Source organism: Streptomyces sp. NPDC004629 (genome assembly GCF_042873595.1).
Classification (GTDB): Bacteria; Actinomycetota; Actinomycetes; order Streptomycetales; family Streptomycetaceae; genus Streptomyces.
Map to the genome: position 1 here is coordinate 60,455 of NZ_JBIALO010000019.1, position 57,085 is coordinate 117,539.

A 57,085-nucleotide genomic window follows, 5' to 3' on the forward strand; every position below is an offset into this window, starting at 1 on the left:
CCCGGCCACATCACACCCGCACCCGTCCATGGGCGCGCCGTGTCACGGCGAGTGTTGGTCCTGGGGGTGATGGCGGGGGGTTGTGGTGGCGCCCTGGAGGGGCGCGGGGAACTGCGCGCTCGGCCACATCACACCCGCACCCATCCATGGGCGCGCCGTGTCACGGCGAGCGCCGGACCTGGGCGTGATGGCGGGGGGTTGTGGTGGCGCCCTGAAGGGGCGCGGGGAACTGCGCGCCCGGCCACATCACACCCGCACCCGTCCATGGGCGCGCCGTGTCACGGCGAGTGTTGGTCCTGGGGGTGATGGCGGGGGGTTGTGGTGGCGCCCTGTGAAGGGGCGCGGGGAACTGCGCGCCCAGCCACATCGCACCCGCACCCGGCCATGGGCGCGCCACGCCACGGCGAGCGCCCGCGCCGCGCAAGCACAGCGCACGCGTCCCGTCAGGTCGTCACGTCGCGTCGGCGCAGGGCCGCAAGCCCGGCTCCGACCAGGGCCACGGCCAGCACCAGGAGGACGAGCACCGGGCCCCACCGCATCGGGCCGCCCGGCAGCTTGGGCAGATGGCCGAACGGGGACAGGTCGAGCACCGCCTGCGGAACGTCCAGCGCGGGACCGACCCAGCCGATCAGCAGCACCGCACCGGCGACCCCCCAGGCCGCCATCGCGCCGCGCGGCAGCACGCCGTACAGGAGGACCGCGAGTCCGCCCACCACCCAGACGGCGGGCACCTGCACCAGGCACGCCCCGAGGATCGGGCCGACCTGCCTGCCGTATCCGGCGGCGAAGCCCAGTCCGGTCAGCAGCATGAGCAGCGCCACCCCGCCGAAGGCGATCGTCAGATGGCCCGCGGCCCAGCGCAGCCGGCCCACCGCCCCGGCCAGCACGGGCTCCGCCCGGCCGGCGGTCTCCTCGCCGTACAGCCGCAGGACGGACGAGACGACGTACAGGGCGGCGACGAGACCCATGATCCCGACCATCGAGGCAAGGAACGCATCGGTGATCCCGGACTGGCCGCCCATGCGCTCGAACATGTCCCGGGCCTGCTTGTTGTCGCGGACCAGGTCGGCCGCGCCGTCGGTCATCCCGCCGTAGACCACTCCGGCCAGGAAGAAGCCGATCGACCAGCCGAGGACGCTGCCCCGCTGGAGCCGCCAGGCCAGTGCGCCGGCCGTGCCGAGCCGCCCCCGGGCCGGTCCCGGCAGGGTCGGCAGGAAGCTCATGCCGGTGTCGCGGCGGCCGGCGAGCACATAGGCGACGGCCGCCTGTGCGGCCACGGCCGCGGCGACCAGCAGCAGGACCCACCAGCGTTCGTCGGCGAAGGCCCGCAGGTTCTCCAGCCAGCCGAGCGGGGACAGCCAGGTCAGGACGGAGGAGCCGTCGTCGGACGCCGAGTCGCCGGCCGCGCGCAGCACGAAGGCGGCGCCGAGCACGGCCGCGGTCAGACCGCGGGCCAGCCGTGCGCTCTCCGTGAGCTGGACCACGATCGCCGCGGCCGTCGCGAAGACCATGCCGACGCCGGCGATGCCCAGGCCGAGGGCGAGCGCCCCGAGGCCGCCGTGCCCGGCCAGGCCGGCGACGAGCAGCAGCGCCAGTACCGCGTTGGCGACGACCGCGGCCAGCAGGCCCGCGGTCAGCGGGGCGCGGCGGCCGACCATGCCGGACGAGACGAGTTCCTGCCGCCCGCTCTCCTCCTCGTCCCGGGTGTGCCGGACCACGACGAGCAGGCTCGTCACCGCGGCGAGGGCGCCCGCGTAGATGCCGACGCGCCAGGCCGTCAGGGCGCCCAGCGAGTCGTCGAAGACCGGGCCGATGAGCGCGCGCAGGGAGGGGTTGGTGTCCATCTGGTGGAGCAGGTCGGCGCGCGCGGCGGCGGTGCCGTACAGGCTCGTCAGCGACTTCGGCATGGACAGGACCATCAGCGCGTTCACCGCGACCCACACCGGGATCATCACGCGGTCGCGGCGCAGCGCGAAGCGCAGCAGTACGCCGGTGCCGGCCAGGTGACGGGAGCCGCCGGTCCGGGCGTTGCGGGCGTGCGGGGAGAGGGTGGCGGCGGTCACCGTGCCACCTCGTCGGTCTCGGCAGGCCCGGCGGTGTTGCCGGCTTCGTCGGTCTCGTTCTCGTAGTGCCGCAGGAACAGTTCCTCCAGCGTCGGCGGGGTCGAGGTCAGTGAGCGCACGCCGGACTCGCTCAGCGAGCGCAGGACCTCGTTCAGCTTGTCCGTGTCGACCTGGAGGCGGACGCGGTGGCCCTGGACGTCGAGGTCGTGGACGCCGGGCAGGTGCGCGAGCCCGTTCGGCGGGCCCGCGAGTTCGGCACTGACGCTGGTCCGGGTCAGATGGCGCAGGTCGGCCAGGGAGCCGGTCTCGACCGTGCGGCCCTTGCGGATGATGCTCACCCGGTCGCACAGTTCCTCCACCTCGCTGAGGATGTGCGAGGACAGCAGGATCGTGCGGCCCCGGTCGCGTTCCTCCTCGACGCAGCGCTGGAAGACCGCCTCCATCAGCGGGTCGAGGCCGGACGTCGGTTCGTCCAGGATCAGCAGGTCGACGTCCGAGGCGAAGGCGGCGACCAGGGCGACCTTCTGCCGGTTGCCCTTGGAGTAGGTGCGGCCCTTCTTGGTGGGGTCCAGTTCGAAGCGCTCGATCAGTTCCGCGCGGCGCCGCGGGTCGAGCCCTCCGCGCAGGCGGCCGTAGAGGTCGATGACCTCGCCGCCGGAGAGGTTGCGCCACAGGGTGACGTCTCCGGGCACGTAGGCGATGCGCCGGTGCACCTCGACGGCGTCGGTCCACGGGTCGCGGCCGAGCACCTGTGCGGCGCCCGAGTCGGCCCGCAGCAGGCCGAGCAGGACCCTGATGGCGGTGGACTTGCCTGCGCCGTTGGGGCCGAGGAAGCCGTGCACCTCGCCGGTCTCGGCCTCCAGGTCGAGGCCGTCCAGCGCGTGGGTGCGGCCGAAGGACTTGTGGAGCCCCGAGACCGTGATTGCCTTCGTCATGGTTCGGAACGTACGCTTCTTTCAGAAAATTGTGAAGTTAAGGAAGTGTATAAACCGCGGGTAGGGTGAAGGTATGGCGGAGTCAGGGGCGGTGGGGCGGGACCCGGAGGCAGTCTCGCGGTTCGTGGAGTCCTTCGCGGCGCAACTCGTCGAGGCGGGCGTGCCGCGCATGCCGTCCCGGGTGTTCGCCGCGCTGCTCGCCTCCGACACCGGCACGCTGACCTCCGCCGAGCTGGGGGAGCAGCTGAGGATCAGCCCCGCGGCCGTCTCCGGCGCCGTGCGCTATCTGGCCCAGGTGCATCTGGTCTCCCGCGAGCGGGAGCCCGGCTCGCGGCGGGAGCGGTACCGGGTGCACAACGACCAGTGGTATCAGGCGCTCACCAGCCGCGACGCGATCATCAAGCGCTGGGAGGACGCCCTGCGGGAGGGCGTGGCCGGCCTGGGCGCCGCGACCCCGGCGGGCCGCCGGCTGGCGGAGACCCTCGCCTTCTTCGAGTTCATCGAACAGGACGTGGCGGGCATGATGGAACGCTGGAGACTGCACCGCGAGCGGCTGTATCAGAGAAACACCCCCGACCACCGCGCCCCGGCCCGCTCCGCCGACTAGGCCGCGCCCTCGCCCAGCGGCTGCGAGGCCGGCTACGCGGGGAGCGTGCCGTTCTGTGCCGCCTTGCGGTGGCGTGTGGACAGGCGGGAGCCGGACTCGCGGCGGGCGGCGCGGCGCAGCAGGGGCACCGCGAGCAGGAACCCGAGGACCGCCCAGGCGGTCAGGATCAGGGCGACCGTGGGCAGTTCCCAGGTGCCGGCCGCCTCGGCGGTCCGTGCCGTGTCGGGGAGCAGCGCCGAACACAGGCCCCGCGCCATCCACTTGAGCGGGAAGACCGCGGCCACCTGCTGGACCGGGACGGGCAGCGAGGTGATCGGGAACACGGTCCCGGAGGTGAACAGGACCCCCATCGTCGGCAGCATGATCAGCGCCAGTGCCTCGCGGGGGTTGGGCAGCACCGCGCCGATGGCCGCGCCCGGCGGTACGACGGCGAGCAGCCCGAGCGTGGTGACCCACAGCAGCGTCAGTCAGCCGCCCGGCCCGTGCGGCAGCGGCCCGTCCACCAGCAGCGCCGCGGCCGCCGGGAGCAGGGCCATGGTGCCGATCGCCACGACGACCACCAGCAGGCACGACGACCAGCAGCAGGCATGTGGCGACGAGGCAGGCCGGGTCGGGCGGCGGACCTACCCTCGGCTTACCTGGAAGGCAAGTAGACGGCTCGTCGGTGCGAAAGCCGGGGTCAGGGCAGCTTGGGAGGGAGGGTCAGGGTCCAGGCTCGTTCCCGCAGGGTCCAGGTGCGGCGGCGGACCGGGCCCGTGACGCCCGCGTCCGTCCGGTAGCGGAAGTCCGTCCCGGTCACGGTCACCGTGCGCCCCGACACCCGCAGCGCGGACGCCTCCGCGCCGACCGACACCGGCCGCACCTCCACCTCGGCCCGCCCGGCGGTGCCCGGCGTCACCGACACCGCCTCCACCGGCTGGTCCAGGTCGACGAGCGTCGCCCCGTCGACCTCCACCCGCAGCCGGGCGGGGCCGGGCGGGGGCGGGGCGAGCCGGGACGGCCGGGGCGCCAGGGTCCGTACCAGCGACCGGTACGTCGAGCGCAGCCACGGACGCCCCGAGACGGCGGTGGCGCCCACCGGCTCCGCAGGCCCGTCCTCGCGCGGCGCGAGCGGCGGAATCCGCAGGGCGCCCAGCACCACCCCGTCGCTGTCGTCCACCAGCAGGTCCAGGCGGCGCTCCGCCCCGTCCAGCACCGCCCGGGCGGCGGCCACCGCACCGGTCGGCACCCCGAGCGTCTCCGCCAGCGCCAGCGCACCCCCCACCGGCACCATGGACAGCACGCATCCGGCCAGCTCCCGCTGCCGGTGCAGCAGGGACACCGCCCGCACCAGCGCGCGGTCGTCGCCGACCACCACCGGCCGCCGCGACCCGCGGCGTGCCAGCGCCCGAGCGAACTCCTCCGGACCGTCCGGCAGGCACACCTTCGTGGTCGCACCCGCGCTGAGCACGTCTTTCGCGATGCGAACGGACTCTCCGTCGGTCCGCCGGGCAACCGGATCGATGATCACCAGCAGCTGATCGGGCGTCGCGAAAGTCGCCACCTCGGTCCTGCCTCGCTTCCTCGGGTAGCATCTTTGTGCAAGAGCCCCTTGCGCTATTGCGCCAGGGGCTTCGTCTATTCCGGGGCATCCGGTCCGACGGTTGTGCGGCCAACGACGGTCGCGGTGGTACGTGGCGGTGAACCCTACGCGTGCGCCCCTGACCTTGGACATGCCCCGCCCGGAAGGGGTGTACGCGCGTGCCCGCACTTGTGCTGCTCGGTGCTCAGTGGGGTGACGAGGGCAAGGGGAAGGCCACCGACCTGCTCGGCGGCTCGGTGGATTATGTCGTCCGGTACCAGGGCGGCAACAACGCCGGCCACACCGTGGTCGTCGGTGACCAGAAGTATGCACTCCACCTCCTTCCTTCCGGAATCCTCTCCCCCGGTTGTACGCCGGTCATCGGCAACGGCGTCGTCGTCGATCCGTCGGTCCTGCTCTCCGAGCTGAGCGGTCTGAACGAGCGCGGAGTCGACACCTCCAAGCTGCTGATCAGCGGCAACGCGCACATCATCACCTCGTACAACGTCACCGTCGACAAGGTGACGGAACGCTTCCTCGGGAAGCGGAAGATCGGCACGACGGGGCGCGGCATCGGCCCGACCTACGCCGACAAGATCAACCGCGTCGGTATCCGGGTCCAGGACCTGTACGACGAGTCGATCCTTCAGCAGAAGGTCGAGGCGGCGCTCGACGTCAAGAACCAGATGCTGACCAAGCTCTACAACCGGCGTGCCATCACCGCCGACCAGGTGGTCGAGGAGCTGCTGGGCTACGCGGAGCAGCTCAAACCGTATGTCGCGGACACGGTGCTGGTCCTCAACCAGGCGCTGGAGCAGGACAAGGTCGTCCTCTTCGAGGGCGGGCAGGGCACGCTGCTGGACATCGACCACGGTACGTATCCGTTCGTCACCTCCAGCAACCCCACCGCGGGCGGGGCCTGCACCGGTGCCGGGGTCGGCCCGACGAAGATCAGCCGGGTCATCGGCATCCTCAAGGCGTACACGACCCGCGTCGGGGCCGGGCCCTTCCCGACCGAGCTGTTCGACGAGGACGGCGAGGCGCTGCGCCGGATCGGCGGCGAGCGGGGCGTCACCACCGGCCGGGACCGGCGCTGCGGCTGGTTCGACGCGGTGATCGCGCGGTACGCGACCCGGGTCAACGGACTGACCGACTTCTTCCTCACCAAGCTGGACGTGCTCACCGGCTGGGAGCGGATCCCGGTCTGCGTCGGCTACGAGATCGACGGCCGCCGGGTCGAGGAACTCCCGTACTCCCAGACGGACTTCCACCACGCCAAGCCCGTCTACGAGACGCTGCCGGGCTGGTCCGAGGACATCACCAAGGCCAAGTCGTTCTCCGACCTGCCGAAGAACGCGCAGAACTACGTCAAGGCGCTGGAGGAGATGTCCGGCGCACCGATCTCCGCGATCGGCGTGGGACCGGGCCGGGACGAGACGATCCAGATCAACTCGTTCCTGTAGCAGGGCGGTTCGCTCCCCGGAAACGGGGAGACGGCCACCGGCACCGGCGGGGCGCTCGGACACACTCCGGACACCCCGCCGCTCCGTGTGCTCCGTGCGCTCAACTCCCGGCCCGCGGCCGTCAGCAGACCTCGCCCACCACCACGGCGACCGGCTGGGCCGGTACCGCGCACAAGGCGATCAGCGGCACCGACGCCTGGCCCACGGTGGCGAGCAGACAGAGCGCTCGACGGCTCCGCCGGCCGGCTCGGGCGCCGGCCCACTCGGCGCTCCCGGCGCTCCCGGTGCTCCCGGCGGTCGTCGGCGCGGTCGTCGGCGGCTGTCGCGGCCGGGGGACTGCGTCCACCGCGGTTTCCTGTGCCCCGTATGCCCCGTATGCCCCGTGGGCTTCGTCAGAGGATGACCTGGGACGGGTCCGCTTCCATGCGGGCCACCGCCGCCCGTACCGCGTCCGCGAATGTCCAGAACTCCGCGTTGACCGAACCGGCCCTGCCCTTGATGGTGTTGGTGCCGAACATGGCCGCCCGCAGCTCGGTCGTCAGTTCCAGCTGCGCGCCCATGCCGAGCAGGGTCCGGTTGCAGATGTTGTCCGGCGAGAGCCCGGCGATGTCGTCGTCGGCGGACGCGTCGATCGTCTGGACGCCCGCCGCGTCCAGCGCCTCGCCGAGGAACCGGCGCAAGGCGGTGTTGCGGCCACCGATCACCACCGCCTCGGGACGGGACGCGGGGGCGCCCGCCTGGGCGGCCGTACAGCCGTGCACGCTCACCACGTTGAGGGCACCGGCCGCGAGCGCGAGGGCCACACGGTCGACGCAGTGTGTGGACGTGACGTGGAGTTCGGAGTTGCCGCTGGATCTGATGCCCTCGAACATCCAGTAGTCGTGCAGCGGCGCCCCCGTCCCGTAGCGCGGGGAGAGGTCCTTCGGGTCGTAACCCGCTATGCCCAGGCACAGTTCGGAGGTGCCGCCCTCGATGCCGCCGCCGTGCAGGGCGAGGATCGAGGTCCGCCCGTACGAGCCCGGCGCCCCCGCCTGGTCGTCGTCGGTGTACGCGTGGCGCCGGTAGCGGCGGGCGAAGTCGATGCCCTCGCGCCCGGCGAGCCTCCGGTAGAGGTCCGTGTTGGAGGCGTACAGGTCGCTCGCGGCGGACGCGGGCGCGGCACCGAGCGCGGGGGGCAGCGCGGTGCCGAGTCCGGCGGCGGCGAGGACGGTCAGGACGGAACGCCGGGAAGTCGTGATCACCTTGCCGATGATGACAGAGGGCGCGCCCGCCCTCCCCGGGATGGCGGGCCGTCAGCTGAAGACGATCATCGAGCCCTGGGCCAGGCTCCGGGTGGCCGCGGCGTGCAGGCCGAGCCAGACGTGCCGTTCACGGGCGAACGGGCTCGGGTCGTACGGCGCGGGCACGGCCGGCTCCTCCAGTTCCGTGGGCGCGCTCGGCGGTTGGGGGGCGGCCGGCGGGTTGGCCGGGTCGATGCCGATCGCCGGTGCCACCTGCTCCAGCTCCCGCAGCAGCGCCTGCGATGAGCCCAACGGGCCGCCGCCCGCGAGCAGTTCGTCGCTGGACAGCGGCTGCGGGAAGTCGACCGGGACGTAGGCGCCGGCATGGTCGTAGTGCCAGACCAGGTGCGACTGCTGGGCCGTCGACTCGAACATCTCCAGCAACTGCTCGTAGTCCCCGCCCAGTTCGTCCACCGGGGTCACCGGCAGCCCGCACACCTGGAGCAGATGGGCCCGGCGCAGGAAGTGCAGCGCGTCGTAGTCGAAGCCGGCCACCGGGGCGACGTCCCCGGACAGGCCCGGCATGTACTGGTACACCGGCACCGGCGGCAGTCCGGACTCGGCGAGCACCTTGTTGTATTGCGCGAGTTCCTCGGCGAACGGATTGTCGGGGGTGTGGCACAACACGTCGACGAGCGGCACCAGCCACAGGTCACAGGCCAAAGAGGGCTCCTCGCATCGGCACGCGGCGCGCTGGCGCGCACAGCAGGTGGTCAGGGAAGGGTAGTCGGTGCGGCGCGGGGTCAGCTCCCCTCGTGCAGGTCCCATACCCACACGCCGCCGGTCCACTTCCCCGGCCTGCCGGTCAGCTTCGTCACGGCCTCGCGCAGCGGACCGTCGTTGGTCTGCGGGGCCAGCACCAGGGCGCCCGCCTTCCAGTACGCGAAGTCCCGCCGGGCCTGCGCCCGCCAGTTCGTGCCGATCTCCGGTACGACACCCCTGTAGCGCACGTCGCGCAGCATGTTGGAGGTGTAGCGGGGGGAGGCGCCGTAGATGCCGGTGCGGTCCTCGCCGTAGGGGCCGTTGAAGTAGCCGCCGGGCAGCTTGAAGCCGAGGCCGGCCGCGGTCTGCCAGTGCAGCGCCTCCGCGGCACCGGGATCGGGCAGCGGCACCGGGACGAGCGACTCACCCGGGCGGATGTACGGCTTCCACCTCCCGTCCGCGATGAACGCGGGCACCGGCGCCCGCGGCACGGACTTCAGCGGCGCCGGGACCAGCGGCAGCAGCGCCAGGGCGACGCCGAGCAGCCCGACGTACTGGGTCGCCGCGGCGCGCATCGCGGCCAGCCGGTCCACGGCGATCGCGAGCAGGATGCCCAGCGCGGGCGCGCAGATCATCGCGACGCGGCCCTCGATGACCGACTCGAACAGCGGCAGATGGGCGAGCGCCGCCCACGGGCCGGGGAAGACGGTGTCGGTGAGCGGGATGCGGACCTTCGGGCCGAGCGACAGCAGCGCGGCGGCCACCGCCGTGAACGCCAGCGCCTTGACCAGGGCCCGCTCCCACAGCCGTACGACGATCGCGAAGGCGAGGGCGACCAGCGGCCAGCCGTAGAAGGCGTTCTGCTCCGTGGGATTGAGCGAGAGGGACCCCGCGACCTGCGCGTCGCCGGCGAGCAGGGAACGCTCGGCGAAGGCGAGCAGCGCAAGGGGGCTGTTGCCCGCGTTCTCGCCGTGCAGGACGCTGTGGTAGCTCTGCGGGCCGGCGAACTGCCAGTACAGCGGGAAGGCGACCAGCGGCACACAGACCGCCGCGCCGATCAGCAGCCCCTTGCCCAGCGGCCGCCAGGCCCGCCGCGCCACGTCCCGGCGGACGACCGCGTACCCGGCGGCGAACAGCAGCATGCCGACCGAGGCGAGCAGCAGCGGCTCCTCGCCGAGGAAGACCTGGTACGTCGCCATCAGGCCCAGCACGATCCCGTCCCGCACCACCCGGGTGCCCGCGCACAGCCGCAGGGCCCGGTCGATGATCAACGGGATCATGAACAGGACGACGAAGTTGGGGTGCGCGTTGGCGTGGCTGACCATCGGCGGGGCGAAGGCCGCCAGCGACGCGCCGAGGAACGCGGCGGCCCGCTGCCGCACCACCCGTTTCACGATCAGCCAGTACCAGGCGGCCGCGGTGGCGGCCAGCCCCAGCGCCATGCACACGCTCAGCGAGACCGCCGGTCCGGCCAGCAGGGTGAGCGGCGCGAACGGCACGGACAGGCCCAGCATGACCGTGTTGGCCATCAGGTTGACGCCGTCGGGGAAACCCTGAAGGTCGGTGAAGAGCGGATTGCGCAGATGGGCCATGTTGTCGGCCGTCACCGCGAAGAACCACTCCCACTGGTTCTGGTCCTGAAGCGAGTCCGGGAGGTAGCGGTGGGCCGGGTCGAAGAGGCGGCCCGAATACAGGAGGACCGCCATCAGCAGGAACAGGACGGCCGCCAGCAGATCGGCGGGGCGCAGCGCACGGGCCCGCAGCCGGGCCAGGTCGGCCAGCACGCGCGCGTAGTCGAGCGGGCCGATCTTCGAACCGGGCTGGTGGCTCCAGCGCACCGGGACCTCGGCCATCGGCCAGCCCGAGCGGTGGAAACGCTGGAGCACCTCCACGTCGATGCCCCAGCCGTCCAGCCGGGAGTCCGCGAACGCCGTGCGCGCCCGGTCGCCGTCGAACAGTTTGAAACCGCACTGGGTGTCCCGTATGCCGGGCACCGCGGTCGCGCGTATCAGCAGGTTGCCGGCCCGGCCGAGCCATTCGCGGACCCGGTGCTGCCGGTGGGCGATGTCCGCGCCCGGCACGGACCGCGAACCGATCGCCACCGCGTTCCCCTCGCTGAGCGCCTTGTCCAGCCGCTCCAACTCCTCGATGGGGGCGGCCAGGTCGGCGTCGGTGACCAGCACCCGCCGGCCGCGCGAGTCGGCGACCCCGAGCCGCAGGGCGTGGCCCTTGCCGCGGTTGCGCGGGGCGCCGACCAGCCGGACCCGCGGATGCCCGAGCCGGGTGACGACGTCCCGGGTGCCGTCGGTCGAGCCGTCGTCGGCGACGACGACCTCCCACTCGCCCCAGCGGCCCTCGGTCTCGCCCAGGTAGCCGGTGATGGCGGTGAGGGTGGGACCGAGGCGCGCCTCCTCGTTGTAGGCGGGGACGACCACGGTGAGGTCGACCACCCCGCTACGGCCGCTCACCGGCCCGCCAGTTGCTCGATGACGGCGAGGGAGTGCGTGTTGTAGGCGGTGACGACCGCGCGGGCTCCGGCGGCGTCCCGCCGCGTCAGCGCGTCGACGAGTTCCGTGTGGCCGGACCACAGCAGGCCGCGCAGGTCCGGCAGGCGGCGCAGGTGCTGCACCGCGCACACCCAGGACAGCAGGCGCAGCCGGTGCAGGAAGTCGGCGAGGTAGGGGTTGCCGAACAAGGCGCTCAGCTCGCGCCAGAAACGCAGGTCGTAGCCGATGAGCACGCCCAGGTCGCCGGCGCCCGCCGCGCGCCCGGCCTCCTCGCCGCGTCGCCGGACCGTGGTCAGGGCCGCCACGGTCCGCTGGTCGGCCGAGTCCTGGAAGGCGCCGTGGCCCTCGGCGAGGGCCCGGAACATGCCGTCGGTGACCAGACTGCGGGCCTCGATCATGCCCCGGTAGTCGGTCAGCGAGTACTCCGGGACGTGGAAGCCGCGGTGCTGGTCGGCCTCCAGGATGCCCTGCGCGGACAGGTCGACCAGCGCCTCCCGGACCGGGGTCGCCGACACGCCGTACTGTTCGGCGATCTCCTTCACCGTGAACTCCCGCCCCAGCTGGAGCCGGCCGGCGAGCACTTCGTCACGCAGCGCGTCCGCGATCTGCTGGCGCAGGGTGCTGCGCGTCACGGCGCCGTTGCCGGGCATGGTCGGCGACCTCTCCTCACACGTGCGGGTGACGTACTCGCTTATGTCTACGAGCACGCCACCTTACGCGTTCGGGTTGCGCCCGGTGGGAATCGGTGCTGCGCAGACGCTCACTCCGTGTAGGTGTCGGCCACGCTCAGGGCCGCGTCCAGGGCCGCGAAACCCTCCTTCAGCTCGGCCTCGGAGACATTGCAGGGCGGCACGACATGGGTGCGGTTCATGTTGATGAAGGGCCACAGGCCGTGCCGCTTGGCGGCGGCGCCGAACGCGGCCATCGGGGCGTTCGCCTCGCCCGCCGCGTTGTACGGCACCAGCGGCTCCCGGGTCTCCCGGTTCTTCACCAGGTCGAGCGCCCAGAACATGCCGACGCCGCGCACCTCGCCCACGCTGGGGTGCCGCGCGGCCAGCTTGCGCAGCCCCGGCTCCACCACGGACGCGCCCAGCCGCCGCGCGTTGGCGACGACGCCGTCCTCCTCCATCACGGTGAGGGTGGCGACGGCGGCGGCGCAGGCCAGCGGATGGCCGGAGTACGTCAGACCGCCCGGATAGGCGCGCTTGCCGAAGGTCTCGGCGATCTCCCCGGAGATGGCCACGCCGCCGAGCGGCACATATCCGGAGTTCACGCCCTTCGCGAAGGTCATCAGGTCCGGTACGACGCCGAACAGATCGGCCGCGAACCACTCACCGGTCCGCCCGAACCCGGCCATGACCTCGTCCAGGACGAAGACGATCCCGTACTTGTCGCACAGCTCCCGCACGCCCGCGAGGTAGCCAGGCGGCGGCACCATGACGCCCGCCGTGCCCGGGATCGTCTCCAGCACGATCGCGGCGACGGTGCCCGGACCCTCGAAGGCGATCGTGGTCTCCAGGTGCTCCAGCGCCCGGGCGCACTCCTGCTCCTCGGTCTCGGCGTAGAAGCGGGAGCGGTAGAGGAACGGCGCCCAGAAGTGGACGACCCCGGCGGACCCGCTGTCGGAGGGCCAGCGGCGCGGGTCGCCGGTGACGTTGATCGCCTGCTGGGTGCCGCCGTGGTAGGAGCGGTACGCCGACAGCACCTTCGGGCGGCCCGTGTGCAGCCGGGCCATGCGGATGGCGTGCTCGATCGCGTCGGCGCCGCCGTTGGTGAAGAAGATCTTGTCGAGGTCGCCGGGCGTCCGCTCGGCGATCAGCCGGGCCGCCTCGGAGCGGGCCTCCACCGCGAACGCGGGCGCGAACGTGGTCAGGGATCCGGCCTGCTCCTGGATCGCGGCGACCACCTTCGGGTGCTGGTAGCCGACGTTGGTGAAGACGAGCCCGCTGGTGAAGTCCAGATACCGCGTGCCGTCGTAGTCCCAGAAGTACGACCCTTCAGCGCCGGCCACGGCGAGCGGGTCGATGAGGTCCTGAGCGGACCAGGAGTGGAACACATGCGCGCGGTCCGCGGCCTTCACGGCGGCGCCGGCGTCGGGGCGGGGCTGAGGGGTCATGCCTGTGAGCGTAGAGGCCGGGGCCGCGGGCCGGACATCGGCGTCCTGTTCCGTGGCCGGGGGGTTTCCGCGACAGGTTGTCGACGCCGGCGGCCTCGTCCCGCCCGGGACCGGTCCCGGCGGCGGGTCGCGCCGCGCCCGGACGGGGGCATGCCGGAACCGCGCGGACCACCCCGGGCGACTCCTTCCAGGGCCGCACTATTCTCGGTCCGAGGCTGACGTACGGGGGGGAGGCGGCGGTTCCGTGGAGAAGCTGGGACCTGGGGATCCGCGCGGGATCGGGGCGTACCGGCTGCTGGCGCGGCTCGGCGCGGGCGGGATGGGGCACGTGTACCTGGCCCGGTCGGATCGGGGCCGTACCGTCGCGGTGAAGCTGGTGCGCGAGGAGCTGGCCGAGCAGGAGGAGTTCCGGGCGCGGTTCCGGCAGGAGGTGCGGGCCGCCCGGCGGGTCGGCGGCCACTGGACGGCGCCGGTCCTGGACGCGGACACCGAGGCGGCCGTGCCGTGGGTGGCCACCGGGTACGTCGCCGGGCCCAGTCTGGAGCAGGTCGTCGGGCGCGAGCACGGCGCGCTGCCCGAGCGCACGGTGCGTATCCTCGCCGCCGGGCTCGCGCACGCGCTCCAGGACATCCACGCCGCCGGGATCGTCCACCGCGACCTCAAACCGTCCAACGTGCTGGTGACCATCGACGGGCCGCGGGTCATCGACTTCGGGATCGCGCGGGCGCTGGAGACCCTGGCCGGGGACGGGCTCACCCGCACCGGCTCGCTGGTCGGCTCGCCCGGTTTCATGGCGCCCGAGCAGGTGCGCGGCGACCGGATCACGCCCGCCTGCGACGTCTTCTGCCTCGGCTCGGTGCTCGCCTACGCGGCGACCGGCGCGCTCCCCTTCGGCGGCGCCGGCAGCGGGATGCATGCCCTGATGTTCCGCATCGCCCAGGAGGAACCCGACCTCGCGGGCGTCCCCGAGGGCATCGCCGACCTCGTCCGCGAGTGCCTGCGCAAGGACCCGGCCGCACGGCCGACGCTGGACCGGATCCTGGAACGCACCGGCGCGGAGGACACGGTGTCCGACGGCCGCTCACGCGACCCCTGGCTGCCCGCCACCCTGGTCGCACAACTCGGACGCCACGCGGTGCAGTTGCTGAACACGGAGAACCCAGAAACCGCCCCCACCTTGAACGCCCCTACGGGCGCGACGGGCGCGGGTGGCGCTGGAGGCGCGGGTCAGGTGGGTGCGGCGGGTGCTGGCGGTGCGGCGGGTGCCGGTGGTGCTGGGGGTGTGTATCCGGCGGATGCCGGTGGCGCGGGTGGCGTGGGTCAGGTGGGTGCGGCGGGCGCCGGGGGTGCTGGTGCGGCGGGTGCCGGTGGGGCTGGGGGTGTGTATCCGGCGGGTGCCGGTGGCGCGGGTGGCGTGGGTCAGGTGGGTGCGGCCGGTGCGGCAGGTGCCGGGGGCGTGGGTCGGGCGGGTGCGGTGGGTGCCGGTGGTGCTGGAGGCGTGGATCCGGCGGGTGCGCTGGGTGCGGCCGGTGCGGCGGGTGTTCACGACGCGGACGGCGCTGGGGGCGCGGATCGGACGGGTGCGGCGGGCGCTCAGGGCGCGGGGGCGCCGGGCGGGCACCCGGCGGGGGGCGGTGATGCGCCCGCCCGGGACGGCGACACGGCGGTCCAGGACCGGATGCCGTTCGTCCCCGAACCGGCGGCTCCCCGTCCGACCGCTCCCGCTCCGGGCGTTCCTGGTCCGGCGGCTCCCGCTCCGGACCTCCCCGGCCCGGGGGCTCCTGCTCCGGGCGTTCCCGGCCCGGGGGCTTCCGCTTCGGCCGCTCCTGCTTCGGCCGTTCCCGCTTCGGGCGTTCCTGGTCCGGCGGCTCCCGGTCCGGGCGCTCCCGGCCCGGGGGCTCCTGCTCCGGGCGCTCCTGCTTCGGCCGTTCCCGCTCCGGGCGTTCCTGGTCCGGCGGCCCCTGCTTCGGGCGTTCCCGGTCCGGGGGCTTCCGCTTCGGGTGTCCCGGTGAGTCCTGGTCCGGGGGCTTCCGGTTCCGCCGCTTCCGTGTCAGGTGTTCCCGCTCCGGGCGTTCCTGGGCCGGGGGCCCCTGCTTCGGGGGTTTCTGGGCCTGCGGCTCCTGCTTCGGGTGCTCCCGGTCCAGGCGGTCCCGGCTCGGGCGCTTCGGCTTCGGGCGCTTCCGCTTGGGGGGTTTTCGGTTCGGGTGTCGCCGGTCCGGGGGGCTCCCCGGAGCACGGGCCTGTCGTGGATGACGTCGCGCCGCCGTGGCCGGGGAACTCGGCCGGGGGGCCGCCGGGCGGCCATCTCCCGACGGTGGCCGCAGGCCATACGCCCGCGCCCGGCGCGCCCCCGGCGCACTCCGGGTACGGGCCTGCGGGTGTTGCCGGTTCGTACGGCCACGGCCACCCGCAGCAGCACCCCCAGCCGGCCGGGTACGGCTATCCGCACCAGCCGTACGCCGGCGGCCTCGGCTCCACTCCGCCGTACGGCCCCCCGCCGATCGGCCCCTACGGACCGGGCGCCGGGCAGGAGCCCGAGCGGCGCAGCGGCCGGTCCACGGCGCTGCTCGTCGTGATCGCGCTGGTCGTCGCGCTCGCCGCCGGCGGCTCGGTGTACGCGCTGCTGAACGGGGACGGCGCCACCGACGACAAGGGCGGCGGCGGGGCCGCCACCTCCGCCCCGCCGACCGGCGGCGGACCCACCGGCGGGACGCCGTCGCCCACGGACCCGGCGCCGACCTCCTCGGCGCCCGCGGACGGCGTGGTCCCGGCCGCGTACCTGGGCACATGGGAGACGTCCATCGAGAACGCCGCCGGGCACAACACCCGCGAACTCACCGTCGCCCAGGGGAAGGTGGGCGACACCGTGCTGACACTGGTCGCCGACGGGCCGGCCGAGGGCGGCGGCACCTACCACTGCGTGTTCGAGGCGAGGCTGGCCGAACAGCCCGGCGGTGACGGCCCGTTGCGGGTCGGCCCGTCCACCGTCGCCTCCGGCGAACCGCTGTCGTCGTGCAGCCCCGGTGAGGCCACCCTGGTCACGCTGCTGCCGGACGGCCGGCTGCGGCGCACGGCGCTGGGCGGCGGGGAGAACCTGACGTACACCCGGCGGTGAGCGCGGCGGGCCCGTGGTGCGGCGGGCGCACGGCTGGTCCGTGTGCCGGCCGCCGTGCGCCGAACTCCCGTTTCGCGCAGGGCGGTTGAACGTCCGGAGAACTTCTGCGTACCAGACCGGAATGTCCGCTCCCGTGCGCGTACGGTGACCCCACTTTGACTCCGGGGAGTGGCGGGGGCACCCACATGGAGTGGTTGAGCACGGAGAACGTCGTAGCCGTCGGGACGGCGGTGCTGGGCATCGTCGCGTCGGCGGGCATGGTCTGGTACGAGCGCCGCGTGCCGCGCCGAAAACGGATCGGCTACCGCGTCCAGATGGACAACCCCATCGGGGACGACGAGGGGTCGGGCCGACTCAACCGCCGGCTGGGCCTGTTCGACGAGGCGCCGGACATGGCGGACGCCACGCTCGTGCTGCTGCGCGTGGAGAACGACGGCTCGCAGGGCATCGACCGGGACGACTACACGGGGCCCGAACAGCACGGTCTGACCGCGGTGTTCACCGACCGGACGGTGCGGGGCGTGTCGGTCACCCAGCCGACCCACACCGACCACCTGATGGACCACTTCACCCCGGACCGGGGCTTCTCCTACTCCGGCAACAGCCTGCGCATCCCGCGTGTCCCGCTCAACAGAGGGGACCACTTCAAGCTGCTGGTGCTGCTGTCGGGCGGCGAGGTCGGGCGGCCGATACGGATCACGGGCGGCATCCGGGACGGCGAGGTCCACCCCAACCGCTCGGCCACGCCGGACGACAAGCCGCCGCTGTTCAGCCGGGCCTCCCGGCTCATCACCATCATGCTCACCGTCTGCGTCGTCACGCTCGCCACCATCGTCGTGGCCCGGGACGACACGCCCCCGCCGATCGGCTGCGCCAAGGGCTCGCTGACCGCCACCGGCTCCACGGCGTTCGCGCCCGTACTGCGGGAGGTGGCGGACAAGTACGAGGCGGACTGCGTGGACTCGGCGGTCACCGTGGACCCGCACGGATCGACGGCGGGCATCCGGGAACTGGACGCCACCGGGACCCAGTGGCACAAGAAGGGCTCGCCGCCGCTCGTCGCCCTCTCCGACGGCCCCAAGCCGAACGACATGCCCGAACTGCGCGAGAACCGGATCGCGGTGTCGGTCTTCGCGCTGGTGGTGAACGACAAGGTGGGCCTGAAGAACCTCACCACGGCCCAGGTGCGGCGGCTGTACCGCGGCGACATCACCAACTGGAGGCAGCTGGACGGCCCGGACCTCAAGGTCCACCTCGTCAGCAGGGACGCCAACTCCGGTACCCGGCAGGTCTTCCAGCGGCGGGTGCTCGGCCGGGGCGAGATGGCCAACTCGTCCGTGGACTGCGTCACCGTGGACGATCCGACGGCGACGGTGCCGCGCTGCGAACTCGACTCAACGGAGCAGGTGCTCACCCAGGTGGCGAAGCTGCCGGGCGCCATCGGCTACAGCGAACTGAACCGCGCGGACTCCACGGCGGGTCTGCACGTCCTGAGCCTCGACGGCGACGCCCCGTCGGTGGACGACATTGAACACGGCGGCAGCCCGTACCCGTACCGGGAGATCGAGTACGCCTACACCTACGGCCAGCCGCCCGCCGACTCCCTGGTCTCCAGCTTCCTGACCTACCTCTCCCGCGGAAACGGCCAGGACATCATCCGCACCCACGGCCATGTCCCCTGCTGGACCCCCGAGGGAATGAAACTCTGCTCGTGACCCGAACACCCTGAGGGACGCCTGGGCCGTCGTCGGCGCGGGATCACCGGGATCACCGGGATCACCGGGATCATCGGGGCCACGGGGCTACCGGGATCACCGTGGTTCCGGGGGGCGTTGGCGGGGCATGTTGGGGCGGGTGGGCGTGCCGGGCGGGGTGGGGAAGCGGCTCGGGGTGCCCGGGGTGTCGGGGCGCGGGCCGGTGGGCAGTACCACCTGGAGACCGAGGGGAGCCGTTCCGGTGCGGAACTCCACCATCCAGTCCGCCGTCTCCGTCCGCACCAGCTCGGTCACGTCCTCCGAGAAGCGCCGCAGCACCCCGAGGCACCGGTCGGCGGCCTCCGCCGCCGTCCCCTCCGCAGGTCCCAGCACCTCGCGCACGCTCTCCGACGCCCAGTCGAACTGAAGCGCCTGAAGCCGCCGCTGCACGGCCTGCGCGGTCGCCACGTCCCGCATCCACCCGGACGTCACCCCGAAGAACCGGTCGACCCCCAGGCAGGCCACCGCGAGCACCAGGGCCAGATACCCCCAGGGCGCCGCCCCGGCCACCACCCCGGTCAGATCCAGCAGGGGCAGCGCGGCCCCGCCCACCGCGCCCGCCGCCGCCCCGGCCCGCAGCCCCCGCGCGGCCCGCCGCTTCCACACCCGGTCCGCGAGATACCACGCCGCCGTCTCCAGCGCCCCCCGTTCCACCCACCGGTACAGCTCGTCGAGCCGCTCGATCGGCTCCGCCCAGTCCCCGAGCGGAAAGGCCCGGCCGGCCAGGTCGCCCGGACGCAGCCCGGCCGCGCCCTCGCCCCGCCCGTCCTGAGGCGGACCCTCGGGCTGCATCTCCGGCTGACCCACCCGGCACTCCCTACTGATCACGACCGGTCACGTTGTGTGACATCGGATGCTGACGCGCGGCGTCCTTCCTACCGCCCAATGGGTGGCGAAGGTGGCGCTTTCGCTGCTTTTCCGCCCGGAAGGGGGCCTTGATCAGGTATAGGAGTCAGCACGTTCTCACTCGAAAGAGTGGCGGGGCGAGGGCCGCGTGGACCACGTAGGCTCGTGCTCAGCGGAGGAAGACGAGATCGAACCAGGAGCTGATCGTGATTCCCGGTGGTGGCCAGCCCAATATGCAGCAGCTGCTCCAGCAGGCTCAGAAGATGCAGGAGGAACTCGCGAAGGCCCAGGAGGAACTGGCGAACACGGAGATCGCCGGGCAGGCGGGCGGCGGCCTGGTGACGGCCACCGTGACCGGCGCCGGCGAACTGCGGGCGCTGAAGATCGACCCCAAGGCGGTCGACCCGGAGGACACCGAGACCCTAGCCGACCTGATCGTCGCCGCCGTCCACGCGGCCAACGAGAACGCGCAGACGCTCCAGCAGCAGAAACTCGGCCCGCTCGCCCAGGGCCTGGGCGGCGGCAGCGGCATCCCGGGTCTGCCGTTCTGACGTTCGCCACCGGCAGGACACCCGTACCGCCTTCCTAGGACGGGCGGCAGCCATCTACCGTACGTACCGGGAAAGACTCCAGGAAGGGCACTCCGTTGTACGAAGGCGTGGTCCAGGACCTCATCGACGAACTGGGGCGGCTGCCCGGCGTCGGTCCCAAGAGCGCGCAGCGGATCGCCTTCCACATCCTGCAGGCCGAGCCGACGGACGTACGGCGGCTGGCCCAGGCGCTCCTGGAGGTGAAGGCGAAGGTCCGCTTCTGCGCGGCCTGCGGGAACGTGGCGCAGGAAGAGCTGTGCGCGGTGTGCCGGGACAACCGCCGGGACCCCTCGGTCATCTGCGTGGTCGAGGAGCCGAAGGACGTGGTGGCGATCGAGCGGACGCGTGAGTTCCGCGGCCGGTACCACGTGCTCGGCGGCGCGATCAGCCCGATCGAGGGCGTGGGCCCGGACGACCTGCGCATCCGGGAGCTGCTGGCCCGCCTGGCCGACGGTACCGTCACCGAGCTGATCCTGGCCACGGACCCCAACCTTGAGGGCGAGGCGACGGCCACGTACCTCGCCCGCATGATCAAACCCATGGGCCTGAAGGTCACCCGCCTGGCCAGCGGCCTCCCGGTGGGTGGCGACCTGGAGTACGCGGACGAGGTCACCCTCGGCCGCGCCTTCGAGGGGAGACGACTCCTAGATGTCTGACGCCACGCTGCACGCCACGACGCAGAACCCGGACGACTTCGCGGTCCAGATCGCGGACCAGGTGGAGAGCTTCCTGGTGGCCGTCACGGAGGTGGCGAAGGGCGACGAGCCGGACTCGGCGGTCCCCTTCCTGCTCCTGGAGGTCTCCCAGCTCCTGCTGGCCGGCGGGCGCCTCGGCGCGCACGAGGACATCGTCCCGGACGAGCGCTACGAGACCGACACGGGCCCGGACCCGGACGTGGACGAGCTGCGTGAGAACCTCGCCCGGCTGCTGGAGCCGGTCGACGTCTACTCGGAGGTCTTCGACCCCTACGAGCCGCGCACCGCGCCGGTGCCCGCCCGTATCTCCGACGACCTCGCGGACGTCGTCACCGACCTGCGGCACGGCATGGCGCACTACCGCGCGGGCCGCACCACGGAAGCGCTGTGGTGGTGGCAGTTCTCCTACTTCTCCAACTGGGGCTCCACCGCCTCCGCGACCCTGCGTGCCCTGCACTCGGTCCTCGCGCATGTCCGGCTCGACCAGCCCCTGGAGGAGCTGGACGGCCTCGACACCGACCAGGGCGTGGGCGACGACACCCTGGAGATCGAGGCGGGCCGCGTGATGCAGCAGGAGATCGCCACCCCACTCGGACTGCGCTCGCGCCGGTAGCGGGGCGCCGCCCAACCGTGAGCGCCGTGGAACGCCGTGGAACGCCGTGGAACAGGGTGAAATTCAACGCGTTGTCTTCAGCCGCGCGATAGTGGGCAGGGACTCACCGGACAGCGCTCGGCGCGGCGACCGGACATCTCACCATGCGGTACTCGGGAGGGGAATTTCGGGCGCTCGTTAGACTGGGCGGGCAATCGACGGAATGAGCGAGGAGCGCACGTGGGCCTTGTCGTGCAGAAGTACGGAGGCTCCTCCGTAGCCGATGCCGAGGGCATCAAGCGCGTCGCCAAGCGGATCGTGGAAGCGAAGAAGAACGGCAACCAGGTGGTTGTGGTCGTTTCCGCGATGGGCGACACGACGGACGAGTTGATCGATCTCGCCGAGCAGGTATCCCCGATGCCTGCGGGGCGTGAGTTCGACATGCTGCTGACCGCCGGAGAGCGTATCGCCATGGCCCTGCTGGCCATGGCGATCAAAAACCTGGGGCACGAGGCCCAGTCCTTCACCGGCAGCCAGGCAGGCGTCATCACCGACTCGGTCCACAACAAAGCCCGGATCATCGACGTCACCCCGGGCCGCATCCGTACGGCGCTGGACGAGGGCAACATCGCCATCGTCGCCGGTTTCCAGGGCGTCAGCGCCGACAAGAAGGACATCACCACGCTCGGCCGCGGCGGGTCCGACACGACGGCCGTGGCGCTCGCCGCCGCGCTCGACGCCGAGGTCTGCGAGATCTACACCGATGTGGACGGTGTGTTCACCGCCGACCCGCGCGTGGTGAAGAAGGCCCGGAAGATCGACTGGATCTCCTTCGAGGACATGCTGGAGCTGGCCTCGTCCGGGTCGAAGGTGCTGCTCCACCGCTGCGTGGAGTACGCCCGCCGGTACAACATCCCGATCCACGTCCGTTCCTCCTTCAGCGGGCTCAAGGGCACGTGGGTCAGCAGCGAGCCCATCGAGCAAGGGGAAAAGAAGGTGGAGCAGGCCATCATCTCGGGTGTCGCGCACGACACCTCCGAGGCCAAGATCACGGTCGTCGGCGTGCCCGACAAGCCCGGTGAGGCGGCCGCCATCTTCCGTACGATCGCCGATGCCGAGATCAACATCGACATGGTCGTGCAGAACGTGTCCGCCGCGGCCACGGGCCTCACGGACATCTCCTTCACGCTGCCGAAGACCGAGGGCCGCAAGGCCATCGACGCCCTGGAGAAGAACCGTCCGGGCATCGGCTTCGACTCCCTGCGCTACGACGACCAGATCGGCAAGATCTCCCTGGTCGGCGCCGGTATGAAGACCAACCCCGGGGTCACCGCGGCGTTCTTCGAGGCGCTGTCCGACGCGGGGGTGAACATCGAGCTGATCTCGACATCCGAGATCCGTATCTCGGTGGTCACCCGGGCCGACGACGTGCCCGAGGCCGTCCGCGCGGTGCACAGCGCCTTCGGTCTCGACTCCGACAGCGACGAGGCCGTCGTCTACGGGGGCACCGGCCGATGACCGTACGCCCGACGCTCGCGGTCGTGGGAGCGACCGGAGCCGTCGGCACGGTCATGCTCCAGATCCTGTCCCAGCGCGCGGACGTCTGGGGCGAGATCCGTCTGATCGCCTCGGCGCGCTCGGCCGGCCGCAAGCTGGCCGTGCGCGGCGAGGAGGTCGAGGTGGTGGCCCTGTCCGAGGAGGCCTTCGACGGCGTCGACGTCGCCATGTTCGACGTACCGGACGAGGTCTCCGCGCAGTGGGCGCCGATCGCCGCCGCCAAGGGCGTGGTGGTGGTCGACAACTCCGGCGCGTTCCGGATGCACCCGGACGTGCCCCTGGTGGTGCCCGAGGTCAATCCGCACACGGCCCGGGTCCGGCCGCGCGGCATCGTCGCCAACCCCAACTGCACGACCCTGTCGATGATCGTCGCCCTGGGCGCGCTGCACGCCGAGTTCGGGCTGCGCGAGCTGGTGGTGTCGTCGTACCAGGCGGTGAGCGGCGCGGGCCGGGCCGGCGTGGAGACGCTGCGGGCCCAGCTGTCCCTGGTCGCGGGCACGGAGCTGGGGACCAGCCCCGGTGATGTGCGACGGGCCGTGGGGGACAGCACCGGGCCGTTCCCGGAGCCGGTCGCGCTGAACGTGGTGCCCTGGGCCGGGTCGCTGCGGGAGGACGGCTGGTCCTCGGAGGAGATGAAGGTGCGGGACGAGTCCCGCAAGATCCTCGGACTGCCGAAGCTGCCGGTCGCCGTGACCTGTGTGCGGGTGCCGGTGGTCACCACGCACTCGCTGACCGTGCACGCCCGTTTCCAGGGCGAGGTCACCGTGGACGGCGCCCGGGAGATCCTGGCCACGGCGCCGGGCGTCGTGCTGTTCGACAATCCGGCCGCCGGTGAGTTCCCCACTCCCGCCGATGTGGTGGGCACCGACCCGACCTGGGTGGGCCGGGTGCGGCGGGCGCTGGACGACCCGACGGCCCTCGAACTCTTCGTGTGCGGCGACAATCTGCGCAAGGGAGCGGCGCTCAACACCGCGCAGATCGCGGAGTTGGTGGCGGCGGAGTTTTCGTGAGAGTGCGGCGACGCCGGAAATGCCCTGGCCGCCGGCGGATCCATTTGTAGGATCTGCGGAGAGATGTGGCCGGAAGCATGGTCCGGACCTCTTGAACTGGATGCTCCCGGCGTCCGAAGATTTTCCTCCCCGCCTTCCGCAACCGCGTGCAAGGCGGGGAGCGTCTTTGCTCTCGCTCCTTCGGGGCGTTGTGCTCGCCCCGCCGGGGCGTGGGGGACGCGATGATCCAGGCGTGGGGACGCCGTGATCAGGGCGTGGGGACGCCCGTTCATATGGGACACAGGGGAAGAACGGGGCGTATGGCGACATATGAGGCACTGTCGGGCGTGCTGCCCGCTGCGAAGAGATCGTCGGCCACGCCGCCCGACGCGAAAGTGACGTCCGGCACGTACAACCCCTTCGGGGGTGAGCGTGTCCAACTGGCGTGGCAGAGGTACTCGACTTCAGCAGCGCGGCGCGCGGCACGACCCTGCGGCCCCGCCCCGGGGCGCTGCGTCCCCGCATACCCGGCGCGCCCGGCGGCATGCCGGTGATCGCGCCCATGCCCGCAGCGCGGCCCGCCCGCATCCCCAGCCAGCGCGACGGAGCCGAGGAGACCGCGGCGGCGGCCGGCACGACCGTCGACCACCTCACCGAGACCTACCGGACGCACTACCGTTCGCTGCTCGGCCTCGCCGCGCTCCTCCTCGACGACACCGCCTCCTGCGAGGACGTCGTCCAGGAGGCGTTCATCCGCGTCCACTCGGCCCGCAAACGCGTCCGGGACCCCGACAAGACCCTCGCCTATCTGCGCCAGACGGTCGTCAATCTGTCCCGCTCCGCGCTGCGCCGCCGCATCCTCGGCCTGAAGCTGCTCTCCAAGCCGATGCCCGACATGGCGAGCGCGGAGGAGGGCGCGTACGACCAGCTGGAGCGCGACTCCCTGATCAAGGCGATGAAGGGGCTGCAGCGCCGCCAGCGCGAGGTCCTGGTGCTGCGTTACTTCGCGGACATGACCGAGGCGCAGGTCGCCGAGAGCCTCGGCATCTCGCTGGGTTCGGTGAAGGCGTACGGCTCCCGCGGCATCGCGGCGCTGCGACTGGCCATGGAGGCGACCGCATGAGCGACCGCCCCGAACATCCCGAGCGTCCCGAACCGGGCGTCTCCCACGGCCGTCAGGAGCCCGACGCCAGGCACGAGCCGCCGCCGCGGCACGAGCAAGAGCACACGCAATCGCACGCTGGGAACGCAACTGTGAACCACGGCCCCGACGACAAGGGCCCCGAGAGGCTCGACGCGCTGGACCACGACGAACTGGGTCTGCGCAGGCTGCTGCACGCGGCGGTCGAGGACCTGGAGCCGCGCGACGGCACGCTGGACCACCTGCGGCGCGCGGTGCCCGCCCGGCGGGCGCGCAAGCGGCACGCGGCGGTCGGCATGGCGGCCGCGGCCCTGTTCGTCGGCACCGCCGTCCCGGCCCTCGTGCACGTCTCCAACTCCGGCGGCACCGACCCCAACACCTCCATCGCCGGCCAGGCCTCGCAGGCCCAGGGCGGTGCGGGCCAGGGCAAGGAGCCGGACGGCGGGGAGCGCGCCACCGGCGACGAGAGCGGCAAGACCACCGACCGGCACACGGGCGGCGTGCAGGACGAGGAACGGGACAAGGGACACGCCGCCGGCGGCGGCTCGACCGGCGGTGCCAACCCCTCGGCCACCGAGCGCACCGGCGTCCCGGTGTGCACGGCGGCCCAGCTGGACACCGGCACCGGCACCGCCGCCGCGCCGGACTCCACGGGCATCGTCTACGGCTCCTTCCGGCTCACCAACGTCTCCGGCACCAGTTGCCGGGTCGGCGGCGCGGGCACCGTGAGCGTCCTCGCGCAGGGCGCGGCGGATCCGGCCAAGATCAGTGCGGTCCGGCATGTCGCCGGTGACGCCGCGGCCGGCCTGCCCGACCCGTCCCAGGAGAACGCGAGCCTGCTGCTGTCGCCCGGCAGCGCCTACGAGGAGAAGTTCGCCTTCGTGCCCTCGGAGACCTGTCCCACCGGCGGCGGCACCGGCGGTTCGGAGACCGGCGGGCCCAGCGCCGACCCGAGCCCCAGCTCGGACCCCACCGCCGGCACATCCACCGGTGGCACGTCCGGCACCAGCACGCAGCTGCTCACCGAGGACGGCACGGCCGACGGCAGCATCCAGGTGCTGCACACCTCCCAAGGGGGTGCGCCGACCGTCACCACGACGCTGCCCAACGCGTGCGCGGGAACGGTCTACTGGACCGGAGTGCTGGCCGGGACGTGATCCCGGACCGGTGCGGCAGGGGTCCGGCGGATCAGACCCCGGACGGGCTCGGGACCTTCTCCTCGTCCGGCACCAGGCCCAGCTCGGCGTCCCGGACGAACTCCGCCTCACGGCGCAGCAGCCGGAACCACATGAAGACCACGAAACCCGCGAAGACGAACCACTCACCGGTGTAGCCGAGGTTCTGGAACGCCTTCAGGTCAAGGCCCGAGCCGCCGGGCGCCGACGCCGGCACCGCCGTCATCCCCGAGTCGCCCTCGTCGAGCGTGATCCACGCGTCGTAGAGCCGGTACGGCACGAGGTTCACCAGGGACGCCGAACTGATCGCCGCCGTCTGCCCCGACGGCAGCCCGCTCGCGGCGCTGACCCCGTTGTCACCCGGCGTCTCGGACGCCTGGAGCGCACCGGTGACGGTGACCTCGCCGGCCGGCGGGGCGGGCGCCTTGGCCGGGTCCGCGGCGCCGGGCAGCCAGCCGCGCACCACGGGCAGCGCCTCGCCGGAGTCGGTGCGCAGCAGCGTCAGCACGTAGTAGCCGCTCCTGCCGTCCAGCTCCCGGTCGGGCACGAGAAGCTGCTCGCCGTACCGGCCGGTCGCGGTGGCCCGCTTGCCTGACGTGGCCTTGTCGACGGGCAGCAGGTCGGCCAGCGGGCGTGCCGCCTGCGTTCTGCCCGCCGTGGCCTGCTCGGTCGCGTCACGGTGGTCCTGCACCCGGTCCTCGAACCGGCCCAGCTGCCACGATCCCATGAAGACGCAGAACGGGATGGCGAGCAGCACGAAGACGTTGATGCCCCACCAGCGGGGTGTCAGCAGAAACCGGTACACGCCACCACGGTACGGGCTGCCGCCGCGGCTTCGGCCGCCGGGGCGGCGACGGCCGGGAAAGTTGTCCACAGGCTGGGGGCACTCGGCAGCGGAGGGTCGGTGGGAGCAGGCACTATGGGGCCATGACTGGGGCCAAGAATGAGAGCAGCATGCCGGACTGGGAGAAGCGCTTCCGCGCGCCGCGGGTGTCGCTGCCGGACTGGGCGGAGGACGCGCCCGACCGCTCCCTGTTCGTGTCGAACGCGACGGGGACGTACGAGCTGTACGCGTGGGACCGTGCCACGGGAGCGCAGCGCCAGGCGACGGCCCGGCCGAACGGCACGACGGACGGGCTGCTCTCCCCGGACGGCGCGTGGATCTGGTGGTTCAACGACAAGGACGGCGACGAGTTCGGCGTGTGGCGCCGGCAGCCCTTCACCGGCGGCGCGGACGAGCCCGCCACACCGGGCCTCGCACCCTCCTACCCGGCCGGCCTCGCCCTCGCCCGGGACGGCCGCACGGCGATCGTCGGCCGCTCGACGGACGAGGAGGGTACGACGATCCATGTGGCCCGCGGTGGCGAGGAGCCGTTCGAGCTGTACCGCCACCGTGAGTCGGCGGGCGTCGGCGACCTCTCCCACGACGGTTCGCTGATCGCGATCGAGCACACGGAGCACGGCGACGCGATGCACTCCGCGCTGCGCGTCCTGCGCCCGGACGGCACGGCGGTCGCCGAACTCGACGACAGCAAGGGCGGCACGCGGGAACTGGGCCTTGAGGTGCTGGGCTTCGCCCCGGTCGACGGCGACACCCGGCTGCTCATCGGCCACCAGAGAAGGGGCCGCTGGGAGCCCCTGATCTGGGACGTGGCCTCGGGCGAGGAGACCGATCTGGCCCTGGACCTCCCCGGTGACGTGAGCGCGGACTGGTACCCGGACGGCACCGCGCTGCTCATCGCGCACAGCTTCGAAGCGCGCAGCGAACTGTTCCGCTACGACCTGGCGAGCCGCGAGCTGACCGGCATCCCGACCCCGCCCGGCTCGGTCTCCGGCGCGACGGCCCGGCCCGACGGCAGCGTGGAGTTCCTGTGGTCCTCGGCCGCGGAGCCGCCCGCGGTGCGTTCGACGACGGGCCGGGTGGTCCTGGACCCGCCCGGGATGCCCTGCCCGCCCTCGGTCGTGGTGGAGGACGCGTGGGTGACCGGGCCCGGCGGCCGCATCCACGCGTTGATCCAGAAGCCGGCCGGGGCCAGTGGTCCCCTCCCCACGGTCTTCGATCTGCACGGCGGCCCGACCTGGCACGACAGCGACTCGTTCGCCGCGGGCCCGGCGGCCTGGGTGGACCACGGCTACGCGGTGGTGCGGATCAACTACCGCGGCTCGACAGGTTACGGCCGGGCCTGGACGGACGCCCTGAAGCACCGGGTGGGCCTGATCGAACTGGAGGACGTGGCCGCGGTCCGCGACTGGGCGGTCTCCTCGGGCCTGGCCGACCCCGGCAGGCTCGTCCTCACCGGCGCCTCCTGGGGCGGCTACCTCACCCTCCTCGGCCTCGGCACCCAGCCGGACGCCTGGACGGTGGGCATCGCCGTGGTCCCCGTCGCCGACTATGTGACGGCGTACCACGACGAGATGGAGGCGCTGAAGGCCATGGACCGCACGCTGCTCGGCGGCACGCCCGAAGAGGTCCCCGACCGCTTCCGGGCCTCGTCCCCGCTCACCTACGTCGACGACGTCAAGGCCCCCGTCTACATCTCCGCGGGGGTCAACGACCCGCGCTGCCCCATCCGCCAGATCGACAACTACGTCAAGCGGCTCGAATCCAGGGGCGCGGTCCACGAGGTGTACCGCTACGAGGCGGGCCACGGCTCCCTGGTGGTCGACGAACGCATCAAACAGGTCCGCCTGGAACTCGACTTCGCCCAACGCCACCTCCTGAACTAACCGCCCCCCTCGGCCCGACTGGCGGGGTCGGGCCGACTCGGCCGACCGGGGCCGAGTGGTGCGGCCGGTCGGGGTGGGTGTTCGGTCCGCGCTGGTCGGTTGGCGCGACCAGCCAAGTACCACCGGCACCCGACAACGCGCCTGCACCTCCCCAGGGGCGCGGGGAACTGCGCGACGAGCCACGTACCACCGTCACCCGACAACGCGCCTGCACGCCCCCCAGGGGCGCGGGGAACTGCGCGACGAGCCACGTACCACCGTCACCCGGCAACGTGCCTGCACGCCCCCCAGGGGCGCGGGGAACTGCGCGACGAGCCACGTACCACCGTCACCCGGCAACGTGCCTGCACGCCTCCCAGGGGCGCGGGGAACTGCGCGACGGACCACGTACTACCGTCACCCGGCAAACGCGCCTGCACGCCTCCCAGGGGCGCGGGGAACTGCGCGACGGACCAACGTACTATCGGCACCTGACAACGCGCCCGCACGCCCCCCAGGGGCGCGGGGAACTGCGCGACGAGCCACGTACTACCGTCACCGGGCAACGCGCCTGCACCTCCCCGGGGGCGCGGGGAACTGCGCAACCGGCCAAGTACCACCCGCGCCCCCCACCCCCGCCCCCCGAAAACCTTCCCCTTAGGCGGGCCGGTCCTGCGCCCCCCGGCGACCGCCCTGCAGCTCCGCCAGACCCCGCCGAGTCGCCGCAAGCACCACCCGGTCGCCGGAGCGCAGCACATGGCCGGGGGACGGCCGCTGCTGCCCCTCCAGCGCCAGCACCCGCCAGGCCCCGGCCAGGAACGCCTCGGCCACGCTGCGCCCCTCCAACTGCGGATGCCCGTCGACCTCCACGGCGGCGACCAGCAGCACCCGCCGTTCCACGGGGATCGCGCCCAGGATCTGCCGGCCGAACATCGCCCCGGCGAAGGCGGGCGCGGCCAGGTGGGTGACGCTGCGGCTGCGGGTGAGCGCCCCCGGATGCGCGGCCCGCAGGGTCCGGTAGACGGCGGTCGCGAAGTCGTCGTCGTACAGCCGCAGCAGCACCCGCAGGTCGGGGCGGACGGACCGGGCGTACAGCACGGCCTCCAGGTTCGTGGTGTCCGCGCTGGTCACCGCGAGCAGCGCATGTGCCCGGTGGATCTTGGCGGCTTCCAGTACGCCCTCCTGGGTCACGTCCCCGAGCACCACCGGCACCCGCAGCCGCCGTGCCGTGGCGAGGCCGCGCGCGTCCGCGTCGGCCTCCACGCACACCACCGGGATGTGCAGTTCCCGCAGCCGGGTCAGCACCCGGGTGCCGATCTTGCCCAGCCCGAGCAGCACCACGTGCCCGCCGAGCCCGCGCGGCGGCTTGCGCAGCGTGGACGCGGTCCGGAAGGTGCCGAGCGCTTCCAGCACGGCCGCCAGCAGCACCGGCAGCAGCAGCAACCCGACCAGCCCGGACAGCAGTTGCAGGATCTGCCGGCCGAGCGGTTCGCCCAGGGCCGGTTCGTCGATCGCGAACAGGTCGAGCAGCGTCAGATAGAACGCGCCGAGCGGATGGATCCCGGTCACCAGCCACAGCGCCACGGCCAGCGCCAGCACGCATCCCGCGAGCCCGGCCAGCGACCACCGCAGCCGCCGTGAGAACAGCGAGGCGAACGGCGGCACGACCCCGGTGCGGCCGGCCGGCAGCGGCGGCCCGGCGGCGTACGAGACCTGTTCCAGCACGACGGCCCCGCGGCCCGCGGCGGCCGTCACGTCCGCCTCGTCGGGCAGCAGGTGCGGCCCGCGTTCCCCGCTGCCCTCGGAGCCGTCCGCGCCTGCCGGGTCGCTGCTGGTCGCCGACAGCAGGGCCAGCGTGCACAGCCCGGGGTCGGCGATGACCCCCGGTGCGGGCGGCGGCCGTTCCACCGCGCGCAGCAGCAACCCGTCCGTCTGCACGACCTTGCTGGTGCCGGCGACCGCGGTCGCGACCAGCGCCGGGGCGGCGGTGTCGGCGTCGGACAACACGGTCGTGGACGCGTCGCCCGGGGAGTCGGCTTCGTCCCCGGCCGCCAACGCGGCGGCCTGGTCGAGGAGTTCCTCGATGTGCTGGCCGAGCCGCCGGTTGTAAAGGCGCAGCACGAGCCGCAGCCGCGGGTTGAGCCGGCGTGCGGTGAGCGCGGCCCGGATGTTGGTCTCGTCGTCGTCGTACACGAGGGCCAGCGCGGCGGCGCGTTCCACGCCCGCTTCGGCGAGCACCGCCTCGGTCGGTTCGGCGGCCTCCAACACCCTGTCGGCGCGCCCGGGTTCACCGCCGGAGCCGCCCGAGCCGCCCGAGCCGCCCGAGCCGCCCGAGCCGCCGGAGCCGAGGGCGCCGAGCACGGTGCCGTTGCCCGCGGCGCGGCCGACGGCTGCGTTCACCCGGTCCAGCAGCGCCGCCGACGCGGCCCGGGCCCGCCCGACGACCGGTGGCCGCGCCGTGCGGGCGCCCGCCGGTACGACGAGCGTGACCTGCGCGCCGTACACGCTGCGCAACTCGGCGGCCAGCCGGTGCGCCAGCCCGTCGTCGCCGCACACCACCATGGGCGCGGGCGCGCCACCCGGTCCACTCTGCATCGGAACGCTCACCACGAGGGGAAAGACTGCCCCAAGGAGACGGGTGGTTCCAGCGGCGGACGCTCAGTGCGCCGCAGGACGCCCGCACCGCACAGGGCGGTGACGGCTCGTCATCTCGGCGCAGCGTGTGCGGCGTTGGGGGAGTCGAGGGCGAGCGAGACGGCGAGGCCGCCGAGGACGGTGCCCATCAGATAGCGCTGCGCCCTGAGCCAGGACGGGCGGCGGGCGAGGAAGACGGCAATCGTGCCCGCCGCCAGGACGATCCCGAGGTTGACCGCGATGCTGACCAGGATCTGCACCGAGCCGAGGACGAGGCCCTGGAGGAGCACGTGCCCCCGGTCGAGGTCGACGAACTGCGGGATCAGCGACAGGTACATGATGGCGATCTTGGGGTTGAGCAGGTTGGTCATCAGGCCCATCGTGAACAGCTTGCGTGGCGAGTCGTGGGGCACGTCCCGCGGCGCGAAGACGGACAGCCCGCCGGGCCTGAGCGCGGTCCAGGCGAGGTGGGCGAGATAGGCGGCACCGGCCAGCTTCACCGCGGCATACAGCTCGGGTACGGCGACGAAGACCACCGACAGCCCCAGGTTCGCGGCGAGCAGGTAGGCCAGGAAGCCGAGCGCCACGCCGCCGAGGGAGGTCATTCCGGCGCTTCTGCCCTGGGTGATGCTGCGGGAGACGAGGTAGACCATGTTCGGTCCCGGGGTCAGCACCATGCCGAGGGCCACCACCGCGACGCCGAGCAGCCCGCCGGGTTCCACCATGGACGGCTCCCTTCTCGAATCAATTCCGCCTGGCTGCGAGGTTATTGCCCGCGCTATCTCGGTGCAATAAGGAAAATTGCTCTCGGTGCAATTCTGTGGTGGGGTGGAGGCAGCCCGTACGAAGGGGAGTGGGGGAGAGCCGTGAAGGACGACCGTCGCAGCGACCGGGCCGACCGCAGGGCCGACGACCCAGCCGACCTCAGGACCGGCAACCCAGCCGACTCCCGGGCCGACTCCCGGGCCGACTACCGCCGGGTCGCCGACGCGGTGGCCGAGGAGATCCGGGCCGGGCTGCTGCGCCCAGGCGACCGGCTGCCCCCGCAACGCGCGTTCGCCCGCCGGCACGGCATCGCCGACTCCACCGCCACGCGCGTGTACCGCGAACTGGCCCGGCGGGGGCTGACGGTGGGCGAGGTCGGGCGCGGCACCTTCGTCCGGGCCGCCGCGCCGGCCACCGCCCCCGCGCTCACCGAACCCGCGGCCGGCCGGATCGACCTGGAACTCAACTACCCCGAGGTGCCCGGCCAGAGCGCGCTGCTCGCCGAAGGGCTCGGCGGACTGCTGCGGCCCGACGCCCTGGGGCAGGCGCTGCGCCCGGCCGGCACCTCGGGCCCGCCGGCCCTCCGGGAGTCCGCGGCCGACCTGCTCGCCCGCGGGGGCTGGCGCCCCGAACCGGCGCGGATCCTGTTCGCGGGCAACGGCCGTCAGGCGCTCTTCGCCGCCGTCACCGCGCTGGTGCCGACGGGCGGCCGGCTCGGCGTAGAGGAACTGACCTACCCCGTCGTCAAGGCCGTCGCCGCCCGGCTCGGCATCACCCTGGTGCCGCTGGCCATGGACGAGGCCGGGCTGCTGCCCGAGGCCGTCGCGGACGCCCACGCCACCGCCCCGCTGCACGCGCTCTACGTGCAGCCGCGGCTGCACAACCCGCTCTCCCGCACGATGCCCGCGCACCGTGTCGAACAACTGGCAGAGGTGCTGGGGCGGCTCGGTGTCCCCGCGATCGAGGACGCCGTCTGGGCGTTCCTGCGCGACGACCTGCCGCCGCTCGCCGCGTACGCGCCCGAGCGGACCGTCCTGATCGACAGCCTCTCCAAGCGGGTCGCCCCCGGGCTGACCCTCGGCTACGCGGTGGCGCCCGACGACCTCGCGGCCGGTATCGCGACCGCCCTGCGCTCGGGCGGCTGGGCCCCGATGCGGTTCGCCCTGGAGGCCGCCGACCGCTGGCAGCGGGCGGGCACGGTGCGGGCGCTGGTGGCGGCCAAGCAGCGGGAGGCGGCCGTGCGCCAGGAGATCGCGGCCCGGCACCTGGCGGGCTTCGCCGTGCGGGGCGAGCCGTACTCCTACCACTGCTGGTGGCGGCTGCCGCGGCCGTGGCGCGCGGACACCTTCGTCGCCGCCGCCGCGCGGCACGGCATCGGCGTGGTGCCGGCCACCGCGTTCACCGTCGGCCCGCAGGCCCCGCCCGCCGTCCGGCTGGCCCTGGCCTCACCTCCGCCCGAGGCCCTGTCCCAGGCCCTCACCACCCTGGCCGCCCTGGCCCGCTCCACCCCGGAGGAACAGATCGACAGCTGACCACCGGGCGTCGTGGTGCGGGGCGGTGGTGCGATGGGCTGCGGACGGTTCCGGGCCGGTGGTGTTGGTGTGCTGTGGTCGGTTCCTGGGGTGGCGGTGTGATGTGTCGTGGTCGGTTGCGGCGCGGTGGTGTTGATGTGCTGCGGTCGGTTCCCGGGGCGGTGGCGGGCGCGGGTCACTCGGGTGGGGGCGCTGGGGTCGACCCGGAGTGCGGGGGCGGTTGTGCTGTGAGGAGCGGCCGTAGCCGGGGTCAGGGAGATCGCCCTGCGGGAGCGGTCGTAACCGGGGTCAGGGCGACCGCCGTGCCGGAGCGGCCGTAACCGGGGCCAGGGAGACCGCCCTGCCGGAGCGGCCGTAGCCAGGATCAGGGCGACCGGCCTGCCGGAGCGGTCGTAGCCAGGGCCGGGGAGATCGCCCTGTCGGAGCGGCCGTAGCGAGGATCAGGAGACCGCCATGTCGGAGCAGCCTGTCCCGGACCCGGACGAACTGGCCCGACTGCGGGCCCGGGTGGACGCGTTGGAGGCCGGGCGCGGGGCACGCCCCGCCCGGCACCGGGCGCGTTCGCTGCTCGCCGTCCTGCTCGTCGTCGTGGGCTGTGCGCTGGCCCCCCTCGGGGTGCTGGCCGCGTGGAGCGCCGACACCGTCGAGGACACCGACCGCTACGTCGACACGGTCGCCCCGCTCGCCGCCGAGCCCGCCGTCCGGGCGGCCGCCGCCACCCGCGTCACCGACGCCCTGATGACCCACCTCGACCTCAACGCCCTGTTGGAGGGCGTCGCCCCGGCCGACCGCCCCCGGCTGCGGCAGGCCCTGGGCGGCCTCGGCGGAGCCCTGGAGGGCGCCGTCCGCGCCTTCGTGCACGACAAGGCGGAGGACGTCATGGCCTCGCGGGCCTTCCAGACCTTCTGGACCGACGCCAACCGCCGCATCCACGCCGCCGTCGGGAAGGCCCTGACGGGGCAGGGCGGCGGCGCTGTGAAGCTCCAGGACGATACCGTGTCCATCGACCTCGCCCCGGTGATCGATCAGGTCAAGAAGCGTCTCGTCGACGCCGGACTGACCGTCGCGCAGAAGATCCCCGCGGTCCACACCGACTTCACCGTCGCCCACTCGCAGGACATCGGCCGGGCCAGGACGTACCTGCGGCTGCTGCAAGTGGCCGGGAACTGGCTGCCCGTCATCGCGGTCCTGCTGGTCGCCGCGGGCGTGCTGCTCGCCGTACGGCGCCGCCGCGCGCTGGTCGCCGGCGCGCTCGGCATCGCCCTGACCACGCTCCTGCTCGGCATCGCGCTGACCGTCTTCCGCCCCTTCTACCTCGACGCCCTGCCGGCCGGCGTCTCGCGTCCGGCCGCCGGCGCCGTGTACGACACGCTGACCCGCTTCCTGCGCACGACGGTGCGGGCGGTGGTGACGCTGGGCGTGGCCGTCGCGCTCGCCGCGTGGCTGACCGGACCGGGCCGGTACGCGAGCGCCGTACGGCGGCTGTGGCACGCGGGCCTCGGCGCCACCCGCGGCACGGCCGGCCGGCTGGGGCTGCGTACGGGGCCGGTTGGGCCGTTCGCGCGCCGCCACCGCCGGTGGCTGACCTGGGTGCTGGTCGCCGCCGCCGTCCTCGCCTGTCTGCTGTGGAGCCGTCCCACGGGCTGGGTGGTGGTGGGCCTGGCGCTGGCGCTGCTGTTCGCCCTCGCGGTAGTGGACTTTCTGGCGGCGCAGGACGACGCCGCGGAGCAGGAAACCCCACGACCGCCCCCACCCCGACCCTCGGCCTGACCCACGACCGCCCCCGCCCCCCGTACGTCGGCTTGGCGCCGCGGTCGTGCCTGCCCCGGGCTTCGGTTTGATGCTGCGGTCGTTTTCCGTCCCGGAGGTGGGCTTGGGGCTGCGGCCGTTCCCGCCCCGGACGTCGGCTTGGGGCTGCGGTGGTGCCTGCCCGGGAGGTCGGTTTGGCGCTGCGGTCGTGCCTGCCTTGGGCTTCGGCTTGAGGCTGCGGCCGGCCCCACCCCGGGTCTCCGCCTGACACCACGGCCGGCCCCACCCACACCCCCACCCCCACCCCGTCCCCGCCCCCGGCCTGAGGCCCGCGCGCCGCCCGCGCGCCGCCCGCGCGGAGTCCGCGCGGGGTCCGCGGTCCTCACCCGTTCGGCGTTCGCCGTCTGGCCGGGCGCCCCGACGGGCCCGAGGCTCGAAGCCCCGGCGAGTGGACGGGGCGCGCGGCTCCGACGGGGCGCGCGCCGCCCGCCGGCGAGCGGCATCCGACGGGATGACAACGGGATGACAGAAGCCGAGCAGCAGCCGACCGGGGTGGGAGAAGGGAACACCACTCATGAGCGACCACGCGGCACATCCGTCCGGCACTCCACACCCCGGCTCGGGAGGCCAGCCACCGCCCGGGCAGGCCACACGACTGGCGGGCGCCCGGGTCACCGGTGGGGAGGTCTTCGCCGGCGTCCTGCTGCTGTGCGGCGGCGTCCTCGCCGTCCTCCAGGGCATCGCGGCGGTCGCCGCGAACGACGTGTACGCCCGCATCGGCGGCTACATCTATGAGATCAGTCTGACCGGCTGGGGCATCATCCACATCGTGCTCGGCGCGTTCGCCGCCGTGACCGGCCTGTGCCTGCTGCGGGACATGGCCTGGGCCCGTTACGCGGGCCTGTTCCTGGCCTCGCTCGTGCTGATCGCCCAGTTCCTGTTCCTGCCGTACGCGCCCTTGTGGTCCGTGGTCATCATGGCGATCGCGCTGTTCGTGATCTGGGCGCTGGCCTCCCGCCAGGCAGCGGCGACCTGACCTACCCGCCGTCCCCGCCGTCCGGTCATCCGATGTGACGCAGCAGCGCGGTGATCGCCGGGGGCTGCTCCGCACGGGTGTGGACGAGCCTGAGCGTCCACACCGGGGCGTGGGCGGCGAAGGTCAGCGCGGGCAGTTCGGGGAACCACGCCGCCATCGACGGGGGCATGATGCTCGCGCCCAGCCCGTGCCGGATCAGGTCGGCGGCCGCCATGAGGTCGTTCACCTCGAAGGTGGCGGCGCGTTCGAGGGAGGCCGAACGGAAGGCCCTGTCGACCGCCTGCCGGATCGCCCAGTCCGGCGGGAAGTCCACCAGGGGCAGTCGTGTTGCCTCGGCCAGCGTCGTCACCGCCCGTTCCGTCCCCGCCGGCCCCGGCCCCGGCCCTGCGCCCGGCGCGGTCACCAGGACCATCTCCTCCCGGGCCAGCAACCGGGTGGTCAGTCCGCGCAGCCGGGACGTGTCGAGCGCGGCGACGGCCAGGCCGAGGGCGCCGTCCCGCAGGGCCTGCGGGATCAGGTCGGCCGGCGTCTGCCGCAGCCGCACCGTCACCCCCGGGTGCTCGCGGTGGAAGCGGGCCAGCGCGGGGGCGAGGCCGGCGTACAGGCCCTGCATCACACCGACCGTGATCTCGCCGCGCAGTTCACCCTGGGCGAGGTCGACCGCCGCCCGTGCCTCCTCGGCGGCCCGCAGGGTGGCCCGGGCGGCGGGCAGGAACGCCTCGCCGGCGGAGGTGAGGGAGACGCGGTGCGTGGTGCGGTGGAACAGCAGCGCGCCCAGCTCGCGCTCCAGCGCGCGTACGGTGCCGGACACCGCGGACTGCACCACGTGCAGCCGCCGGGCCGCCGCACTGAACCCACCCTCCTCGGCGACCGCGACGACGACCTCCATCTGCCGCAGATCCACGACCCCTCCTCTGCCTGCCGCCGTCGCCCACCTGCCTGGCAGACAGTCTCAAAGACAACCACCCCCCGAGCCACCGGGACGCCCCACCAACACGCGCCCCCACGCCGAACAGACGCACCGACGGCGAAGCCCCGCATCGCCTCCGCACTGTTGACCCGTGATCTACGGTAGGTGGCACGTGACGTTGTGCGTACGGACGTTCCATGACAGGTGACCGAGGCGGGGGCTGTGGTGCGGACCGGGTTTGTCGACCGCGTGGAGCACATGGACGAGCTGCGCTCGATGCTGGCGGACGTGGCTGCGGGACGCGGCGGCCGGGCGATCGTCATCGACGGCGTCTCGGGCATGGGCAAGTCGGCGCTGCTGCGGGCATTCGAGGCGGAGGTTTCCGCCTCCGGCGGACGGGACGCCTGCCGGGTCGTGTCCGCGCGGTGCCAGCCGTCGATCGGCCCGGGGCTGCGCTACGGGCCGATCGTCGAGGTGCTCCTGCACCTGGCCGAAGACCAAGAGGTCAAGCAGCCGGGTGTCTTTCGGAGACTGCTCAGCCTCACCGGACAGGGCGCCGTACGTTCCGCGCCGGAAGTGCTCTCCGCGATGGTGCCCGGGCTGGGCGCGCTGTTCACCCTGGGCAAGGAGGTCGCGCAGGCGTCGCTCGCTTCGGGATCGATGCCGTTCGACAGCCTGCTCCCGTTCCAACAGGGCGCCGCCGCACAGATCGTGGATGCCCTGCTGGACCTCGTGCGGCAGGGCCCGCCCACGGTGGTGGTCATCGACGACACCAGTACGGAGATCCCAGCAGCCTGATGGTCCTCGACCGTTTGCTGCGACGACTGCCCGGTCAGCCGCTCGGCGTGGTACTCAGCCACACGACGGACGGAGCCTACGCAGACGGTCCCGGAGCCATGGTCGAGGAACTGCTGCACGACTGGGCGAAGGACCGGCTTCTGCGCCGGCGCACGCTGAACGGCCTGCCCCGGGAGGCGGTTGCCGAGTTGGTGCGCTCCCGGCATCCGGACGCTCCGCCGGCCCTGTCGGAGCAGCTGATCCGGCTGACGGCCGGCCACGCCGTCTTCGTCACCCTCTGCCTGGAGGAATGGCGTCCGGACTCCGGGCCCCGTATCCGGCTGCCCCGCAGCCTGTCGCGCGTGGTGGAGGACCGTCTCCGGCTGCTCACCGAGCCGGACCGCGCATTGCTCATGATCGGGGCGACCCAGGGCGAGATGTTCCTTTCGCGAACGGTCGCCGAGGTCAAGGGGGCGCCGCACGACGAAGTCATGGAACGGCTACGGCTCATCGCCGCCCAGAACCGGCTCATCCGGCAGACGGAGCCTCCTTCCTGGGCGCGGTTGGACGCGTCCGACTGCTACCGGTTCGAGCACGGCGCCCTGTGGGGTGTGGTGTACGACCAGCAGACCCCTCAGCAGAAGCGGTCCCGGCACGCCCGTATCGCGGCGGCCCTCATGTCCGGTCCGTTGAACGGCATGCCGCTGGAGCGCCGCCTGGAGATCGCCCGTCACCTCCGCGGCGGAGGCCCCGAGTGCCTGCTCGCCTCGGCGGAGGTCCATTACGGGCTGGCGCGCGACGCCGCGATGGAAGGGCTGTCCTTCACCGAGGCGGAGCAGCACTGCGATGAGGTGATCAGCGCGGTCCGCGACCTGCCGGAACACGAGGAGAGCCGGGACAGGTGGCTCGTCCAGGCCGTGGAACTGTTGCTCTCGCTGACCGAGGTGCGCTGGCGCGGCCAGCATCCGTCGGCCGGCGGACCGGACATCGACGCGCTGGCCGCCGAGGCCGAAGCAGCGGCGAGACGCTGTGGTACCCCCGAACTGGCCATCCGTACGACGCTCCTGCGCGGCAAGACCCTCCTGGCGACCCAGGGTCTGGTGCCGTCCCTGGACAAGCTCCGCGCGGCCGTGGAACTGGCCGAGGAGCACGGCGATCCCGTCCCGCTCTTCGTGGCCCGCGTCGAATACGGACGGCAGGTGTCCAAGCGGCGGCTGGCCGACGGTCTGGCACAGCTGCGGGAGGCGGAGCGCATGTACGCCTCCGACCCGCGCCTCGGAGGCACCGGCGACCCGGTACTCCAGCACGCCCGCAATCTGGGGGAGATGCAGCTCGGCATCACCCTCTTCGACAGCGGGCACCTCAGCGACGCGCTGACCAGGCTGACCCGTTGCGCCCAGCGGCTGCGTGACGAGCCGCTGAAGGCCGAGCTGCCCATAGCGCTCAACTACCTGGCACAGGTGCACACGGGCCTCGGTGCCTACGGGGAAGCCGAGGAGGTCCTGCGCGAAGCGCTCGACTTCGAGGCCGGCCGCGGCGGCGACAGCGGCTGGCACGCCTACAACAAGGCGTTGCTCGCCCACCGTGTCGTCCAGCAGCCGACACGGCGTGACCAGGCCCTGGAACTGATCGTCGACGCGTGGGCGGAGACGGAGCGGACATGGCTGGCCAACCTCGTTCCCATCGTCCGCAACCTGTACGCCGAGATCCTGCTGGTCGCCGCTGACACACCCGGGGAACTCCTCGACCAGGCCGACCGGCTGGCGATCGCCACCTGCATCGAGACCCAGCGCAGCGGCATGATCCGCAGCGAGATCGCCGCACACTCCCTGCGCAGTCGCATCCTGCTCCGCCAGGGCGACACAGCTGCCGCCCAGGACCAGGCCGCCCAGGCCATGCGCATGCTGGACGAGGTCGGGGACATGCCTGCTCTGCGCACGGAGGAGGTCCTGTACCACTCCGCCGTGGTGCAGGCCGCCGGGGGTGCGCGGGAGGAGGCGTATGCCCTCCTGGAACGGGCCCGGCACGAGATCGCCCGCAAGGCGGCCCTGATCACAGAGGACTTGCTACGCGACCGCTTCCTCACACAGATCCGCCTCAACGAGGCCATCAGCGAGGGCACCGGGGTCGACCGATGACCGGGCCGGACGCCCGCCGACGCGCTCGCCCTGCCCTTGTGAAGCACGCGGCGCGCGCCTCCATCCCATTGGACTTCCCGGCGGCCGGGGAATCGGTGCTGACGTACAGCACTGGCGTCACCCCCGTCAGGGAGTGTCGTCGGGATCGCTATCGGTTGGCGAGTCTGTAGTCGACGATGACCTCGTGGACAGCCGGAAGCATGGCCGCGGCCTGCCTACTCTTCGATGCCGAGGATCTCTTGCAAGCGGCTCAGGGCTTCGACCCCGCGGTCCTGGTGGGGCGGGATGATCGCCTTACGGTCCTCGGGGGACAGCCGTTCGTGTGCCTCGCGCATGAGCAGGGCGTAGGCGCCGGCGAGTTGTACACAGAGGTTGGCGAGTTGCGCCGCTTGCCGGTGAACGGCGTCGTCCTGGTTGAGATCGGCCTCAAAGAGTTCGAGCGCGTCCTCCAGTACGGAGTGTCGACCAGGGGCGAGAGTTCCAGGCTCAGGGCGTTCGCTCATAACGCGAGTCTGGCGGAGCCGACGACGCCAAGCCACCACTTTCGTAACGGTGTTGCACCGGCCGAGGAGGCGGCACCCGATACGACGCGGCGCATCACCTTCAGCAGGTGCCCCAGGCATCAACCGAGGGCAAGACGCCAGACCTCCTCTACTGCACGGACGATGCCGGCGTTAGGCGGAGTGCCGCGCGGTGCGGCGCCGCTTGCCGCGAAGGTCCTTCCTGACGGCCGTGACGGTCTTGCCTTCCCAGTGACCCACGCCGTGTGCGGCGTCGTCCGGCTTCGGCCAGCGGTTCGGTTGAGGTCGGCCCGGATGGTGGCATACGGACGGTGCGATCGCGCATCGATACACGATCACTCAGTCACAGACCTCGGCACACGGACGACCACGCATCAGCCACCGCGAGGTACCCCCTGCGGTCGACAGCACGCCCCAGCTGACACCCAGCAGTGCCGGACCAACAACCAGTGCCCCGACCCGCGCTGCGGATCAGGCCCCTGACCTGTTTACTGCACTGTCGGCGTGGCGCAATTGAACCCACAACCTCTTCGTGGGCGTATGTGTCACCGAAAGTGATGCCCAGGCCAGTTGTTCGCCGGACCGGTCCGCGCCGTTGTGGCCGAGTTGCGCTCTACCTGGGGATCGTCCGGTCTGATGCCATGGCTGGAGGAGCGGGTCGGGGCACCATCGGGCTTGGGGGTGCTGTGGGGACATCCACGCGATGGAAGGGGCCGAACGGCGACCGGTGGAGCTCAGCGGCGCGGCGGCTGGCGCGCTGGCAAAAGGACTCGCACAACGCGGATCAGCGGCTGGAGGAGATCGCCGCGGACCACCTACGCGCCCTGCACGAGACGCTCCGGGCCGATCGATCGGCTTTCGGGTTGTACGACACGGCCTGTGCGGCCGGTGAACGGCTCGCCGGGGCCCTCGGCTCGCTGGCGGCAGGGGGCGCGGAGTCAGAGGACGCGCTCGTCGCACGTCTTGTCTCGGAGGTAGGCGGAGACGGCGGCACACTCGTCGACGCTGCGGTGCGTAGGGCGATGGCAGCGGCGGTCCGGGACGTCCGGGACAGGCATCCCGAGTTGGACGACGCCATGGGCAGAGGTGCAGCGGCCGGCGGCTTCGCCTGGGACATCCTGTGCGACCTTTACCAGGTGTTCTTCGCCGACATGGTGGGGGAGTTCCTCCGGTCCGTTGTCGCCGAGCACATCAAACTGGCCGTGCCAGGGCTCATCGCGACGGATCCGGAAGGCACGATCGCCGCTTGGGTCGCGGAGAAGGTGGTGGACCTGGTGCCGAATCCCTGCGAGGAGTCCGCCGAAGCGACGGAGCTCGCAGAGGCCGTAGACACCGCGCAGTCGGTGGTGGGCGCTGTGCAGGATCCGTCGGCTGCGCTGCCCAAGATCGCCGAGTCACTGGTACCGCGGGCGGTCGGAAAGGTACTTGGCCTCATCACTGAGGAGGTCACCGGAGAAGAGGGAGCTGCGGCGTGACCGGTTCCGACCATTTCCTATGGTGGCGCGGCCCCCGAAGGGACCGGCCCCGTGATGACCGCTGGATGGAGATCGGAGAGGAATCTTTCCAGGAAAAGGAGCGCCGTATCACCGGGCGGCACCACCTGCCCGGTCCGGTCCCCGATTGGGCCGAGGACCTGTTCCGCGTCGCCAGGGCCGCGTTCATCGCCGACAAGTACGTCCGCCGGTCCGGCGTACGGGACCGATGGACCCGCCGCATCAGTCTTGCCGTGCCCGTCACGGAACACGAGCGGTGGCACAGCGCTGCCGTCCGCGCCCACCTCGCCGCGCTCCTCCAGATCCTCACCGGGGACCTCTGGGATGTGGACTTCCGGCCTCTCACCGGTCACCACGTCGAGGAGGCGATGGTCTCCGCTGACGACCCACGTGCCTCGGAAGTCGCGCTGTTCTCCGGCGGACTGGATTCCCTCAGCTGGGCCGCCACCCGCTCGCGCTCCGACGACCCTCGACCGCTGCTGCTCGTGATGTTCCGCGAGATCGGCCTGCTGCGTCTCCAGCACCAGGTGTACAAGGCCGTCGAGCGACTGGGCGGACGCCGGCCGGTGATGCTGCTACCGATGAGCCAGACCCCGGCGGGCGACGGCTCCGGGATGCGGCTTGAAACCTCCTCCCGCACCCGCGGTCTGCTGTACGCGGCGGGCGCGATCCGCGCTGCTACGGCGCACGGAGTGGGCACCGTCCACATTCCCGAGAACGGCCAGCTCGCCCTCAATCCGCCCCTGACGCCCGCGCGTTCGGCCGCCTGCTCCACCCGTTCCGTGCACCCATGGACGCTGGACCGTCTGAACGCCTTAGTAAGCGCCGTGAGCGACGCCGGGAGCACGGTACGGGTGGTCAACCCCTTGGCACGGCTGACGAAAGGTGAAGTGTGCAAGGCCGCACGTGACGCGGGCCTTACCCCATCCGACCTGGAATCCACTCTGAGCTGCGGCAAGCCGCCCGCCCGCCGCAGCGGCGGCCCTCCCATCGCCAACTGCGGCGTTTGCTTCCCCTGTCTGGTGCGTCGCTCCGGGCTACTCCATGCAAACGGAACCGACGGCACCCCTTACGAGGCATTGCCATGGGCGGCCGACCTACCCCTCGGCCGGGGCACCGACTGGCGCGCACTGCAACGGTGGCTACTCGGCAGGTACACCCTTACGGATCTCCTCACCGATACCCCGCTGCCGCCGGACACGGAGACGACGGTGGCCTTCGATGTGATCAGGCGCGGGCGGAAGGAGCTGGTTCGGCTGCTTCAGATCGCGGATGCGGCTGAGGCCGCTGACGCGGCGTAGGCGGCGCAGGTGAGATCGGCTCGCACCAGGCCGCCTTGGTGGTTGTGGAAGGCGTCTAACCAGACCCGTGCCGTGCGGTCGCTGTCTTCTGCTCAGCAATGTGACTCCACCAGACCCGGGATACATCAGCGCCTCCATCAAACCCGAGATGGTTCAAGTCAGGTGGCCCCGGGGCGTGGGGAGCCTCGGAAGACTTGGCTGGTGTGCCATGAGCGGTAGATCTCAGCGACGGGTCGAATGCCGGGTTGAGGGCCGATGAGCGGGCGGCCGGCGAGTGCGGTGACGTGCTCGCGGGCGGCGGGGCTGCGGCCGACGAAGCGCTGCGAGACCAGAATGCGGTGACCGTCGCCTATGCCGAGGACGCCCTTGTCGAACAGCTTGTGGTGCAGCGAGCACAAACACAGTCCGTTGTCTACGTCGTCCGGACCGTTGTACGCCCACCAGCGCACGTGCGCGGCCTCCAGCCCGACGGGCACGGTACCGATCATGCCGTCGTAGCCGCAGAAGGCGCACTGGTACTCGTAGGCGGTCAGCACCATCTCCCGCATCCGCCGGTCCCGTCGGCGCTGTTCGGGCGTTGCCAGAGCGTCCGTCTCCGCCAGCTCCAGTTCCAGGCCCACCGCCTCGCACAGATCCTGGTGCAGCGACGGTGGGAAGTGCAGATCCAGCAGAACCCTTGCCATACGGCCCAGCAGCGACGGCTCCCGTCGCAGCGCCACCCGCAGGTCCGGGGCCAGCCGCCCGGCGGCACCACTGGCCCGCAGTTTCCGAACTCCGGTGCCGGGGCTGCCGACGCCGCGCTCGGTCCGTACTTCCCACACCTCGTCGCTGACCAGGTGGTGGAAGGGATAGGCGGGCGTGGTCCCGCGCGCCGGACCGTACTCCGCCAGCAGTTGCTTCAGATCGGCCTCCACCGCGGTGTAGTGCAACTCGCTCTCGGCATCCGCCTGGAAACGTGCCAGCGCGTACAGCAGCAGCAACGGTTTGTGCGGCGCCCGCACCCCGTCCCGACTCCACTGCCTCAGACTCGCGGCGCGCTCCAGCCAATCCATGACCGGAATCGTAATAGCCCCTCGCCGGACATCACGTTGTCCGGGGCGCGCCTGCTCCTGCGCTCCCCGCGAGCGCACTGCCTTCTCCCACTGTCTGTCGGCCCGCCATTCCAACGCCCGGTGCTACTCGGTGAACTCGACCAGATGCTGTCCGGCGAACCGCCGTAGCGCATCCCGCACCTCCGTTGGTGTGGTACTAGAAGAACTCCTTGCGGCTGCTCAACTGGTGGTTGACCCGCCGTGCGGCGAACTGCCGGTGCAGTTCCGTCTTCAGGCTGACCGCGTCCTTGCTGAAGATCAGCGCATGGACCTCGAACTCCGCCGTCGGCAAGCCGCTCGACGCGGCGAATGTCCGCCGAGCCTTCCGCCAGGCACTCAAGGGCATCGACGGGATCAACGCCGACGAGTGGACTCCGAGGGAGCTGCGGCACAGCTTCGTGGATCTGTTGTCCGACCGGGGTGTCCCGCTGGAAGAGATCTCCCGGCTCGTCGGACACTCCTGGACGGCCGTGACCGAGGAGGTCTACCGGAAGCAGATCCGGCCCGTGATCCAGACCGGCGCTGTGGTCATGGACGGGATCTTCAAGCGGGATCCGGAGCGGTAGTCACGCAGATAGACACGCACACAGAAACAGGTGAGGCACCTACGGAAATCCGTAGGTGCCTCACCTGCTGTTTTGGCTGTCGGGGTGGCGGGATTTGAACCCACGACCTCTTCGTCCCGAACGAAGCGCGCTGCCAAGCTGCGCTACACCCCGGTGTCGCTGCTGTCGCGGCGACGTCGTTTACTTTAGCCCACCGGTGGCCGGAGACGAAATCCGATTCTGGCGCGGCGGCGGACGGGGTTCGGGCGGGTGTGGTCGAGGAGGACCAGGAGGATGGCCAGGGCGTAGATGGCGAGGCCGAGGAGGAGGGCGTTGGCGAGGGTGCCGCGGTAGCCGTGGCGGTCGGCGTCCAGGAAGGGGTAGAGGTAGCGGCCGGTCGTCCCGGGGATCAGTAGTTCGGCCCTGCCGAGGTAGAAGGCCAGGTAGGCCAGGGGGTAGACGAGCCAGGCGGCGGTCTGGCGGAGGTGCAGGTGGCCGCGGGCGGTGAGCAGGAGCCAGTCCAGGAGCGCCGCGACCGGGGTTGCGGTGTGGAGGAGCTGGAGGGCTGTCCACTGGTCCTGCCACGGGGTCGGCGGTGCGGTCGCGCCCGTTATGGAGAACGGTGGCGTGGTGTTTCCGAGGAGTAGGTGGTAGGTGAGGCCCGTGGTCAGGACGTAGAGCAGTGCGGCTCCTGTGACGATGGCCGGCAGGGGGTGGCGGGCCGTCCACGCACGGTGGGCCGAGATGATCATGACCAGGGCCAGGAAGGCGTTGCTCTGGACGCTGAAGTGGCTCAGCGCGCGGGTCGGGGAGCCGAGCAGCAGCTCCAGTGCGACGCCCGCGAGGGCCATCAGAGCGATGAGCATGCGGTACAGCGCCGTCAGCGGGCGGGGGACGGGGGCCATCACTGCGGCGGCGGGGACGTACGAGGGCATCAGTGCGGGCATGCCCGGGACCGCGGGCAGGTCCGGGATCTCCCTGGGTATCGGGGCCGTCATGCCCTCACGCTAAGCAGAGTGGGCGAAACGGGCGATATGGGGTGGGCTGGGTGGGTTAATTCGGAATGGGGAGTCGGAATGCTCATCGGCCAAGCCATCGGACGGGTCCTCGGCCAAGTCCTCGGCCGGGTCCTTGGCCTGGGTCCTCGGGCCTGTTCCTTGGCCGGGTTCTCGGTCGGGTCCTCGGGCCTATTCCTTGTTGTCGTCCGGTGTAGCTGGCTGTGCGCTCCCCGTCTCGCCCGCGTCGCCCCGCCTGGCACCGCCCGCTTCAGTCGCTCCCCGCTACTCCCGCCCCACCAGCGTCAACAACGTCGCCTCGGGCGGGCACGCGAACCGTACGGGTGTGTAGCGGTTGGTGCCGCAGCCCGCGGAGACGTGCAGGTAAGAAGTACGGTTCTCCGCCGTGTGCGTGGACAGGCCCTTCACCCGGTCCGCGTCCAGGTCGCAGTTGGTGACCAGGGCGCCGTAGAAGGGGAGGCACAGCTGACCGCCGTGCGTGTGGCCGGCCAGGATCAGGGGGTAGCCGTCCGCCGCGTACGCGTCCAGTACGCGCAGGTACGGAGCGTGCACCACGCCCATCGAGAAGTCCGCGCCGCTCGACGGGCCGCCGGCCACGCGCTCGTAGCGGTCGCGCTTGATGTGCGGGTCGTCCAGGCCCGTCATCTCCACCGAGACGCCCTCGATCTTCAGCACGCCCCTGGTGTTCGTCAGGTTCAGCCAGCCCGCCGCGTCGAAGCCGTCCCGCAGGTCCTCCCACGGGTTGTGGATCGCGCCCACGACGGGCGGGTTGCCGTTCAGGCCGTGGCGGCCGCTCACCTTCTCCAGCAAGTAGCGGGCGGGGTTGCGGGGTTTGGGGCCGTAGTAGTCGTTGGAGCCGAAGACGTACGCACCGGGGAAATCCATCAGGGGGCCGAGCGCGTCCAGTACCTCGGGGACGCCCTCCGGGTCGGACAGGTTGTCGCCGGTGTTGATCACGAAGTCGGGGCGCAGGCCGGCCAGCGAGCGCAGCCAGCGCTGCTTCTTGCGCTGGCCGCTCACCATGTGGATGTCGGACACCTGGAGCACGCGCAGCGGGCGCATGCCCGGGGGCAGGACCGGGACGGTGACCCGGCGGAGCCGGAAGGAACGGACCTCGAACCCCGCCGCGTAGGCCAGACCGGCGGCGCCGACCGCCATGACTCCCAGGGGTACTCCGTATCGCGCGCGCATATGACCATCGTGTCAGATCCGGACACCCGCGCGGCGTCCGGCCGCCCCCGAAATCAACGGGCGACCGGGCTCGCGCACCTGCGACAATCGGATCCATGACCACCACGCTCAAGTCGAAGCTGCACGACGACCTCAACGCCGCGATCAAGGAGCGCGACGAGCTCCGCTCCTCGACGCTCCGGCTGACGCTCGCCGCGATCACCAAGGAGGAGGTCGCGGGCAAGGAGAAGCGTGAGCTGTCCGACGACGAGGTCCTGAAGGTGATCACCAAGGAGGCCAAGAAGCGCCGGGAGGCAGCGGAGGCCTTCGCGCAGGGCGGCCGGGCCGAGCAGGCCGAGCGGGAGAAGGCGGAGGGTGTGGTGCTTGCCGCGTACCTGCCCAAGCAGCTGTCCGACGAGGAGCTGAACGCGATCGTCGCCCAGGCCGTGGCGGAGGCGAAGGCGGCCGGTGCGGAGGGGCCGCGGGCCATGGGCGCCGTGATGAAGATCGTGAACCCGAAGGTGGCGGGGCAGGCGGAGGGCGGCCGGGTCGCCGCGGCGGTCAAGAAGCTGCTCCAGGACTGACCCGTGGCTGAGCTGGGCTGAGCAGGGCTGACCCGGGGCTGAGCTGGGCTGAGCAGGGCTGACCCGGGGCTCTCTCCGGGGCCGGCTCGGGTCAGCCCCTCCGCGCTGGTGGCCCAGCAGACCCTTGGGCGGACCGCTCGTCACGGGCGGTCCCGGCGGCCCCCGGCCCGGCCCAGCGGTCCGATGCTGAACCGCTCGTCCTGGTCGAGCCGGCGGCCGGGTGCTGAACCGCTCATCCCGGGCGAGCCCGGCGGGCCCGGGCCCGGCCCAGCCATCCAGTGCCCACTGCTCCGGCAGGTCGACCCCTGCTTACCGGGAGTGGCCCCGGGCCCCACAGCGACCGGCCGTACGGCATGCGTCGTTCCAGGGCCGACCCGCCCCACCCCCACCTCACGGAACGGGGCCGCACCCAAGTCAGGATGCGGCCCCGCCACGTCAAACATCAGCCACGCGCCCCGAACCACTCGGCCTCCCAGCCGAAGCGCCCGGAGCCACCGGCCCTCAGTCGAGGTGCCCGTGCCGCCAGTCCCTGCGCGAGGCGTCTCAAGCCACCAGCCTCCGCCCGAGGCGCCCGCGCCGGAAGTCCCTGCGCGAGGCGTCCCGAGCCACTGGTCCCCAGCCGAGGCGCCCCGAACCACCGGCCCTCAGCCGAGGCGCCCGTGCCGCCAGTCCCTGCGCGAAGCGCCAGGAGCCACCGGCCCCCGACCGAGGCGCCCCGAACCACCGGCCCCCAGTTGAAGCGCAGCCACTGGCCCCGGCCGATCCGCCGTCCCTCCGCCCGGTGCGCCCCGGGGTTAAGGCCGCTGCCCGCCGTCGCGCCCTCCGTTGCCCTGGCCCTGGATGAAGTTGCCCGGGAAGGAGAGGGTGGGTGCCGGGTTGGGGCTGCCGTTCGCGCCGCCGTCCGTCAGGCCGCCGATGACGCCGCCGTTGTCCCCGCCGCGGTTGTCGCCGTTGCCGTTTCCGTCGCCCCGGTCCCTGCCGTGCCCGTTGCCGTCCCCGCCGTCGTCCGGGATGTCGACGAGGTTGAAGGACTGGACTGGCTTGCCCTGCAGGGCGCCGGACATGGCGTCCTTCCAGATCGGACCGGGGACCTCACCGCCGTAGACGAGCGGGCGGTAGACGCCGCCGATGGTGATGTTCCTCATCTTCACGTTCTGCTTGGGGCCGCCGACCCAGACCGCGCCGGACATGTTCGGCGTGTAGCCGGCGAACCAGGCGTTCTTGCGCTCGTCCGTGGTGCCCGTCTTGCCGGCGCTCTCGCGGTCGGTGAGGCCGGCCTGCTGGCCGGTGCCCGAGTCGACCACGCCGCGCAGCAGGGTGTTGATCGTGTCGGCGGTCTGCTCGCTCATCGCGCGCGAGCACGTCGACTTCGGCACCTCAAGGGACTTCCGCTTGTTGCCGACCTTCTGGGTGATCGACTCGATGGCGACCGGCGTGCAGTACATGCCGCGCGAGGCGAAGGCGGCGTACGCGCTCGCCATGGTCAGCGGGGACAGGCCCACCGCGCCGAGTGCGATGGCGGGCTCCTGGGGCAGCTTGTCGCCGTTGCCCTGCACCACGTGCAGCGCGTCTGCCATCTTCATCACCGGGCACAGCCCGATGTCGGCGATCATCTGGACGAAGTAGGTGTTGACCGACTTGGCCATCGCCTCCTTCATCCGGTACGGGCCGACCTCCGACTTGTTCTCGTTCTCGGCGGTCGTGTGGTCGGCGTTGACGTAGGGCTGGCTGTCGCAGCGCTGGACCGGGCTCGGGTACTCCATCTTGTACGGCGACGCGTACTCCTGCGTCGGGGGCTTGCCGCCCTCGACCGCCGCCGCGGCCACGAACGGCTTGAAGGTCGAACCGGTCGGGAAGCCGAAGTTGGAGCCGCCCATGTCGCGGTTGACCGAGTAGTTGTACTCGGTCTCGTCCTTCGCGTAGCCGTACGGCTTCGACTGGCCCATGGCGAGGATCTTGCCGGTGCCGGGCTCGACCAGGGTGGCGGCTGCGGCGACCGAGTCCGACTTGTTGATGTGGTCCTTGAGCGAGGCCTGGACCGAGTCCTGGGCCTGCTGGTCCAGGGTGGTACGGATCGTCAGGCCGCCGCGGTTCCAGACTTTCGCGCGGGCCTCCTTGGTCTTGCCGAAGACCGGGTCGCTGAGGAAGACGTTCTCGACGTACTTGCAGAAGAAACTGGCGCCCTTGGCCGCGGTGATGCAGCCGTTCTTCGGCTGGCTGACGTTCAGGCCGAGCGGGGCCTGCTTGGCCTTGTCGGCCTCCTGCTGGGAGACGTCGCCGACCTCGGCCATGCGCTGGAGGACCACGTTGCGCCGCTTGGTGGCCTCGGCCTCGTCGTTGACCGGGTCGTAGCGGCTGGGGGACTGCACGATGCCCGCGAGGAGCGCCGATTCCTGGAGGCTGAGGTCCTTGGCGTGCTTGGAGAAGTAGCGCTGGGCGGCTGCCTCGACGCCGTAGGCCTGCTGTCCGAAGAACGTGATGTTCAGGTAGTTCTCCAGGATCTTCTTCTTGCCGAGCTTCTCCTCGATCTGGATCGCGTACTTCAGCTCGCGGATCTTGCGGCCCACTGTCTGCTGGGTGGCCTCGGCGACCTTGGTCGGGTCGTCGCCGGCCTCCTCGATGAAGTAGTTCTTCACCAGCTGCTGGGTGAGCGTGGAGGCGCCCTGGGCGACCCCGCCGCTCTGCGCGTTCTTGTTCAGGGCGCGCAGCACGCCCTTCAGGTCGACCGCGCCGTGCTGGTAGAAGCGCGAGTCCTCGATCGCGACGATCGCCTTCTGCATGTACGGCGAGATGTCCTTGAGTTCCACCACCGTGCGGTCCCGGGAGTAGACCGAGGCGATCTGCTGACCCTGGCTGTCCAGGATCGTGGTCCGCTGGCTGAGCTGGGGGCTCTTCAGGTTGGCCGGGATCTCGTCGAATCCCTGCACCGAGCCCTTGGCCGCGAGGCCGAGCGCGCCCGCCGCGGGCAGCGCGATGCCGGCCATGACGGCTCCTGCGAGGACACTGACACCGAGGAACTTGGCGGCCTGTTGCGTTGGCGACAGACCACCGCCCGAGCGCTTCTTTGGCATAGGGGCAGCCTACGTTCTCATTCGCCGGACACGCGTATATGCCTTGGCCTAAGCTGCTCTCAACTGTCACAGCAGCGCGGTCACCTATCAATACGTCCGGCGACCCCGAATCGTTCCGGATCTTCTCGGCTTTCTCCGACGGGTTCCTCCGTCGGGCATGTCGAGGCGTGTTGGAGGCGTGTCCGAATCCGCCTCGTGTATCACTTGGCGTCCGTTGTGACGCACCATAACTGTCCCGCTTTGCCGGGATGATCACGCATGTCACCAGCTCACTCCCGCGGGTGATCTGCCGCTTACCCATAGTCCGTTCGGGCCATTCAAGATTGGGCCCGAAGGGGGTGTTGCGCTGTGCCCGCCTTCCGTAACGTCCTCAACTGGCGGCGGTGAATATGCCGCTGCCGCCGTGGGGGAGCCTCGATTCGGGAGAGGACGGCGCCGGTATGGGCTGGGTTACCGACTGGAGTGCGCAGGCTGCCTGCCGCACTACCGATCCGGATGAACTGTTCGTTCAGGGAGCAGCGCAGAACAGAGCCAAGGCGGTGTGTACCGGATGTCCGGTACGCACCGAATGCCTGGCCGATGCGCTGGACAATCGTGTCGAATTCGGTGTGTGGGGAGGCATGACGGAGCGCGAGCGCCGCGCACTGCTGCGCAGGCGGCCCACCGTGACCTCCTGGCGCAGGCTCCTGGAGACCGCGCGTTCGGAGTACGAACGCGGAGCCGGGATCGTGCCCCTCGACGATGACGAGGTGTACGAGAACTACGCGGCGGTCAGCTGAGAGGCCGTCCTCTCTCATGCGTGAGAGGGCGTCCCCTCTCACGCATCGGTACGCGTTTCGGGCAGCTCCGGCCGTTTGGCCGCGAGCCGGTCGCCGATGTCCCGCAGCCCCGCGAGGTCGTGCACGTCACCGGGGAGCGCGGCCACTTCCACCACGGCCACCTCGGGGTGGCGCGCGGTGAAGCGGTCACGTGTGCGCTGCTCGCGGCAGAGCAGTTGCATACGGTCGGCGTGCAGCCTCAGCAGGCCTGCGGTCAGCTGGTCGACGTCCGGGTCCGTGCCCGGGGAGCGGGGCTCGGATGCGGAGGAAGCAGCGGGGGACTCTGAAGTGTCATACGGCTCGGGAGAGTTACGAAGTCCAGCTTTCCCGTCCCTCTGATCCACAATGCCGGGCTCCTCAAGATTTTCCGCGGCGGCGAGCGCCCGTTCGGCCGACAGCCGGTCGGCGCCGCTGCCGTGGACGCGGTTGAGCACCAGACCGACGAGCGGCATGTCCTCGGCGGCCAGCCGCTCCACGAAGTAGGCGGCCTCGCGCAGTGCGTCCCGCTCCGGGGCCGCCACCACCAAGAACGCCGTGCCGGGTGCCTGGAGCAGCTTGTACGTGGCGTCCGCGCGGGTGCGGAAGCCACCGAAGGTGGTGTCCATCGCGGCCACGAACGTCTGTACGTCCTTCAGCAGCTGACCGCCCAACAGCTTGCCCAGGGTGCCGGTCATCATCGACATCCCGGCGTTCAGGAACTTCATCCCCGCCCAGCCGCCCAGCTTCGCCGGCGCCGTCAGCAGCCGGATCAGCCGCCCGTCCAGGAAGGAACCGAGCCTCTTGGGCGCGTCCAGGAAGTCCAGCGCGGAGCGGGACGGCGGGGTGTCGACGACGATGAGGTCCCACTCGTCCTTCGCCCGCAGCTGGCCCAGCTTCTCCATCGCCATGTACTCCTGCGTGCCCGCGAAGCCCGCCGAGAGCGACTGGTAGAAGGGATTGGCCAGGATCGCGGCGGCCCGCTCCGGATCCGCGTGCGCCTCGACGACCTCGTCGAAGGTGCGTTTCATGTCGAGCATCATGGCGTGCAGCTCCCCGCCCGCCCTTCGTCCGCCACCGTCCCCGGCCGGATCGCCGCCCGATGCCCCTCCTCGGTCCTCGGTGCCCTTCACCCGGCGCGGCACGTTGTCCAGCGAGTCGATGCCCATCGACTGGGCCAGCCGCCGCGCCGGGTCGATGGTGAGCACGACCACCTTCCGGCCGCGCTCGGCGGCCCGCAGCCCCAGGGCCGCCGCGGTCGTGGTCTTGCCGACCCCGCCCGAACCGCAGCACACCACGATCCGGGTCTCGGGATCGTCGAGCAGCGGATCGATGTCGAGCACGCGCGCGGGGGAGAGACGATGGCGGGCGCTGTCCTGTGCGTGGGCCGGGTCCGGACTCATGTCATCCCCTGTTCGCGCAGCTCGGTGGCGAGTTCGTACAGGCCCGCGAGGTCCATGCCCTCGGCGAGCAGCGGCAGTTCGTGCAGCGGCAGCTCCAGCTCGCCCAGGACCGCGCGCTGCTCCTGCTCCAGCGCGTACCGCTCGGCGTACTCCGCGGCCTGCTCAAGGAGCGGGTTCACCAGCCGCTCGGCGTTCCCGCCGCGCCGCGCCCCGCCCAGCCCGGCGGCCGACAGCGAACGGGCGACGGCGGTGCGCGGCACGGTGCGTACGAGGTCGAGGCCGGCCGCGTCCAGTACCTCCGGCCGCACCATGTTCACGATGATCCGGCCCACCGGCAGCCGGGCGGCCCGCAGTTCGGCGAAGCCGTCCGCGGTCTCCTGGACCGGCATCTCCTCCAGGAGGGTGACCAGGTGCACGGCGGTCTCGGGGGACTTCAGCACCCGCATCACGGCTTGCGCCTGATTGTGTATCGGGCCGATCTTCGCCAGGCCCGCGACCTCGTCGTTGACGTTCAGGAAGCGGGTGATGCGTCCCGTCGGCGGCGCGTCCATGACGACGTAGTCGTACACGAACCGGCCGTGCCTGTCCTTGCGGCGTACCGCCTCGCACGCCTTGCCGGTCAGCAGGACGTCCCTGAGGCCCGGGGCGATGGTGGTGGCGAAGTCGATGGCGCCGAGCTTCTTCAGGGCGCGGCCCGCACTGCCCAGCTTGTAGAACATCTGGAGGTAGTCCAGAAGAGCCAGTTCGGGATCGATGGCGAGGGCGTACACCTCGCCGCCCCCGGGAGCGACGGCGATCTTCCGCTCCTCGTAGGGCAGCGCCTCCGTCTCGAAGAGCTGTGCGATGCCCTGCCTGCCCTCGACCTCCACGAGAAGCGTTCGCTTCCCCGCGGTGGCGAGGGCCAGCGCGAGAGCCGCGGCGACCGTGGTCTTTCCGGTCCCGCCCTTGCCGCTGACGACCTGGAGCCTGCTCACATCTTCGAGCCTAACCAGTCCGCCGTCGGGCTACGCGGGAGGCTGTGGATAACAGCGGATACAGTCGCCGCATGACCAAGTGGGAATACGCAACCGTGCCGCTGCTCGTGCACGCCACGAAGCAGATTCTGGATACCTGGGGCGAGGACGGCTGGGAGCTCGTCCAGGTCGTGCCCGGGCCGAACCCCGAGCAGTTGGTGGCCTACCTGAAGCGGGAGAAGCAGTGATGGGCGCCGTCGAGACGAGGCTCGCCGAACTCGGTCTGACCCTGCCGGAGGTCGTGCCCCCGCTGGCCGCCTACCAGCCGGCCGTACAGACCGGCGTGTACGTCTACACCTCCGGCCAGCTGCCGATGGTGGAGGGCAAGCTGCCGGTCACCGGCAAGGTGGGCGCCGAGGTCACCGCCGAGGAGGCCAAGGACCTGGCCCGCACCTGCGCGCTCAACGCCCTGGCCGCCGTCAAGTCCGTCACGGGCGACCTGGACCGCATCGCGCGCGTGGTGAAGGTCGTCGGTTTTGTGGCCTCGGCCGCCGACTTCACGGGCCAGCCCGGTGTCATCAACGGCGCCAGCGAACTGTTCGCCGAGGTCCTGGGCGAGAAGGGCGTGCACGCGCGCAGCGCGGTCGGCGTCGCCGTGCTGCCGCTGGATTCCCCGGTGGAGGTGGAGGTCCAGGTCGAGCTGGTGCCGTGAGGCCCCGGCCCCGGGCACCTCTCGAACATTCGCTCACATCGGGATAGCCTCCGCCCATGGCGAACGGGCAGTGGTACCCACGGGAGTGGCCGGACCGCATCCGCGCGCTCTCGGAAGGCACCCTCACACCGGTGCCTGCCAGGCGCGCGGCCACGGTGCTGCTCCTGAAGGACACCCCGCACGGCCCTGCCGTCCACATGCTGCGCAGACGCGCCTCCATGGCCTTCGCCGGAGGCGCGTACGCGTATCCCGGCGGCGGCGTCGACCCCCGCGACGACGACCACCAGGTCCGCTGGGCGGGCCCCACGCGCGCGTGGTGGGCCGAGCGGCTGGGCGTCGACGAGACGGGGGCGCAGGCGATCGTCTGCGCTGCCGTACGGGAGACGTACGAGGAGGCGGGCGTGCTGCTGGCCGGGCCGACGGCCGCGTCGGTGGCCGGCGACACCACCGGCGAGGACTGGGAGGCGGACCGGGCGGCCCTGGTCGCCCGCGAGCTGTCCTTCGCCGAGTTCCTGGACCGCCGCGGACTGGTGCTGCGCTCCGACCTGCTGGCCGCCTGGACCCGCTGGATCACCCCGGAGTTCGAGTCCCGCCGCTACGACACCTGGTTCTTCGTTGCCGTGCTCCCGACGGGCCAGCGCACCCGCAACGCCTCCACGGAGGCCGACCGCACGGTGTGGATCCGGCCCGCCGAGGCCGCGGCCGGGTACGACAGGGGCGAGCTGCTGATGATGCCGCCCACCATCGCGACCCTGCGGCAGCTGTCGTCGTACGCGACCGCGGCCGAGGCGCTGGCCGCCGCGCCCGCGCGCGACATGACGCCCGTGCTGGCCCGCGCGCGCGTGGTCGACGGCGGGATCGTGCTGGCCTGGCCGGGCCACGACGAGTTCACCAAGCACATCCCGACCGCACCGACCGCCCCCACCGGTGGAGGCCCCGCATGACGGACGCAGCAGCCCTGCCCGGCCAGCCCCGGGGCAAGGTCCTCTCGGGCCCAGCCACCGCGCGGGCCGTCAACGTGCTCGCGCCCAACGCCTCCGCCATGACCCTGGACGGCACCAACACCTGGATCGTCTCGGAGCCCGACTCCGACCTGGCCGTGGTCATCGACCCGGGCCCCCTGGACGACGACCACCTCCGCACGGTCGTGGACACGGCCGAGAAGGCGGGCAGACGCGTCGCGCTGACCCTGCTCACGCACGGCCATCCCGACCACGCGGAGGGGGCCGCCCGGTTCGCCGAACTGACCCGCACCAAGGTGCGCGCGCTGGACCCGGCGCTACGGCTCGGCGACGAGGGGCTGGGCGCGGGAGACGTGATCACCACCGGCGGCCTGGAGCTGCGGGTCGTACCCACCCCGGGCCACACCGCGGACTCGCTGTGCTTCCATCTCCCGGCCGACCGGGCGGTGCTGACCGGGGACACCGTCCTCGGCCGCGGCACGACGGTCGTGGCGCACCCCGACGGCCGCCTGGGCGACTATCTGGACTCCCTGCGACGGCTGAGGTCCCTCACGGTCGACGACGGCGTCCACACCGTGCTGCCGGGCCACGGCCCGGTCCTGGAGGACGCCCAGGGCGCCGTCGAGTTCTACCTCGCCCACCGCGCCCACCGGCTCGCCCAGATCGAGACGGCCGTCGAGGACGGCTACCGCACCCCGGCCGAGGTCGTGGCCCACGTCTACGCCGACGTGGACCGCTCTCTGTGGCCGGCGGCGGAACTGTCGGTACGGGCCCAGCTGGAATACCTCGGCGAGCACGGACTGATCTAGCGGGGACGGACGCCGGCGTCGGGCGAGGTGCCGAGCGGGGCGTCGAGGTGCGCGGGCGCGGGGCGTCGAGATGCGCGGGCGCCGGGGGGTCGAGCTGCGCGGGCGCAGGGCCGGGCTAATCCGCTCGTCGCCAGGGCGGGGCCGACGTGCATCCGCCGGCCGGGCAGGGCCGGCCGGGCCCGGGATGTTGCGGCCCGTGGTTTTCCACGCCCTGCACGCGCGCGTACTCCCGCGCGCCACGGTCCGAGGTCGTCGAGGTACGCCGCGGGAAGAAGGGGCCGCCGACCGTTTCCCAGCCGTACTCGACCGTCGTCAGCAGCTGCCGCGCCCGCGGTCCGCTCGCGCCGGTGAAGGCAGTGGCGTGCCCATCCCGTCGGTCCGTGGGAACCCGTGTCGAGCGTCGCCCGAGTGATCGGGCGGTCTCGCGGCGCGTCCTGAACGTCTGGGCAGGTGGGCGAGGGCGGGCTGCAACGGCGAGGCGGACATCGCGCCGCACGCGCGCGTAGAGGCGGAGAGTAAGGGCGCCCCGGAACCCCCGCCCCCGCCCCCGCAGCTCGCGCCCCACGCGCGCGTAGAGGCGGATATTGCGCCCCACGGACGTGTACACGGCCGACACGCGCGCGTGGAGGCCGCCGCACGCCCTCGGGGCGAGGCCAGTACCCGGGATCGTCCCGGCGTCGGCCTCGCCTTCATCGGGGCGGGCTGCCTCGGAGGGTCAGCGGGAA

The 57,085-nt window shown here is 72.2% G+C and carries 47 protein-coding genes, 1 tRNA gene and 3 pseudogenes (1 of these 51 only partly in view); 26 read left to right on the forward strand and 25 right to left on the reverse strand.

Going from position 1 to position 57,085, the window contains the following annotated elements; all coding sequences use genetic code 11:
* Window positions 1-443: 443 nt before the first annotated feature.
* Window positions 444-2,063, reverse strand: a complete 1,620-nt coding sequence (locus ACFYTE_RS26940; RefSeq protein ID WP_388715442.1) for an ABC transporter permease — start codon at window positions 2,061-2,063, stop codon at window positions 444-446.
* Entirely contained in the window at window positions 2,060-2,998 is a 939-nt protein-coding gene (locus ACFYTE_RS26945; protein ID WP_388715445.1) for an ATP-binding cassette domain-containing protein, read from the reverse strand. The genes ACFYTE_RS26940 and ACFYTE_RS26945 overlap by 4 nt, the downstream gene beginning before the upstream one ends.
* Before the next feature lie 73 nt (window positions 2,999-3,071).
* Here ACFYTE_RS26945 and ACFYTE_RS26950 point away from each other — a divergent pair, with 73 nt between their 5' ends.
* Window positions 3,072-3,605, forward strand: coding sequence for a GbsR/MarR family transcriptional regulator (locus ACFYTE_RS26950; RefSeq protein WP_388715448.1), 534 nt, complete (start codon window positions 3,072-3,074; stop codon window positions 3,603-3,605).
* 32 nt (window positions 3,606-3,637) lie between these two features.
* Here the strand turns inward: ACFYTE_RS26950 and ACFYTE_RS26955 are convergent.
* Window positions 3,638-4,180: pseudogene (locus tag ACFYTE_RS26955) on the reverse strand (ABC transporter permease); the annotation flags it as partial.
* Window positions 4,181-4,284: 104 nt separating this feature from the next.
* Window positions 4,285-5,148 (reverse strand): diacylglycerol kinase, encoded by an 864-nt coding sequence (locus tag ACFYTE_RS26960; RefSeq protein WP_388715451.1) that lies wholly within the window; start codon window positions 5,146-5,148, stop codon window positions 4,285-4,287.
* Window positions 5,149-5,345: 197 nt separating this feature from the next.
* On the opposite strand from ACFYTE_RS26960, the gene ACFYTE_RS26965 reads away from it, so the two are divergent.
* Complete coding sequence (locus ACFYTE_RS26965) at window positions 5,346-6,629, forward strand: adenylosuccinate synthase (protein ID WP_388715454.1); 1,284 nt, start codon at window positions 5,346-5,348, stop codon at window positions 6,627-6,629.
* 121 nt (window positions 6,630-6,750) lie between these two features.
* Here the strand turns inward: ACFYTE_RS26965 and ACFYTE_RS26970 are convergent, their stop codons facing one another.
* The 6 genes from ACFYTE_RS26970 to ACFYTE_RS26995 all read right to left on the reverse strand — a co-directional run bounded on the left by ACFYTE_RS26970 (window position 6,751) and on the right by ACFYTE_RS26995 (window position 13,234).
* Window positions 6,751-6,975, reverse strand: coding sequence for a hypothetical protein (locus ACFYTE_RS26970; RefSeq protein ID WP_388715457.1), 225 nt, complete (start codon window positions 6,973-6,975; stop codon window positions 6,751-6,753).
* 46 nt (window positions 6,976-7,021) lie between these two features.
* Window positions 7,022-7,870 carry a poly-gamma-glutamate hydrolase family protein gene (locus ACFYTE_RS26975; protein WP_388715460.1) on the reverse strand — a complete coding sequence of 283 codons (849 nt, stop codon included), beginning with the start codon at window positions 7,868-7,870 and terminating at the stop codon, window positions 7,022-7,024.
* Between the two features lie 51 nt (window positions 7,871-7,921).
* Window positions 7,922-8,572 carry a hypothetical protein gene (locus ACFYTE_RS26980; RefSeq protein ID WP_388715462.1) on the reverse strand — a complete coding sequence of 217 codons (651 nt, stop codon included), beginning with the start codon at window positions 8,570-8,572 and terminating at the stop codon, window positions 7,922-7,924.
* A gap of 80 nt (window positions 8,573-8,652) precedes the next feature.
* The gene (locus tag ACFYTE_RS26985; RefSeq protein WP_388715465.1) at window positions 8,653-11,079 is read right to left on the reverse strand and encodes a dolichyl-phosphate beta-glucosyltransferase; all 2,427 of its coding nucleotides are present in this window, start codon (window positions 11,077-11,079) and stop codon (window positions 8,653-8,655) included.
* Window positions 11,076-11,768, reverse strand: a complete 693-nt coding sequence (locus ACFYTE_RS26990; protein ID WP_388715704.1) for a GntR family transcriptional regulator — start codon at window positions 11,766-11,768, stop codon at window positions 11,076-11,078. The genes ACFYTE_RS26985 and ACFYTE_RS26990 overlap by 4 nt, the downstream gene beginning before the upstream one ends.
* Window positions 11,769-11,878: 110 nt before the next feature.
* On the reverse strand, window positions 11,879-13,234 hold the full coding sequence (locus tag ACFYTE_RS26995; protein ID WP_388715468.1) for an aspartate aminotransferase family protein: 1,356 nt from the start codon (window positions 13,232-13,234) through the stop codon (window positions 11,879-11,881).
* A 244-nt stretch (window positions 13,235-13,478) separates the two neighbouring features.
* On the opposite strand from ACFYTE_RS26995, the pseudogene ACFYTE_RS27000 reads away from it, so the two are divergent.
* Both ACFYTE_RS27000 and ACFYTE_RS27005 read left to right on the forward strand, forming a co-directional pair.
* Window positions 13,479-14,403 (forward strand): annotated as a pseudogene (locus ACFYTE_RS27000) (serine/threonine-protein kinase); the annotation flags it as partial.
* Between the two features lie 2,131 nt (window positions 14,404-16,534).
* Window positions 16,535-18,064, forward strand: coding sequence for a substrate-binding domain-containing protein (locus tag ACFYTE_RS27005; protein ID WP_388715471.1), 1,530 nt, complete (start codon window positions 16,535-16,537; stop codon window positions 18,062-18,064).
* Window positions 18,065-18,160: 96 nt separating this feature from the next.
* Here the strand turns inward: ACFYTE_RS27005 and ACFYTE_RS27010 are convergent, their stop codons facing one another.
* The gene (locus ACFYTE_RS27010) at window positions 18,161-18,910 is read right to left on the reverse strand and encodes an SLATT domain-containing protein (protein WP_388715474.1); all 750 of its coding nucleotides are present in this window, start codon (window positions 18,908-18,910) and stop codon (window positions 18,161-18,163) included.
* Between the two features lie 245 nt (window positions 18,911-19,155).
* On the opposite strand from ACFYTE_RS27010, the gene ACFYTE_RS27015 reads away from it, so the two are divergent.
* The 7 genes from ACFYTE_RS27015 (at window position 19,156) to ACFYTE_RS27045 (ending at window position 25,670) form a co-directional block, all read left to right on the forward strand.
* Window positions 19,156-19,500: a YbaB/EbfC family nucleoid-associated protein gene (locus ACFYTE_RS27015; protein ID WP_351731398.1), complete on the forward strand. Its 345-nt coding sequence runs from the start codon at window positions 19,156-19,158 to the stop codon at window positions 19,498-19,500.
* 95 nt (window positions 19,501-19,595) lie between these two features.
* Window positions 19,596-20,195, forward strand: coding sequence for a recombination mediator RecR (gene recR, locus ACFYTE_RS27020; protein WP_388715478.1), 600 nt, complete (start codon window positions 19,596-19,598; stop codon window positions 20,193-20,195).
* Window positions 20,188-20,847 carry a DUF5063 domain-containing protein gene (locus ACFYTE_RS27025; protein WP_388715481.1) on the forward strand — a complete coding sequence of 220 codons (660 nt, stop codon included), beginning with the start codon at window positions 20,188-20,190 and terminating at the stop codon, window positions 20,845-20,847. Before recR ends, ACFYTE_RS27025 begins: the two co-directional genes overlap by 8 nt.
* Window positions 20,848-21,066: 219 nt before the next feature.
* On the forward strand, window positions 21,067-22,344 hold the full coding sequence (locus tag ACFYTE_RS27030; protein ID WP_388715484.1) for an aspartate kinase: 1,278 nt from the start codon (window positions 21,067-21,069) through the stop codon (window positions 22,342-22,344).
* Entirely contained in the window at window positions 22,341-23,393 is a 1,053-nt protein-coding gene (locus ACFYTE_RS27035; protein ID WP_388715486.1) for an aspartate-semialdehyde dehydrogenase, read from the forward strand. The genes ACFYTE_RS27030 and ACFYTE_RS27035 overlap by 4 nt, the downstream gene beginning before the upstream one ends.
* 424 nt (window positions 23,394-23,817) lie before the next feature.
* A complete protein-coding gene (locus ACFYTE_RS27040; protein ID WP_388715489.1) occupies window positions 23,818-24,495 on the forward strand; it encodes a SigE family RNA polymerase sigma factor in 678 nt (225 codons plus the stop codon).
* A gap of 131 nt (window positions 24,496-24,626) precedes the next feature.
* Complete coding sequence (locus ACFYTE_RS27045) at window positions 24,627-25,670, forward strand: hypothetical protein (RefSeq protein WP_388715492.1); 1,044 nt, start codon at window positions 24,627-24,629, stop codon at window positions 25,668-25,670.
* A 31-nt stretch (window positions 25,671-25,701) separates the two neighbouring features.
* Here the strand turns inward: ACFYTE_RS27045 and ACFYTE_RS27050 are convergent, their stop codons facing one another.
* On the reverse strand, window positions 25,702-26,493 hold the full coding sequence (locus ACFYTE_RS27050) for an SURF1 family protein (protein WP_388715495.1): 792 nt from the start codon (window positions 26,491-26,493) through the stop codon (window positions 25,702-25,704).
* A 122-nt stretch (window positions 26,494-26,615) separates the two neighbouring features.
* On the opposite strand from ACFYTE_RS27050, the gene ACFYTE_RS27055 reads away from it, so the two are divergent.
* Entirely contained in the window at window positions 26,616-28,415 is a 1,800-nt protein-coding gene (locus tag ACFYTE_RS27055) for a prolyl oligopeptidase family serine peptidase (RefSeq protein ID WP_388715498.1), read from the forward strand.
* A gap of 636 nt (window positions 28,416-29,051) precedes the next feature.
* Here the strand turns inward: ACFYTE_RS27055 and ACFYTE_RS27060 are convergent.
* Window positions 29,052-30,956, reverse strand: a complete 1,905-nt coding sequence (locus ACFYTE_RS27060) for an NAD-binding protein (RefSeq protein WP_388715707.1) — start codon at window positions 30,954-30,956, stop codon at window positions 29,052-29,054.
* A gap of 143 nt (window positions 30,957-31,099) precedes the next feature.
* Entirely contained in the window at window positions 31,100-31,753 is a 654-nt protein-coding gene (locus tag ACFYTE_RS27065; protein ID WP_388715501.1) for a LysE family translocator, read from the reverse strand.
* A 141-nt stretch (window positions 31,754-31,894) separates the two neighbouring features.
* Here ACFYTE_RS27065 and ACFYTE_RS27070 point away from each other — a divergent pair, with 141 nt between their 5' ends.
* The 3 genes from ACFYTE_RS27070 to ACFYTE_RS27080 all read left to right on the forward strand — a co-directional run bounded on the left by ACFYTE_RS27070 (window position 31,895) and on the right by ACFYTE_RS27080 (window position 36,110).
* Entirely contained in the window at window positions 31,895-33,325 is a 1,431-nt protein-coding gene (locus ACFYTE_RS27070) for a PLP-dependent aminotransferase family protein (RefSeq protein WP_388715504.1), read from the forward strand.
* A gap of 453 nt (window positions 33,326-33,778) precedes the next feature.
* Window positions 33,779-35,095, forward strand: coding sequence for a hypothetical protein (locus ACFYTE_RS27075; RefSeq protein ID WP_388715506.1), 1,317 nt, complete (start codon window positions 33,779-33,781; stop codon window positions 35,093-35,095).
* A gap of 553 nt (window positions 35,096-35,648) precedes the next feature.
* A complete protein-coding gene (locus ACFYTE_RS27080; RefSeq protein WP_388715508.1) occupies window positions 35,649-36,110 on the forward strand; it encodes a hypothetical protein in 462 nt (153 codons plus the stop codon).
* A 25-nt stretch (window positions 36,111-36,135) separates the two neighbouring features.
* Here ACFYTE_RS27080 and ACFYTE_RS27085 read toward each other — a convergent pair whose 3' ends face one another.
* Window positions 36,136-37,014, reverse strand: a complete 879-nt coding sequence (locus tag ACFYTE_RS27085) for a LysR family transcriptional regulator (RefSeq protein WP_388715512.1) — start codon at window positions 37,012-37,014, stop codon at window positions 36,136-36,138.
* A gap of 210 nt (window positions 37,015-37,224) precedes the next feature.
* Here ACFYTE_RS27085 and ACFYTE_RS27090 point away from each other — a divergent pair, with 210 nt between their 5' ends.
* Both ACFYTE_RS27090 and ACFYTE_RS27095 read left to right on the forward strand, forming a co-directional pair.
* Window positions 37,225-37,818, forward strand: a complete 594-nt coding sequence (locus tag ACFYTE_RS27090) for an AAA family ATPase (RefSeq protein WP_388715515.1) — start codon at window positions 37,225-37,227, stop codon at window positions 37,816-37,818.
* The gene (locus ACFYTE_RS27095) at window positions 37,818-39,935 is read left to right on the forward strand and encodes an ATP-binding protein (RefSeq protein ID WP_388715518.1); all 2,118 of its coding nucleotides are present in this window, start codon (window positions 37,818-37,820) and stop codon (window positions 39,933-39,935) included. Before ACFYTE_RS27090 ends, ACFYTE_RS27095 begins: the two co-directional genes overlap by 1 nt.
* A gap of 215 nt (window positions 39,936-40,150) precedes the next feature.
* Here the strand turns inward: ACFYTE_RS27095 and ACFYTE_RS27100 are convergent, their stop codons facing one another.
* Entirely contained in the window at window positions 40,151-40,438 is a 288-nt protein-coding gene (locus tag ACFYTE_RS27100; RefSeq protein WP_388715521.1) for a hypothetical protein, read from the reverse strand.
* Window positions 40,439-41,097: 659 nt separating this feature from the next.
* On the opposite strand from ACFYTE_RS27100, the gene ACFYTE_RS27105 reads away from it, so the two are divergent.
* Window positions 41,098-41,931, forward strand: a complete 834-nt coding sequence (locus ACFYTE_RS27105; RefSeq protein WP_388715524.1) for a hypothetical protein — start codon at window positions 41,098-41,100, stop codon at window positions 41,929-41,931.
* Window positions 41,932-41,996: 65 nt separating this feature from the next.
* Window positions 41,997-43,250 (forward strand): 7-cyano-7-deazaguanine synthase, encoded by a 1,254-nt coding sequence (locus ACFYTE_RS27110; RefSeq protein ID WP_388715527.1) that lies wholly within the window; start codon window positions 41,997-41,999, stop codon window positions 43,248-43,250.
* A 158-nt stretch (window positions 43,251-43,408) separates the two neighbouring features.
* Here the strand turns inward: ACFYTE_RS27110 and ACFYTE_RS27115 are convergent, their stop codons facing one another.
* Together ACFYTE_RS27115 and ACFYTE_RS27120 are read right to left on the reverse strand one after the other, a co-directional pair.
* Entirely contained in the window at window positions 43,409-44,302 is an 894-nt protein-coding gene (locus tag ACFYTE_RS27115; protein WP_388715530.1) for a phosphorothioated DNA-binding restriction endonuclease, read from the reverse strand.
* A gap of 196 nt (window positions 44,303-44,498) precedes the next feature.
* Window positions 44,499-44,687, reverse strand: coding sequence for a GIY-YIG nuclease family protein (locus tag ACFYTE_RS27120; protein WP_388715533.1), 189 nt, complete (start codon window positions 44,685-44,687; stop codon window positions 44,499-44,501).
* Between ACFYTE_RS27120 and ACFYTE_RS27125 the strand changes: the two are divergent.
* A pseudogene (locus tag ACFYTE_RS27125) lies at window positions 44,617-44,907 on the forward strand (tyrosine-type recombinase/integrase); the annotation flags it as partial. The gene ACFYTE_RS27120 and the pseudogene ACFYTE_RS27125 overlap by 71 nt on opposite strands.
* 79 nt (window positions 44,908-44,986) lie before the next feature.
* Here the strand turns inward: ACFYTE_RS27125 and ACFYTE_RS27130 are convergent.
* From ACFYTE_RS27130 to ACFYTE_RS27140, 3 genes are all read right to left on the reverse strand, one after another.
* Window positions 44,987-45,060, reverse strand: a tRNA-Pro gene (locus ACFYTE_RS27130).
* A 32-nt stretch (window positions 45,061-45,092) separates the two neighbouring features.
* Window positions 45,093-45,884 (reverse strand): Pr6Pr family membrane protein, encoded by a 792-nt coding sequence (locus ACFYTE_RS27135; RefSeq protein ID WP_388715536.1) that lies wholly within the window; start codon window positions 45,882-45,884, stop codon window positions 45,093-45,095.
* A 282-nt stretch (window positions 45,885-46,166) separates the two neighbouring features.
* Complete coding sequence (locus ACFYTE_RS27140) at window positions 46,167-47,093, reverse strand: metallophosphoesterase (protein ID WP_388715539.1); 927 nt, start codon at window positions 47,091-47,093, stop codon at window positions 46,167-46,169.
* A 95-nt stretch (window positions 47,094-47,188) separates the two neighbouring features.
* Here ACFYTE_RS27140 and ACFYTE_RS27145 point away from each other — a divergent pair, with 95 nt between their 5' ends.
* Window positions 47,189-47,656, forward strand: coding sequence for a GatB/YqeY domain-containing protein (locus ACFYTE_RS27145; protein WP_388715542.1), 468 nt, complete (start codon window positions 47,189-47,191; stop codon window positions 47,654-47,656).
* 794 nt (window positions 47,657-48,450) lie between these two features.
* Here ACFYTE_RS27145 and ACFYTE_RS27150 read toward each other — a convergent pair.
* Window positions 48,451-50,727 carry a transglycosylase domain-containing protein gene (locus tag ACFYTE_RS27150; RefSeq protein WP_388715545.1) on the reverse strand — a complete coding sequence of 759 codons (2,277 nt, stop codon included), beginning with the start codon at window positions 50,725-50,727 and terminating at the stop codon, window positions 48,451-48,453.
* A 440-nt stretch (window positions 50,728-51,167) separates the two neighbouring features.
* On the opposite strand from ACFYTE_RS27150, the gene wblA reads away from it, so the two are divergent.
* Complete coding sequence (wblA, locus tag ACFYTE_RS27155) at window positions 51,168-51,506, forward strand: transcriptional regulator WblA (protein ID WP_388715710.1); 339 nt, start codon at window positions 51,168-51,170, stop codon at window positions 51,504-51,506.
* A gap of 38 nt (window positions 51,507-51,544) precedes the next feature.
* Here the strand turns inward: wblA and ACFYTE_RS27160 are convergent, their stop codons facing one another.
* On the reverse strand, window positions 51,545-52,924 hold the full coding sequence (locus ACFYTE_RS27160) for an ArsA family ATPase (protein ID WP_388715548.1): 1,380 nt from the start codon (window positions 52,922-52,924) through the stop codon (window positions 51,545-51,547).
* Complete coding sequence (locus tag ACFYTE_RS27165; RefSeq protein WP_388715550.1) at window positions 52,921-53,898, reverse strand: ArsA-related P-loop ATPase; 978 nt, start codon at window positions 53,896-53,898, stop codon at window positions 52,921-52,923. Before ACFYTE_RS27165 ends, ACFYTE_RS27160 begins: the two co-directional genes overlap by 4 nt.
* Window positions 53,899-53,969: 71 nt before the next feature.
* On the opposite strand from ACFYTE_RS27165, the gene ACFYTE_RS27170 reads away from it, so the two are divergent.
* From ACFYTE_RS27170 to ACFYTE_RS27185, 4 genes are read left to right on the forward strand one after another with little or no spacing between them, the layout of a single operon-like run.
* The gene (locus ACFYTE_RS27170) at window positions 53,970-54,125 is read left to right on the forward strand and encodes a DUF4177 domain-containing protein (protein WP_100202903.1); all 156 of its coding nucleotides are present in this window, start codon (window positions 53,970-53,972) and stop codon (window positions 54,123-54,125) included.
* Entirely contained in the window at window positions 54,125-54,589 is a 465-nt protein-coding gene (locus ACFYTE_RS27175) for a RidA family protein (RefSeq protein ID WP_388715553.1), read from the forward strand. The genes ACFYTE_RS27170 and ACFYTE_RS27175 overlap by 1 nt, the downstream gene beginning before the upstream one ends.
* A 56-nt stretch (window positions 54,590-54,645) precedes the next feature.
* On the forward strand, window positions 54,646-55,533 hold the full coding sequence (locus tag ACFYTE_RS27180; RefSeq protein WP_388715555.1) for an NUDIX hydrolase: 888 nt from the start codon (window positions 54,646-54,648) through the stop codon (window positions 55,531-55,533).
* Window positions 55,530-56,360 (forward strand): MBL fold metallo-hydrolase, encoded by an 831-nt coding sequence (locus ACFYTE_RS27185; RefSeq protein ID WP_388715558.1) that lies wholly within the window; start codon window positions 55,530-55,532, stop codon window positions 56,358-56,360. Before ACFYTE_RS27180 ends, ACFYTE_RS27185 begins: the two co-directional genes overlap by 4 nt.
* Window positions 56,361-57,075: 715 nt before the next feature.
* On the opposite strand, the gene ACFYTE_RS27190 is transcribed toward ACFYTE_RS27185, so the two are convergent.
* A protein-coding gene (locus tag ACFYTE_RS27190) for a Crp/Fnr family transcriptional regulator (protein ID WP_014674022.1) crosses the window boundary here: on the reverse strand, window positions 57,076-57,085 show its final stretch. Its footprint extends 665 nt past the window's final position; the window shows 10 of its 675 coding nt (coding positions 666-675); its start codon lies off the right edge, out of view; it ends in the stop codon at window positions 57,076-57,078.

Excerpts from the sequence above, each read along its gene's own strand:
- ACFYTE_RS27055 (WP_388715498.1), top strand. The coding sequence starts at position 26,616 with ATGACTGGGGCCAAGAATGAGAGCAGCATGCCGGACTGGGAGAAGCGC.
- ACFYTE_RS27145 (WP_388715542.1), top strand. The coding sequence starts at position 47,189 with ATGACCACCACGCTCAAGTCGAAGCTGCACGACGACCTCAACGCCGCG.
- ACFYTE_RS27065 (WP_388715501.1), bottom strand. The coding sequence starts at position 31,753 with ATGGTGGAACCCGGCGGGCTGCTCGGCGTCGCGGTGGTGGCCCTCGGC.
- ACFYTE_RS27135 (WP_388715536.1), bottom strand. The coding sequence starts at position 45,884 with ATGACGGCCCCGATACCCAGGGAGATCCCGGACCTGCCCGCGGTCCCG.
- ACFYTE_RS27025 (WP_388715481.1), top strand. The coding sequence starts at position 20,188 with ATGTCTGACGCCACGCTGCACGCCACGACGCAGAACCCGGACGACTTC.
- ACFYTE_RS27120 (WP_388715533.1), bottom strand. The coding sequence starts at position 44,687 with ATGCCCTTGAGTGCCTGGCGGAAGGCTCGGCGGACATTCGCCGCGTCG.
- ACFYTE_RS27100 (WP_388715521.1), bottom strand. The coding sequence starts at position 40,438 with ATGAGCGAACGCCCTGAGCCTGGAACTCTCGCCCCTGGTCGACACTCC.
- ACFYTE_RS27115 (WP_388715530.1), bottom strand. The coding sequence starts at position 44,302 with ATGGATTGGCTGGAGCGCGCCGCGAGTCTGAGGCAGTGGAGTCGGGAC.
- ACFYTE_RS26995 (WP_388715468.1), bottom strand. The coding sequence starts at position 13,234 with ATGACCCCTCAGCCCCGCCCCGACGCCGGCGCCGCCGTGAAGGCCGCG.
- ACFYTE_RS26945 (WP_388715445.1), bottom strand. The coding sequence starts at position 2,998 with ATGACGAAGGCAATCACGGTCTCGGGGCTCCACAAGTCCTTCGGCCGC.
- ACFYTE_RS27110 (WP_388715527.1), top strand. The coding sequence starts at position 41,997 with ATGGAGATCGGAGAGGAATCTTTCCAGGAAAAGGAGCGCCGTATCACC.
- ACFYTE_RS27105 (WP_388715524.1), top strand. The coding sequence starts at position 41,098 with ATGGCTGGAGGAGCGGGTCGGGGCACCATCGGGCTTGGGGGTGCTGTG.
- ACFYTE_RS27160 (WP_388715548.1), bottom strand. The coding sequence starts at position 52,924 with ATGAGTCCGGACCCGGCCCACGCACAGGACAGCGCCCGCCATCGTCTC.
- ACFYTE_RS27035 (WP_388715486.1), top strand. The coding sequence starts at position 22,341 with ATGACCGTACGCCCGACGCTCGCGGTCGTGGGAGCGACCGGAGCCGTC.
- ACFYTE_RS27140 (WP_388715539.1), bottom strand. The coding sequence starts at position 47,093 with ATGCGCGCGCGATACGGAGTACCCCTGGGAGTCATGGCGGTCGGCGCC.
- ACFYTE_RS27180 (WP_388715555.1), top strand. The coding sequence starts at position 54,646 with ATGGCGAACGGGCAGTGGTACCCACGGGAGTGGCCGGACCGCATCCGC.
- ACFYTE_RS27075 (WP_388715506.1), top strand. The coding sequence starts at position 33,779 with ATGTCGGAGCAGCCTGTCCCGGACCCGGACGAACTGGCCCGACTGCGG.
- ACFYTE_RS26950 (WP_388715448.1), top strand. The coding sequence starts at position 3,072 with ATGGCGGAGTCAGGGGCGGTGGGGCGGGACCCGGAGGCAGTCTCGCGG.
- ACFYTE_RS27150 (WP_388715545.1), bottom strand. The coding sequence starts at position 50,727 with ATGCCAAAGAAGCGCTCGGGCGGTGGTCTGTCGCCAACGCAACAGGCC.
- wblA (WP_388715710.1), top strand. The coding sequence starts at position 51,168 with ATGGGCTGGGTTACCGACTGGAGTGCGCAGGCTGCCTGCCGCACTACC.
- ACFYTE_RS27080 (WP_388715508.1), top strand. The coding sequence starts at position 35,649 with ATGAGCGACCACGCGGCACATCCGTCCGGCACTCCACACCCCGGCTCG.
- ACFYTE_RS27170 (WP_100202903.1), top strand. The coding sequence starts at position 53,970 with ATGACCAAGTGGGAATACGCAACCGTGCCGCTGCTCGTGCACGCCACG.
- ACFYTE_RS27175 (WP_388715553.1), top strand. The coding sequence starts at position 54,125 with ATGGGCGCCGTCGAGACGAGGCTCGCCGAACTCGGTCTGACCCTGCCG.
- ACFYTE_RS27005 (WP_388715471.1), top strand. The coding sequence starts at position 16,535 with ATGGAGTGGTTGAGCACGGAGAACGTCGTAGCCGTCGGGACGGCGGTG.
- ACFYTE_RS27185 (WP_388715558.1), top strand. The coding sequence starts at position 55,530 with ATGACGGACGCAGCAGCCCTGCCCGGCCAGCCCCGGGGCAAGGTCCTC.
- ACFYTE_RS26990 (WP_388715704.1), bottom strand. The coding sequence starts at position 11,768 with ATGCCCGGCAACGGCGCCGTGACGCGCAGCACCCTGCGCCAGCAGATC.
- ACFYTE_RS27095 (WP_388715518.1), top strand. The coding sequence starts at position 37,818 with ATGGTCCTCGACCGTTTGCTGCGACGACTGCCCGGTCAGCCGCTCGGC.
- ACFYTE_RS27060 (WP_388715707.1), bottom strand. The coding sequence starts at position 30,956 with ATGGTGGTGTGCGGCGACGACGGGCTGGCGCACCGGCTGGCCGCCGAG.